Origin of the sequence: Streptomyces sp. URMC 123 (assembly GCF_051386515.1) — a bacterium.
Taxonomy (GTDB): Bacteria; Actinomycetota; Actinomycetes; order Streptomycetales; family Streptomycetaceae; genus Streptomyces.
Genome location: NZ_JBPQTV010000005.1, coordinates 1 through 57,671, shown reverse-complemented (window position 1 = coordinate 57,671; position 57,671 = coordinate 1). Strand labels below are relative to the sequence as shown.

Below are 57,671 nucleotides of genomic sequence, written 5' to 3'. Positions count from 1 at the left end.
CCCGCGGAGGACTGAAGATCCGCGTCGAGCTGCGACAGGTCGGCGTTGAGCGCCGCCATCAGCTCCTCCATCTGCTGAAGCAGACCCTTGGGCGCGCCTGTCTGCTGCTCGGGCATGCCCTGCTGGGGCGCGCTGCTGTCGGGCGCAGCCTGGCCGGACGCGGCCCCGTCCTCCCCGGAGGGGTCGGAAAGGGCCTGGCCGGGGACGGCTTCCTGGGACATGTCGGTCTCCTGGGACCGGTCCCGCTCCCGACCCGCCGCGCCCGACGGGCACGGCGGCCCCGACGAGACGCCTGTCGGCCCCTGTGCATACGCGGGACCCGACGCGCCCCTCAGCGGGAACTCACCGGGAGAGGACGGTGTAGCGATCAACGCTTCCGGCAGCGGCCGCCGGCGCGCGGGCCGGGCGGTCCGGCTCCGCCCGAGCCAACGATCACCCGCCCCGCCGGTCACTGGCAGGGCGCGAGTCGACTCATCGGCTTGACGGTTTTTCACTCGACCGGGGCGAAACCCGCCCGGCACCGAGGGCGCGGTTGACGGAGGCTCGTCCGCGGCTCACGGTGCAGGATGGGAGGCATGGATCTCCGTATCTTCACCGAGCCCCAGCAGGGCGCGGACTACGACACGCTGCTCACCGTCGCCAAGGCCACCGAGGACCTCGGTTTCGACGCCTTCTTCCGCTCCGACCACTATCTGGCCATGGGCTCGTCCGACGGGCTGCCCGGCCCCACGGACGCCTGGATCACCCTGGCCGGGCTCGCCCGGGAGACCCGGCGCATCCGGCTCGGCACCCTGATGACGGCCGGCACCTTCCGGCTCCCCGGTGTGCTGGCCATTCAGGTGGCCCAGGTCGACCAGATGTCGGGCGGCCGGGTGGAACTCGGTCTGGGGGCCGGCTGGTTCGAGGAGGAGCACCGCGCGTACGGCATCCCCTTCCCCAAGGAGAAGTTCGCGCGGCTGGAGGAGCAGCTGGCGATCGTCACCGGGCTGTGGGCCACGGAGGTCGGCGGCACCTTCGACTTCGACGGCGCCTACTACCAGCTCAAGGACTGCCCGGCGCTGCCCAAGCCCGCACAGCCCACGGTGCCGCTGCTGATCGGCGGCCACGGCGCCACCCGCACCCCGCGGCTCGCCGCCCGGTACGCGCAGGAGTTCAACATCCCCTTCGCGTCGGTGGAGGACAGCCGGCGGCAGTTCGGCCGGGTGCGGGAGGCCGCCGAGGCGGCCGGGCGCAAGGGGGACGACCTGGTGTACTCCAACGCCCTCGTGGTCTGTGTCGGCAAGAGCGACGCCGAGGTGGCCCGCAGGGCGGCCGCGATCGGACGGGAGGTGGATGAGCTGAAGGAGAACGGCCTGGCGGGTTCCCCGGCCGAGGTCGTCGAGAAGATCGGCCGCTACCAGGAGATCGGCTCCAGCCGGATCTACCTCCAGGTGCTCGACCTGCACGATCTGGAGCACCTGGAGCTGATCTCCTCCCAGGTGCAGTCCCAGCTCGGGTGAGGCTCGGATGAGGGAGGCCCCGTTGAGCGACCCGAGGGGCGGCGGCCCGAGGAGCGGTGAGCCGAGGAGCGGTGAGCCGAGGGGTGCCGGGCCCCTGGCCGACGCCCTCGCCGAGGGCCCGGTCCCGCTCGACGGGGGCCTGTCCAACCAGCTGGCGGCCCAGGGCTGCGATCTGTCCGACGCCCTCTGGTCGGCGCGGCTGCTGCTCGACGCCCCCGAGCAGCTGGAGGCGGCGCACACGGCCTATCTGCGCGCGGGGGCGCGGGTGCTGATCACCGCCAGCTATCAGGCGACCTTCGAGGGGTTCGCCCGGCGCGGCATCGGCCGGGCGCGGACGGCGGCGCTGCTGGGGCGGAGCGTCGAGCTGGCCCGGCGGGCGGCCGGCGGGCGGGACGACGTATGGGTCGCGGCGTCCGTGGGCCCGTACGGGGCGATGCTGGCGGACGGCAGTGAGTACCGCGGCGCGTACGGGCTGAGCGTGGCCGAGCTGGAGCGCTTCCACCGGCCGCGCGTCGAGGCGCTGGCCGCCGCCGGACCCGATGTGCTGGCCCTGGAGACGGTGCCGGACGTCGACGAGGCCGAGGCCCTGCTGCGAGCGGTGGCGGGCACGGGCCTGCCCGTGTGGCTCTCCTACACCGTCGCCGGCGGGAGGACCCGGGCCGGGCAGCCGCTGGAGGAGGCGTTCTCCCTGGTGGCGGGGGAGCGGCAGGTGATCGCCGCCGGGGTGAACTGCTGTGATCCACGGGACGTCGACGAGGCGATCGCCGTCGCCGCGCGGGAGAGCGGGAAGCCGGTCGTGGCCTACCCCAACAGCGGGGAGCGCTGGGACGCGGCGGCGGGGGACTGGCGGGGCCCGGTCGGCTACGACCCGGCGAAGGCGGCGGACTGGTACGCGGCCGGCGCCCGGCTGATCGGCGGCTGCTGCCGGGTGGGCCCCGCGCACATCGCCCGGCTGACGGCCCGGCCGCCGTTCAGCGGCCCGGACCCCGCCCGGCCGGAGGCGTGACGCGGAAAGCCCCCTTCCGGCCACCGCCCGCGGCGGCGGTGAGGTCTGGCTCACTCGCGCCCGGGGACTCTTGCGCTATGCAACTCGTTGCATAGAGGATGCGCGCATGGCGCTCGAGCACGCGATTCTCGTCTCCCTCCTCGAACAGCCGGGGTCCGGATACGAGCTGGCCCGGCGGTTCGAACGGTCCATCGGCTACTTCTGGACCGCGACCCACCAGCAGATCTACCGCGTGCTCAAGCGCATGGAGAACGACGGCTGGGTGGCGGTGCGCGAGGTGGCGCAGGACGCCCGGCCGGACAAGAAGGTGTACTCCGTGGCCGGCCCCGGCCGGGCCGCGCTCACCGAGTGGCTGCGCCGCCCGGTCGAGCCGGAGAGCGTTCGCCACGATCTCGCGGTGAAGGTCAGGGGCGCCGCGTTCGACGACCCCACCGATCTGATCGCCGAGGTCGAGCGGCACCGCGCCGCCCACGCCGAACGGCTCGCCCGCTACCTCGCGGGGGAGCGGCGCGACTTCCCCGAGGGCGCGGAGCTCGACGCGGGGCAGCAGCTCCAGCACGTGGTGCTGCGCGGCGGCATCGAGTACGAGCGGATGACGCTCGCCTGGCTCGACGACGTGCTCGCCACCCTGCGCCGGGTGGGCGCGGGCTGACGCCCCGCCCCCACGGCGCGCACCACGCGCCGTCCCGCGCCCGGCCACCGGCGCGCCACCCGACCCCGTACCGCCCGCCCCGTTCCCCCGTCCTCGTCCCATCGACGTCCCATCGACTCGTCACCGGCTCCGCGGCACGCCCCGGGGCCCCGACCCAGGAAGGCGACCCGCAACCATGGCGGACCCGCTGCTGTTCAACCCGCGCACCTACGACCCGGCCCACTTCGACCCGGAGACCCGCAGGCTGCTGCGCGCCACCGTCGACTGGTTCGAGGAGCGCGGCAAGAGGAGGCTCATGGCCGACTACCTCGACCGGGTCTGGCTGGAGGACTTCCTGGCCTTCGCGGCCAAGGAGCGGCTGTTCGCCACCTTCCTCACCCCCGCGGCCGAGGCCGGGGACGACACGGACAAGCGCTGGGACACCGCGCGGATCGCCGCCCTGAACGAGATCTTCGGCTTCTACGGGCTCGACTACTGGTACGCCTGGCAGGTCACCATCCTCGGGCTGGGCCCGGTCTGGCAGAGCGACAACGAGGCCGCCCGCGCCCGGGCCGCCGAGCTGCTGGAGCGCGGCGAGGTGTTCGCCTTCGGCCTCTCCGAGAAGACCCACGGCGCGGACATCTACTCCACCGACATGCTGCTCACCCCCGACCCCGAGGTCGAGGGCGGCTTCCGGGCCACCGGCGCCAAGTACTACATCGGCAACGGCAACGCCGCCGGCCTGGTCTCCGTCTTCGGCCGGCGCGCCGATGTCGAGGGCCCCGACGGCTATGTCTTCTTCGCCGCCGACAGCCGCCACCCGGACTACCACCTGGTGCGCAATGTCGTCGACTCCTCCAAGTACGTCAGCGAGTTCCGGCTCGACGGCTACCCGGTGCGGCCCGAGGACATCCTGCACACCGGCCGAGCCGCCTTCGACGCGGCCCTGAACACCGTCAACGTCGGCAAGTTCAACCTGTGCACCGCCTCCATCGGCATCTGCGAACACGCCATGTACGAGGCCGTCACCCACGCCCACAACCGCGTCCTCTACGGCCGCCGCGTCACCGACTTCCCGCATGTGCGCCGCGAGCTCACCGACGCCTACGCCCGGCTGGTTGGCATGAAGCTCTTCAGCGACCGCGCCGTCGACTACTTCCGCACGGCCTCCGCCGAGGACCGCCGCTACCTCCTCTTCAACCCGATGACGAAGATGAAGGTGACCACCGAGGGCGAGAAGGTCATCGACCTGCTGTGGGACGTGATCGCGGCCAAGGGCTTCGAGCGCGACACCTACTTCGGCCAGGCCGCCCGCGAGATCCGCGGCCTGCCCAAGCTGGAGGGGACCGTCCACGTCAACCTCGCGCTGATCCTCAAGTTCATGGGCAACCATCTGCTCGCCCCGGCCGAGTACGCCCCGGTGCCCACCCGCCTGGACGCCGCGGACGACACGTTCCTCTTCCGCCAGGGCCCCGCCCGCGGGCTGGGCTCCATCCGCTTCCACGACTGGCGCACCGCCTTCGACGCCCACGCCGGCGTGGCGAACGTCGCCCGCTTCCGGGAGCAGGCCGACGCGCTGTGCGCCTTCGTCACCACCGCGGCCCCCGACGAGGCGCAGAGCAAGGACCTCGATCTGCTGCTCTCCGTCGGCCAGCTCTTCGCCCTGGTCGTGCACGCCCAGCTCATCCTGGAGCAGGCCGCCCTCACCGACCTGGACGGCGACGTCCTGGACGAGCTCTTCGCCATCCTGGTCCGCGACTTCTCCGGGCACGCCGTGGAGCTCTACGGCAAGGACTCGGCCACCGAGCAGCAGCGCGCCTGGGCGCTGGACGCCGTCCGCCGCCCGGTCGTGGACGCCGAGCGCACCGCCCGCGTCTGGTCCCGGGTCGAGGCGCTGTCGGGCGCGTACGAGATGAAGCCCTGAGGAATCCGGGACGCGCCCCTGAGCCCGGGGCGCGTCCCGCATGAATCGCGTCCGCGCGGGCGCGCGCGCCGCCCGGCTCGGCCAGGATGGAGAGATGGCTTTCCATGTCGATTCCGAGGCCGGGCGGCTGCGCCGCGTCATCCTGCACCGCCCGGATCTGGAGCTCAAGCGGCTGACCCCCACCAACAAGGACGCGCTGCTCTTCGACGATCTGCTGTGGGTGCGCCGGGCCCGGCAGGAGCACGACGGGTTCGCCGATGTGCTGCGCGACCGCGGGGTCGAGGTGCATCTCTTCGGGGATCTGCTCGCCGAGACCCTGACGGTGCCGGAGGCCCGCAGGCTGGTGCTGGACCGGGTCTTCGACGAGAAGGAGTACGGCCCGCTGGCCACCGACCATCTGCGCGCCGCCTTCGACGAGCTGTCGGTGGCGGATCTGGTGGAGGCGCTGGTCGGCGGGATGACCAAGCGGGAGTTCCTGGAGCGGCACGCCGAGCCGACCTCCGTCCGCTTCCATGTGATGGACCTGGACGACTTCCTGCTGGCCCCGCTGCCCAACCACCTGTTCACCCGGGACACCTCGGCGTGGGTGTACGACGGGGTGTCGATCAACGCCATGCGCTGGCCGGCCCGGCAGCGGGAGACCGTGCACTTCGAGGCGATCTACCGGCACCATCCGCTGTTCACCTCCTCCGGGGCCTTCCACGTCTGGTCGGAGGGGCAGAGCGCCTACCCGTCCACGATCGAGGGCGGCGACGTCATGGTGATCGGCAATGGCGCGGTGCTGATCGGCATGAGCGAGCGCACCACCCCGCAGGCGGTGGAGATGCTGGCGCGCGGGCTGTTCGCCGCCGGGTCGGCGCACACCATCGTGGCCCTGGACATGCCGAAGGGCCGGGCGTTCATGCACCTGGACACCGTGATGACCATGGTGGACGGGGACACCTTCACCCAGTACGCGGGGCTGGGCTCGCTGCGCTCGTACACCATCCAGCCGGGCGCGGGGGAGCGGGAGCTCAAGGTCGGCGACCACCCGCCGGAGCACATGCACCGGGCCATCGCGGCCGCCCTGGGCCTGGACGACATCAGAGTGCTCACCGCCACCCAGGACGTGCACTCCGCCGAGCGCGAGCAGTGGGACGATGGCTGCAATGTGCTGGCCGTGGAGCCGGGCGTGGTGGTGGCCTACGAGCGCAACGCCACCACCAACACGTTCCTGCGGAAGCGGGGCATCGAGGTGATCACGATCCCCGGCAGCGAGCTGGGTCGGGGCCGCGGCGGCCCCCGGTGCATGAGCTGCCCGGTGGAGCGCGATCCGGTCTGAGCGCCCGCACTTCCGGCCGGGGTCCCCGGTGCACCCAAAGTCTGTATAGAGATGCGGATCGTCGTATAGAATTCCATGCCTCACCCGCACCACCCAGGAGCTCACCGGCGATGTCCACAGATCTCTCAGGCCGTCACTTCCTCAAGGAGCTGGACTTCACCGCGGCGGAGTTCCGCTCTCTGCTGGAGCTGGCCGCCCGGCTGAAGGCCGACAAGCGCGCCGGCGCCGAGGTGCGGCGCCTCACCGGCCGCAACATCGCGCTGATCTTCGAGAAGACCTCCACCCGCACCCGGTGCGCCTTCGAGGTCGCCGCCGCGGACCAGGGCGCCTCGACCACCTATCTCGACCCCACCGGCTCGCAGATGGGCCACAAGGAGTCCGTCAAGGACACCGCCCGGGTGCTCGGCCGGATGTTCGACGCCATCGAGTACCGCGGCGCCGGCCAGGAGATCGTCGAGGAGCTCGCCGCGCACGCCGGGGTCCCCGTCTTCAACGGGCTCACCGACACCTGGCACCCCACCCAGATGCTCGCCGACGTGCTCACGATGACCGAGCACACCCCCCGGCCGCTGGAGGAGATCGCCTACGCCTACCTCGGCGACGCCCGCTACAACATGGGCAACTCGTACCTCGTGACCGGCGCGCTGCTGGGCATGGACGTGCGGATCGTCGCGCCCCGGGTGCTCTGGCCCGACGAGGAGATCGTCAAGCGGGCGCGGGCCCTCGCGGAGCTCAGCGGCGCCCGGGTCACCCTCACCGAGGACGTCGGCGAGGGCGTGCGCGGCGCCGACTTCGTCGCCACCGACGTCTGGGTCTCGATGGGCGAGCCGGCCCATGTCTGGGACGAGCGGATCGCGCTGCTCCGCCCGTACGCCGTCACCATGGACGTGCTGCGCGCCACCGGCCGCCCCGAGGTGAAGTTCCTGCACTGCCTCCCGGCCTTCCACGACCTGGGCACCGCCATCGGCCGGGAGATCCACGAGCGGCACGGGCTGACCTCGCTGGAGGTCACCGACGAGGTCTTCGAGTCGGAGCACTCGGTGGTGTTCGACGAGGCGGAGAACCGCATGCACACCATCAAGGCGGTGCTCGTCGCCACGATGACCTGAGCCGGCCCGGCGACGGGCCCCGGCCCTGGAACCCTGACCCGAGCCGGCCCGGCGGCGGGCCGCGGACCGGGGAACGCATATCGCGCACTCGTGACGACAGTCACGTACCAGTGATAGCTTCGGCGGGCAGGCAACCGGCCGCTCGGCTGAAGGAGGCCGCGCACCATGAGCCCGTTCCCCAGCTCCGCACCCCGGGTCGACGAGTGGCGCCATGTGCGGCTGACCGTGGACGACGGCGTCGCCACCGTCACCCTCGCCCGCCCTCGCAGGCTCAACGCCCTCACCTTCGGCGCCTACGCGGATCTGCGCGACCTCCTCGCCGAGCTGTCCACCCGGCGCTCCGTGCGGGCCCTGGTCCTCGGCGGCGAGGGGCGCGGCTTCTGCTCCGGCGGCGACGTCGACGAGATCATCGGCGCCACCCTCACCATGGACACCGCCGAGTTGCTCGACTTCAACCGCATGACCGGGCAGGTCGTCCGCGCCCTGCGGGAGTGCCCGTTCCCCGTGATCGCCGCCCTGCACGGCGCCGCGGCCGGCGCCGGGGCGGTGCTCGCCCTGGCCGCCGACTTCCGCGTCGCCGACCCCACCGCCCGCTTCGCGTTCCTCTTCACCGCCGTGGGCCTCTCCGGCGGCGACATGGGCGCCGCCTACCTCCTGCCCCGGGTGGTCGGCCTCGGCCACGCCACCCGGCTGCTGATGCTCGGCGAACCGGTCGCCGCCGCCGAGGCCGAACGCATCGGCCTGATCAGCTCCCTGGTCGCCGAGGGCACCGCCGACGAGGCTGCCGCCGCCCTCGCCCGCCGCCTCGCCGACGGGCCGGCCCTCGCCCTGGCCCAGACCAAGGCCCTCCTCACCGCCGAGCTCGACATGCCGCTCGCCGCCTCCGTCGAACTCGACGCGGCCACCCAGGCGCTGCTGATGCACGGCGCGGACTACGCAGAGTTCCACTCCGCGTTCACCGAGAAGCGCGCCCCCCGGTGGCGGGGCCGATGACGGCCCTCACCGACGGGGCCCGCATCGCGGTCGTCGGCGGCGGCCCCGGCGGGCTCTACGCCGCCGCCCTCCTCAAACGGCTCGACCCCGACCGCCGGATCACCGTCTGGGAGCGCAACGCCCCCGACGACACCTTCGGCTTCGGCGTCGTCCTCTCCGACGAGACCCTCGGCGGCATCGAACACGCCGACCCGGTCGTGCACGCCGCCCTGAGCGAGGAGTTCGTCCGCTGGGACGACATCGACATCGTGCACCGCGGCCGCACCCTCACCTCCGGCGGCCACGGCTTCGCCGCCATCGGCCGCCGCCGGCTGCTCGCCGTGCTCCACGAGCGCTGCCGCTCCCTCGGCGTCGAGCTGCGCTTCGGCACCCCCGCGCCCCCCGCCGCCGCCCTGGCCGTCGACCACGACCTGGTCGTCGCGGCCGACGGGGTGCACAGCGCGACCCGGCGCGCCCACGCCGAGGTCTTCCGGCCGCGCCTGACCACCCACCGCTGCCGCTACATCTGGCTCGCCGCCGACTTCGCCTTCGACGCCTTCCGCTTCGAGATCACCGAGACCGCGCACGGCGTGGCACAGCTCCACGGCTACCCCTACGCCAAGGACGCCAGCACCGTCGTCGTCGAGATGCGCGAGGAGGTGTGGCGGCGCGCCGGGCTCGACCGCCTCGGCGAGAGCGACTCGGCGCGCGCCTGCGCCGAGCTCTTCGCCGACGCGCTCGGCGGCCGCCCGCTGCGCGGCAACCGCTCCCAGTGGACCGCCTTCACCACCGTCGTCAACGAGCGCTGGTCGCACGGGCGCGTCGTGCTCCTCGGCGACGCCGCCCACACCGCGCACTTCTCCATCGGCTCCGGCACCAAGCTCGCCGTCGAGGACGCCCTCGCCCTCGCCGCCTGCCTGCGCGAACACAGCGACCTGCCGGCCGCGCTCGCCGCCTACGAGGAGGAGCGCCGCCCCGTCGTCGCCTCCACCCAGCGCGCGGCCCGCGCCAGCCTGGAGTGGTTCGAGAACCTCGACACCTACCTCGGCCAGCCGCCCCGCCAGTTCGCGTTCAACCTGCTCACCCGCAGCCGCCGGGTCACCCACGACAACCTGCGGCTGCGCGACGCGGAGTTCGTCGACGCGGTCGAGCGCGAACTCGGCGTGCCGCCCGGCACCCCGCCGATGTTCACGCCCTTCCGGCTGCGCGGCCTCACCCTGCGCAACCGCGTCGTCGTCTCGCCCATGGACATGTACTCGGCCGTCGACGGCACCCCCGGCGACTTCCACCTCATCCACCTGGGGGCCCGCGCGCTCGGCGGGGCGGGCCTGGTGATGACCGAGATGGTGTGCGTCAGCGCCCCCGGCCGGATCACGCCCGGCTGCGCCGGCCTCTACGCGCCCGAGCACGAGGACGCCTGGCGCCGGATCGTCACCGCCGCGCGCGCCGCCTCGCCCGGCGTCGCCGTCGGGGTGCAGCTCGGGCACAGCGGCCGCAAGGGCTCGACGCGCCGGCAGTGGGAGGGCATCGACCAGCCCCTCCCGGAGGGCAACTGGCCGGTCGTCGCCGCCTCCCCGCTGCCGTACCGCGCCGGCGTCAACCAGGTGCCGCACGCCCTGGACCGGCAGGGCATGACCGAGATCCGCGAGCAGTTCGCCGCCGCCGCCCGCCGGGCCGTGCGCTGCGGCTTCGATCTGCTCGAACTCCACTGCGCCCACGGCTATCTGCTCTCCGGCTTCCTCTCCCCGCTCACCAACCGCCGCACCGACGGCTACGGCGGCGACCTGGCGCACCGGCTGCGCTACCCGCTGGAGGTCTTCGACGCGGTGCGGGCCGTCTGGCCGGCCGAGCGCCCCATGACCGTACGGGTCTCGGCCACGGACTGGGCCGACGGCGGCACCACCGCCGAGGACGCGGTGGAGATCGCCCGTGCCTTCGCCGCCCACGGCGCCGACGCCATCGACGTCTCCACCGGCCAGGTCGTCCCCGAGGAACAGCCCGAGTTCGGGCGGTCCTTCCAGACCCCGTACGCCGACCGGGTCCGCAACTCCGTGGACATCCCGGTCATCGCGGTCGGCGCCATCTCCTCCTGGGACGACGTCAACTCGATCGTCCTCGCCGGGCGGGCGGACCTGTGCGCGCTGGCCCGGCCGCACCTCTACGACCCGCACTGGACGCTGCACGCCGCCGTGGAACAAGGGTACGCCGGGGCGGGCGCGCCCTGGCCGGTGCAGTACCGGCAGGGCAGCCGCCGCCCGCCCACCGGCCGCACGGACGCCCCCAAGCCCCGGCTGTCCCTGTGAAAGGACGGGGAACGGGCTCTCAGGCCATCGACCGCATGGTCTGCGCCACATACGCCGCGCTCGCCTCGCGCAGGCGGTTGTGCAGCGCCCCGAAGACCTTCGCCGAGCGACCGCCCGGCCAGTCGGCCGGCAACAGCTCCGACGGCAGCCCGGGATCGGCGTACGGCAGCCGCCGCCAGCGGTCGAGCGCCAGCAGATAGTCCCGGTACGCCTCGTCGCCCGGGAGGTTGCGGCGGCGGGACCAGCGCCGCAGCACCGGCTCGTAGGCGTCCAGGAACGAGCGGTGCAGCCGGGCCATCGCCGGCAGGTCCCACCAGCGCGCCACCGACGCGGCCGTCGGCTCGAAGCCCGCGTGCGCGCCCCGGAACAGCTCGACGTACCGGTCCAGTTCGAGCCGCTCCAGGGTGTGGCGGGTCTCCCGCAGCAGATGCGCCGGGCCGATCCACACCCCCGGTGCCGCCGTGCCGAACCCCAGCCGGGCCAGCCGCGAGCGCAGCAGATGGCGCTTGTGCCGCTCCTGCTCGGGCACCGAGAAGACGGCCAGCACCCAGCCGTCCGACAGCCGCGCCGACGGGCGCCCGTAGATCCGCCGGTCGCCGTCGTCGAGCAACTCCCGGGCGGCGTCGCTCAGCGCGTACGCGGCCGCGCCGCCCGGGGTGCGGTCGGGCACCAGCAGCCCCCGCCGTTTCAGCCGGGAGACGGCGGACCGGACGGAGGGCGGGTCGACACGGACCACCCCCATCAGCCGGATCAGTGCCGAGACGGGCACCGGGCCGCGGTCGGGGGCGCGGCCGTACGCGCCGTAGAACGTGACGATCAGGGAACGCGGAGTGTGCTGCTCTGCCACGTGATCACTGTAGATCGTTTCCACTCGGCGCCCGGTGGCTCGCCGGGGGCGCTCGGTGGCCCTCCGGGTCGCGCAGCAGGAAGCGTTGCAGCTTGCCGGTGGGCGTGCGGGGCAGCGCGTCCACGAACACCACCTCGCGCGGGCACTTGTAGGGGGCGAGCTCCCCGAGCACGTACCGCTTCAGCGCCTCGGCCGCCGCCGCGTCCCGGCCCGCCCCCGGGCGCGGCACGGCGTACGCCACGACGACGGTGCCGCGCAGCGCGTCCGGCCGCCCCACCACACCCGCGTCGAGAACGTCCGGGTGGCGCAGCAGCACCTCCTCGACCTCGGGGCCGGAGACGTTGTACCCGGCGGTGACGATGAGGTCGTCGGCGCGCGCCACATAGCGGAAATAGCCGTCAGGCTCGCGCACATAGGTATCACCCGTAAGATTCCAGCCGTCCCTGACGTAGTCGCGCTGGCGCTCGTCGGCGAGGTAGCGGCAGCCGGTCGGGCCGCGCACCGCGAGCAGCCCGCTCTCGCCGTCCGGCACGGGGCGGCCGCGGCCGTCGACCACCCTGGCGCGATAGCCGGGTACCGGGACGCCGGTCGTGCCGGGCCGGATCGCGTCGTCGGCGGCGGAGATGAAGACGTGCAGCATCTCGGTGGCGCCGATGCCGTTGATGAGCCGGAGGCCGGTCCGCTCGCGCCAGGCGGTCCAGGTGGCGGCGGGCAGGTTCTCGCCGGCCGAGACGCAGCGGCGCAGCGAGGAGAGCGAGGCGGGGTCGGGCGCGTCCGGCCCGGCGAGCCGGTCCAGCATCACGCGGTACGCGGTCGGCGCGGTGAACAGCACGCTGACCCGGTGCCGGGGCACCGCCGCCAGCAGCCGCTCGGGGCCCGCCTGTTCCAGCAGGACGGTCGCGGCCCCGGCGCGCAGGGGGAAGACCAGCAGACCGCCCAGGCCGAAGGTGAAGCCGAGCGGCGGGCTGCCGGCGAACACGTCGTCGGGGCGGGGCCGCAGCACGCGGGCCGAGAAGGTGTCGGCGATGGCGAGCACATCGCGGTGGAAGTGCAGGCACCCCTTGGGGCGGCCGGTGGTGCCGGAGGTGAAGGCGATCAGGGCGACGTCGTCGGAGGAGGTCGGCACGGGCGCGAACCGGTCGGGTTTGCGGGCGGCCAGCCGCAGCAGGTCCTCCGGACCGCCGGAGCCGTACGCCACCGTGCGCAGGCCGGGCACGTCCGCGGCCAGCAGATCGCCCAGGGAGCGGGCGTCGCAGAGGGCGAGGCCGACCCGGGCGATCGCGCAGATCGCGGCGAGCTCCCGGGGGCGCTGCGCGGCCAGCACGGTCACGGCGACGCCGCCCGCCTTCATCACCGCGAGCCAGCAGGCGGCGAGCAGCGGGGTGTTGGGCCCGCGCAGCAGGACGCGCCCGCCCGGTATCAGGCCCATGTCCTCGGTGAGGACATGGGCGAACCGGTCGACACGGGAGCGCAGCTCGCCGTAACTCCAGGTGTGGCCGGCGGCGTCGACCACCGCCGGGCGGTCGGGCCCCCAGCGGCCCACCGCCCCGTCCAGCAGCTCGGCACCGCAGTTGAGCCGCTCGGGGTAGCGCAGCTCCGGAAGCTCGAAGAGCAGCTCGGGCCAGGAGCCGGGAGGCGGCAGGTGGTCCCGGGCGAACGTGTCCACATGGGCGGAAGGCAGGAGCGCCATGGCGGATGTGCCCCCTCGGTCGTGTCCTCGAAGTCCCGTCCGCCGGGCGCCCCACCAGCCACCGCTGGGCGGTGCCCCCGGCACGCACTCCCCGGAACTCTTCGCCCGGGGGTGCTCCCGACCGCGTTGTCGTCCGTCACCGATGCCCCGCGGTGGCTCCCTCCTCCGCCGTGCGCTTGCCCTCAGCCACCGCCGGGCGGTGGCCTCGGCACCGTGGCGCCGCCAGGACCGCCCTTCGGGTCGCCGACGGCCCGGTGAAATCGGCTTCCGGCACGGGGAGTTCGGCGGGGGCGTTCCTCGCCGTGCCGTCGCAGAACGAGCGTAACGTGATGGTGACGACAGTCAACGGCACGCGATAAGGGGAGGCTTCCGATGGGCGACGCGAGCGGTGTCGACGGGGCGGGCCGGGGCGGCGCGGCGGAGACGGACGCGGGGGGCGCGCCGGCGGGGGTGCGTCGGGCCACGGCGGCCCCCGCCGGGGCCGGGGCGGAAGCCGGCGCGGAGTCGGGAGCCGGCGCGGAGGGTGGCCGATTTTCGCTGACGTCGCGTCAGGTCGTCTGGTGCGCCGAGCTGAGGGCGATGGCCGCCGAGAGGCTGCGGCCGCTGGCCGCGCCGGTCGAGGAGCATGACCGCGCGGCGCCCGCCGTGCCCGCACAACAGGTGCCCGCGCCCGTACAGCACGCGCCCGTACAGCACGCGCCCGGACCCGTACGCCCGGCGGCCGGCCCCGTACAGACCGCCCCGGGCCCCGTACAGGCCGCCGCCCCCGGGCCCGTACGAGCCGCTCCCGGGCCGGCCGGAGCCACCGGCGGCGCGGTCGAGGGCCGGGTGAACCGCCCCCTCGTCGCCGCCCTCGGCGAGCTCGGCCTGATCGCCCGCGTGCTGCCCGCCGACGGCCGGGAGTCGGCCATGGACCTGTGCCTGCTGCGCGAGTGCCTCGCCCAGGAGTGCACGGAGGCCGAGACCGCCCTCGCCCTCCAGGGCCTCGGCGCCCACCCCGTCCTCCGCTTCGGCACGGCCGAACAGCGCGCCCGCTGGCTGCCCGAGGTGGTCGCCGGCCGCGCTGTCGCCGCCTTCGCCCTGAGCGAGCCGGGCGCCGGCTCCGACGCGGCCGCCCTCTCCCTCGCCGCCGAGGTGGACACCGCCCCCGGCGGCCGGGGCCCGCGCTGGCGCCTCACCGGAACCAAGTGCTGGATCTCCAACGCGCCCGAGGCCGACTGCTACACCGTCTTCGCCCGCACCACCCCCGGCGCCGGCGCCCGCGGCATCAGCGCCTTCCTGGTGCCCGCCGACCGCCCGGGGCTGACCGGGGAGCACCTCGACATGCTCAGCCCGCACCCGGTCGGCACGCTCTCCTTCGACGGCGTCCCGGTGACCGCCGACGACCTTCTCGGCGAGTTCGACCGCGGCTTCTCCGTCGCCATGCGCACCCTCAACCTCTTCCGGCCCAGCGTCGGGGCGTTCGCCGTGGGGATGGCCCAGGCCGCCCTGGACGCGGCCCTCGCCCACGCCGCCGAGCGCACCGCCTTCGGCGGCCCGCTGCGCGACCTCCAGTCCGTCTCCCACCAGCTCGCCGAGATGGCCACCCGCACCGAGGCGGCCCGGCTCCTGGTGTACGCGGCGGCGGAGGCGTACGACCGCGGGGCGCGCGATGTCGCCCGGCGCTCGGCGATGGCCAAGCTGCTGGCCACCGAGACGGCGCAGTACGTGGTGGACGCCGCGGTGCAGATCCACGGCGCCCGCGCGCTGCGCCGGGGTCACCTCCTCGAACACCTCTACCGGGAGGTGCGGGCGCCCCGCGTCTACGAGGGGGCGACCGAGGTCCAGCGCTCGATCATCGCGAAGGAGATGTACCGATGAGTCTGGAGCGGATCAACCCCGCCGAGCTCTCCCCGCCCACCGGCTTCAGCCACGCCGTCGTGGCCACGGGCGGCCGGCTGGTCTTCCTGGCTGGGCAGACCTCCCTGGACGGGGCGGGCGCCGTCGTCGGCGACACCCTGCCCGAGCAGTTCGAGGCGGCCCTCGCCAATCTGCTCGCGGCACTGAGCGAGGCGGGGGGCGCGCCCGCCGACCTGGCCCGGATCACGGTCCACACCACGGACGTCGCCGGCTACCGCGCGTGCGCCCCCGAACTGGGCCGCGTCTGGCGCCGCTTGGCCGGGCGCGACTACCCCGCGATGGCGGTGATCGGCGTGGTGCGGCTGTGGGACGAGGCGGCGATGGTGGAGCTGGACGGCATCGCGGTGCTGCCGTGAGGGCGGCGACCGGATCGCCGCGGCGGCGTACACCCCCGGCCTGCTCGAAGGTGTTCCTCAAGGAAAGTGCGCGGCGCCCGTCAGATGTCGCGGAACGTCTCGATCTGCGCGCCGACGGAGTTGAGGCGCTCCGCCAGGTCCTCGTAACCGCGGTTGATGACATAGACGTTGCGGAGGACGGACGTGCCCTCCGCCGCCATCATCGCCAGCAGGACGACCACCGCGGGGCGCAGCGCCGGCGGGCACATCATCTCCGCGGCGCGCCAGCGGGTCGGGCCCTCGACGAGCACCCGGTGCGGGTCGAGCAACTTGACGTTGGCGCCCAGCCGGTTGAGGTCCGTGAGGTAGATGGCGCGGTTGTCGTAGACCCAGTCGTGAATGAGGGACGAGCCCTGTGCCGTGGCCGCGATCGCGGCGAAGAACGGCACGTTGTCGATGTTGAGGCCCGGGAACGGCATCGGGTGGATCTTGTCGATGGGCGCCCGCAGCTTGGACGGCCGCACGGTGAGGTCCACCAGCCGGGTGCGACCGTTGTCCGCCGGGTACTCCGGACTGCGCTCGTGGTCCAGGCCCATCTCCTCGAGCACCGCGAGCTCGATCTCCAGGAACTCGATCGGCACCCGGCGGATCGTCAGCTCCGACTCCGTGACCACGGCCGCGGCCAGCAGGCTCATCGCCTCCACCGGGTCCTCGGACGGCGCGTAGTCCACATCGCGGTCGATGTGCGCCACACCGTGGACGGTGAGCGTGGTGGTGCCCACGCCCTCCACCTTGACGCCCAGCTCCTCCAGGAAGAAGCACAGGTCCTGGACCATGTAGTTGGAGCTGGCGTTGCGGATGACGGTGATGCCGTCGTGCCGGGCCGCGGCCAGCAGCGCGTTCTCCGTGACCGTGTCCCCGCGCTCGGTCAGCACGATCGCGCGGGTCGGGGAGACCGACCGGTCCACCACCGCGTGGTACTTGCCGCCGACCGCCGTGACCTCCAGGCCGAAGTGGCGCAGCGCCGTCATGTGCGGCTGCACGGTGCGGGTGCCGAGGTCGCAGCCGCCCGCGTAGGGAATGGTGAAGCGGTCCATGCGGTGCAGCAGCGGCCCGAGGAACATGATGACGCTGCGGGTGCGGCGCGCCGCCTCCGTGTCCATCGCGTCCAGGTCGAGCCGGGCCGGCGGGACGATTTCCAGGTCGTTGCCGTCGTTGATCCAGCGGGTGCGGACGCCGATGCTGCCCAGCACCTCCAGGATGCGGTAGACCTCCTCGATGCGGGCGACGCGCCGCAGCGTGGTGCGCCCGGTGTTCAACAAGGAGGCGCACAGCAGGGCCACGCACGCGTTCTTGCTCGTCTTGACGTCGATGCTGCCGGAGAGCTGACGGCCACCCACCACGCGGAGATGCATGGGGCCCGCGTACCCGAGGGAGACGATTTCACTGTCCAGGGCCTCGCCGATTCGGGCGATCATCTCAAGGCTGATGTTCTGGTTGCCCCGCTCGATGCGGTTGATCGCGCTCTGGCTGGTGCCCAGGGCCTCGGCGAGCTGCGCCTGGGTCCATCCGCGGTGCTGCCGGGCGTCCCGGATGAGCCGGCCGATGCGTACGAGGTAGTCGTCTGCCATGACTGCAGGTTATCTCAGATATGAGATCAAGGCCGATTACCCCTCGCGGGTGGTGACGGGGCGTCGCCCAGGAGGCGCGCTTCTCGCGGAGGCCGGGCGCCCCTCGGAGCGCGGGCTTCTTGCGTGGGCCGGGCGCCCCTCGGGGCGCGGGCTTCCCGCGTGGGCCGGGCGCCGCTCAGGGCGCGGGCTTCTCGCGGGCGCGCGGCCTGGCCCGCACGTGCATCCGCTCCCCCTGGCGGCCGAAGAGGCTGAGCACCTCGACCGGGCCCTCCCCGGTGGTGCCGAACCAGTGCGGCAGCCGGGTGTCGAACTCGGCGACCTCACCGGGGCCCAGAATCAGGTCGTGGTCGGCCAGCACCAGCCGCAGCCGCCCGGCGAGGACGTAGAGCCACTCGTAGCCCTCATGGGTGCACGGCTCCGGCGTGCTGCGGTCGGCCGGGAGGACCATCTTGTAGCTCTGCAGCGGGCCAGGGTGTCGGGTCAGCGGCAGCACCGTGCTGCGCGGCCCGCGCCGGGGCGTGAGCCGCACGCGCGGATCGCCCACCTCCGGGGCGCCGACCAGCTCGTCCAGGGGGACCTGGTGGGCCTGGGCGATGGGCAGCAGCAGCTCCAGGCTGGGGCGGCGCTGGCCGGACTCCAGCCGGGACAGGGTGCTCTTGGAGATGCCGGTGGCCTCGGCGAGCGCCGACAGGGTCACGCCCCGCTCGGTGCGCAGGCGCTTGAGACGGGGGCCGACCTCGGTCAGGGCCCGGGCGATGGCGGGTGAGTGCTCCACCGGTCCATTGCACCGCCCCGTTCCGCGCCGGGCAACATTCGTTGCCGTTTCCGGGACGGGGGCCGAAAGTCGCCGGAGGGGCCGGCCGGGCCCGGCCGGGCGTGCCGAGAGGCACCGAGGGACGCTGAAGCTGACGTACCGCGCGCCCGGGCATGACCAGGCGGCGGTCATGTACTAGAGTTATCTCGACATCGAGATATCTGCCGAGGCGTACCGCTGCTGCGCTCGGCGGGGTGTCGGTTGGCGTGCCCGCTGGTAAGGCAAGCCTAACTTAGCCCCACCTCAGCGGATCGGCAAGAAGCTGCACCGGCAGGATTGCGGTGGTACGCGCACATTGATGAAGGAGACTGTCGTGTCGGCGAACAGCTTCGACGCCCGCAGCACGCTGCGCGTGGGCGACGAGTCGTACGAGATCTTCCGGCTGGACAAGGTCGAGGGCTCCGCCCGCCTGCCCTACAGCCTGAAGGTGCTGCTGGAGAACCTGCTCCGCACCGAGGACGGCGCGAACATCACCGCCGACCACATCCGGGCCCTCGGCGAATGGGACTCCCAGGCGCAGCCCAGCCAGGAGATCCAGTTCACGCCGGCCCGTGTGATCATGCAGGACTTCACCGGTGTGCCGTGCGTGGTCGACCTCGCCACCATGCGCGAGGCCGTGAAGGAGCTCGGCGGCGACCCGGCGAAGATCAACCCGCTGGCCCCGGCCGAGCTGGTCATCGACCACTCCGTCATCGCCGACAAGTTCGGCACCGCCAACGCCTTCCAGCAGAACGTGGAGCTGGAGTACGGCCGCAACAAGGAGCGCTACCAGTTCCTGCGCTGGGGCCAGACCGCGTTCGACGAGTTCAAGGTCGTCCCGCCCGGTACCGGCATCGTCCACCAGGTCAACATCGAGCACCTGGCCCGCACGGTCATGGTCCGCGGCGGCCAGGCGTACCCCGACACCCTCGTCGGCACCGACTCGCACACCACCATGGTCAACGGCCTGGGCGTGCTGGGCTGGGGCGTCGGCGGCATCGAGGCCGAGGCCGCGATGCTGGGCCAGCCGGTCTCGATGCTCATCCCGCGCGTCGTCGGCTTCAAGCTGACCGGTGAGCTCAACCCCGGCACCACCGCCACCGACCTGGTGCTGACCATCACCGAGATGCTCCGCAAGCACGGTGTCGTCGGCAAGTTCGTGGAGTTCTACGGCGAGGGCGTCGCCGCCACCTCGCTCGCCAACCGCGCCACCATCGGCAACATGTCGCCGGAGTTCGGCTCCACCGCCGCGATCTTCCCGATCGACGACGAGACGCTGAAGTACCTGAAGCTGACCGGCCGCAGCGAGCAGCAGGTCGCGCTGGTCGAGGCGTACGCCAAGGAGCAGGGCCTCTGGCTCGACCCGGCCGCCGAGCCCGACTTCTCCGAGAAGCTGGAGCTCGACCTCTCCACGGTCGTCCCCTCCATCGCCGGCCCCAAGCGCCCGCAGGACCGCATCGTCCTCGCCGAGGCCGCCCAGCAGTTCGTCAAGGACGTGCGCAACTACGTCAGCGACGACGAGGAGGCGGGCAAGGAGTCCTTCCCCGCGTCCGACGCGCCGGCCTCCTCCAACGGCGTGCCGACGAAGCCGACCCTGGTCACCATGGCCGACGGCTCGACCTTCGAGATCGACCACGGCGCGGTGACGGTCGCGGCCATCACCTCCTGCACCAACACCTCGAACCCGTACGTCATGGTCGCCGCCGCCCTCGTGGCGAAGAAGGCCGTGGAGAAGGGCCTGACCCGCAAGCCGTGGGTCAAGACCACCCTCGCCCCGGGCTCCAAGGTCGTCACCGACTACTTCGACAAGGCCGGGCTCACCCCGTACCTGGACAAGATCGGTTTCAACCTGGTCGGCTACGGCTGCACCACCTGCATCGGCAACTCCGGTCCGCTGGACGAGGAGATCTCGAAGGCGATCAACGAGGCCGACCTCGCCGTCACCTCGGTGCTCTCCGGCAACCGCAACTTCGAGGGCCGGATCAACCCCGACGTCAAGATGAACTACCTGGCCTCCCCGCCGCTGGTCGTCGCGTACGCCATCGCGGGCTCCATGAAGGTGGACATCACCAAGGACGCGCTGGGCACGGACCAGAACGGCGCCCCGGTCTACCTCAAGGACATCTGGCCCTCCGAGGCCGAGGTCAACGACGTCGTGGCCAACGCCATCGGCGAGGACATGTTCAACAAGTCCTACCAGGACGTCTTCGCGGGTGACGCGCAGTGGCAGGCGCTGTCCATCCCGACCGGCAACACCTTCGAGTGGGACCCGCAGTCCACCTACGTCCGCAAGCCCCCGTACTTCGAGGGCATGACGATGGAGACCACCCCGGTCACGGACATCGCCGGTGCCCGCGTGCTGGCGAAGCTCGGCGACTCGGTCACCACCGACCACATCTCCCCGGCCGGCGCGATCAAGGCCGACACCCCGGCCGGCAAGTACCTCACGGAGCACGGCGTCGACCGCCGCGACTTCAACAGCTACGGCTCGCGCCGCGGCAACCACGAGGTCATGATCCGCGGTACGTTCGCCAACATCCGCCTGCGCAACCAGATCGCGCCGGGCACCGAGGGCGGCTTCACCCGCGACTTCACCCAGGACGGCGGGCCGGTGTCGTTCATCTACGACGCCTCCCGCAACTACATCGAGCAGGGCATCCCGCTCGTCGTCCTGGCCGGCAAGGAGTACGGCTCCGGCTCGTCCCGCGACTGGGCCGCCAAGGGCACCGCGCTGCTCGGCGTCAAGGCCGTCATCGCCGAGTCGTACGAGCGCATCCACCGCTCGAACCTCATCGGCATGGGCGTCCTGCCGCTCCAGTTCCCCGAGGGCGCCTCGGCGCAGTCGCTCGGCCTGACCGGCGAGGAGACCTTCTCCATCACCGGGGTCACCGAGCTCAACGAGGGCCGCACCCCGCGCACGGTGAAGGTCACCACCGACACCGGTGTGGAGTTCGACGCGGTCGTCCGCATCGACACCCCCGGCGAGGCGGACTACTACCGCAACGGCGGCATCATGCAGTACGTGCTGCGCTCGCTGATCCGCAAGTGATCGGCGGCGGACCGGCCGCCGAGGCCGGTCCGCCATCCGCCCAGCACGACGAGGGCCGCACCCCGGCGAGGGGTGCGGCCCTTGTGCGTTCTCGGCTGTCGTTCCGACGACGTCAGAACATCAGGCGATATCAGAACATCCAGCGGTAGATGTTGTAGCCGAAGCCGATCTTCTTCCGGGACTCGAAGGGGTCGGACGCGTTGCCGGTGCCCTTGTAGAGGTAGAGGTCACCATTGGCCTCGCGGGCCAGCATGTCGGTGCGGCCGTCGAGGTCCACATCGCCCGTGGAGAGCAGGGCGTTGTAGATGTTGTAGCCGTAGCCGACCTTCACGCGCGGCTCGAAGGGCGCCTTGTAGTCGCCGGTGCCCTTGTAGAGGTACAGGTCGCCCTTGCCGTCCTTGGCGACGATGTCGGCGCGGCCGTCACCCGTGAGGTCGCCCTTGCCGGAGAGGTGGGTGTACGCGTCCCAGCCGGAGCCGATCCGCACCCGCGGGGTGACCGAACCGTCGGGGTACGCCAGGTAGGTCCACATCACACCGGCCGTGTCGACGGCCATGATGTCGTACTCCTTGGCGCCGCCCAGGTCGCCGGGGGAGAGCACCTTGGTGTAGATGTTCCAGCCGCCGCCGATCTGCTTGTCGCCACCGTCGGAGCTGAAGTGCAGCATGCCGCTGTTGTCCCAGCTGTACAGGCCGTCGGACTCGCCGTCGCGGTCGTTGTCGACCCAGGCGGCGTTCTTGAAGTACTCCCAGCCGAACCAGACGTACTCGCGCTCGGTGAGCCCGCCCTGGCCGTCCATCCCGTACGAGTACAGGTCGCCGTTGGTCTCGACGCCCATCAGCGGGAAGACCGGAGCCTCGCCGGTGCCCGCGGAGGCGGCGAAGGGAACGGCCGACGGCGCGGCGGCCTCGGCGCCGAGGGGGGCCGGAACCGGCGCCGGGGCGGCGACGGCGGTGCCGGCGGTGCCGCCGAGAACGGCGGCGGCGACCAGAGCGGTCGCGAGACGGCGCAGGGTCTTCCCGCGCTGACGGCCGGAGGAAAAGGCCACGTGAGATCTCCAAAGTCAGACATCAAGCGCGACACGGTCCAATACGCGCGTCGCGGGATCACGTGGATCATGTCATGAGATGAGGAGGCGTCAACCGATTATGTGACCGGTCGGTAGGCCGTCGGGCGGCCCAGGAGTTCGATCTCGCCCAGGGTGCCCGCGCCCGTCAGGACGAGCCGGTATTTCCGGTATTTACCGGGTGATTTCACGGCGAAGGCCCGGGTCTGCCGGTCCCAGGCGAAGGTCTCCGCCGCGCGCCGGTCCAGGGTGACCCACTGGCGGCCGTCCCGGCTGCCGAGCAGCGTCCAGCCGGTGGGCGCGGCCGAACGCCCCGCGGAGGTCAGGGTGTAGCGCACGACCTCGGCCGGGCCGCCGACGTCGAGCGCCGCCTCGGCGAAGGAGGCCGTCGTCGCCGAGGTGTTGTCCACGAGCGCGCCACCGCGCCCGCCCCCGTCCCCGCCTCCGGTGAGCACGACCGGGGTGCCGGGCCCGGTCGCGTCCACCGCGGGCGACGGGGGAGCGTCCCCCTCCGTCAGGGAGGTGGGGCCCGCGTTCCGCCCGGTGCCCCAGGACGAGGGCCGGTCGCCCATGGTGAACTCCAGCGTGCCGCCCCGGGCGATGGCCGCGTGCGGCAGCGCCGTGGAGTGCCACGGGGCGCCGTTGACCTTCAGCGCCTGGACGTAAGGGGTCCGGGCGCTGTTGCCCCGGGCGGTGACCACGAGTTCGCGGCCCCCGCCCAGACGGACGGTCGCCTTGGTGAACAGCGGCGAGCCGATCGCGTACTCCGGACTGCCCATCACCAGCGGGTAGAAGCCCAGGGCGCTGAAGAGGTACCACGCCGACATCTCGCCGTTGTCCTCGTCACCGGGGTAGCCCTGCCCGATCTCGCTGCCCAGATACAGCCGGGAGAGCACCTCGCGCACCTTCTCCTGGGTCTTCCACGGCTGCCCGGCCGCGTCGTAGAGATACGCGATGTGGTGCGACACCTGGTTGCTGTGCCCGTACATGCCCATCCGCACGTCGCGCGCCTCGGTCATCTCGTGGATGACCCCGCCGTACGACCCGGCGAACGCGGGGGAGGCCGTCTCCGGCGTGGCGAAGAACGTGTCGAGCTTCTTCGCCAGCCCCTGCCGCCCGCCGTACAGGTTCGCCAGCCCCCGGCTGTCCTGCGGGGCGTGGAAGGCGAAGTTCCAGCCATTGGTCTCGGTGTAGTCGTGGCCCCAGACCCTCGGGTCGTAGACGTCCGGCGACAGCCGCCAGCCGCCGTCCGCGTCCCGGCCCTGGAAGAAGCCGACGCGCCGGTCGAAGAGGTGCACATAGCCGCGCGCCCGGTCCAGGAAGTAGTCGGCCTCCTCCCGGTAGCGCCGCTCGCCGGTCGTCCGGTGCAGCGCCTCGGCCATGCGGGCCAGCCCGAAGTCGTTGAGGTACCCCTCCAGCGCCCAGGACATGCCCTCGGGCGTGGCGGTGCTCGTGTAGCCGAGGAAGGGCGAGGTCTCCATGCCCTTGCGGCCCACACCGGAGGAGGGCGGCACCGCCGTCGCGTTCTTCAGCGCCGCCTCGTAGGCGGCCTTCGCGTCGAAGGGCACCCCCTTGAGATGGGCGTCGGCGAAGGCGACGTCCGAACTGGTTCCGGTCATCAGATCGGCGTAGCCGGGGGAGGACCAGCGGGAGATCCAGCCGCCGTCCTTGTACTGCTGCACGAAGCCGTCGACGAGCTCGCCGGCGTGCTCGGGGTCGAACAGCGCGTAGGCCGGCCAGGCGGTGCGATAGGTGTCCCAGAAGCCGTTGTTGACGTGGACCTTGCCGTCGACGAGCCTCGCCCCGGTGGCCGTCGGGGTGTTCTCGCCCGCCGGCGGCGAGAACGGGCTGGCGTAGCGGTACCGCGGCGCCTCGCGGGTGCCGGTGTTCTCGTACCCGGAGTTCGGATAGAGGTACAGCCGGTAGAGGTTGGAGTACAGGGTGGTGAGCTGATCGCGGGTGGCGCCCTCCACCTCGATCACCCGCAGCCGGCGGTCCCAGGCGTCCCGCGCCCGCGCCGCGACGGACGCCAGGCCGTCCGACGGCGCGATCTCCTGCTCCAGATTGGCCCTGGCCTGGTCCACCCCGATCAGCGAGGTGGCGATCCGTAACACCACCGTGCGGTCCGCGCCGGGCCGGAGGCGGAAGTAGCCGGTCACCCCCTCGCCCCCGCCGCCGGAGAGCGGTCCGCCCGCGACGACCGGAGCGTCGAGGACGCCGTACACGAACATCCGGGTCGCGCCCGTGGACAGCCCGCTGCGGACGTCGGAGTAGCCGCTGACCACCCCGCGTTCGGCGTCCAGCGTCAGCCCGCCCTCGCCCCGGACGTTGTCGAAGATCAGGGCGGCGTCGTCGGAGGGGAAGGTGAAGCGCATCAGGGCGGCGTGGTCGGTGGGCGCGATGTCCGCGCGCAGCCCGTTCTCGAAGGTCACCCCGTAGTGGTGCGGCCGCGCGGTCTCCTTCTCGTGCCGGAAGGGCAGCGCCCGGGCGGTGCGCCGGGCGTCCGGCACCCCGGCGGCGGCCGTCGGCATCACCTGGAAGGTCTGCCGGTCGCCCATCCACGGGCTCGGCTGGTGGGCGGCCGAGAACGCCTGCACGGTGGGCAGGTTGTCGGCGTTGTTGGCGCGGGCGTACTCGTACAGCCAGCTGGTGGAGCCCGCGTTGGTCACCGGGGTCCAGAAGGTGAATCCGTGCGGGACCGCGGTGGCCGGAAAGGTGTTGCCCCGGGAGAACGCGCCGCTCGAATGGGTGCCGCGGGTGGTGACCACGTGGTCGGCCGGATGGGCCGGGGGCGGCTCGGGCGGGGCGGGGGCGAGGGCGACGTCGTCCAGCCAGCCGCGGAAGTCCGCGGGCCCGGCGGGCGCGTCGTAGGCGATCAGAATCCGGTCCACCGTACGGCCGGCCGCGACGGCGCCGATCCGCGACTCCTTGTGGTTCCACTGGTTGACGTACAGCGTCTTCGACGCGCCCTGCCCCTGGGGGGTCAGCCGCGCGCCGTGCTGGTCCACGGCGTTCAGCTCGCTGAGATAGCCGCCGTCGGTGAAGGCCAGGTCGACCGCGACGTGGGTCGCGGGATAGCGGGGGTGCAGCGTGGGCATCGAGGGGAACAGCCGATAGGACAGCACGGTGTCGGCGGTGACCCGGGTGTGCACGTCGAAGACCTTGTTGTACGAGTACGCCCTGCCGTCCGGCCGATGCGCGCCGGCGTAGCGCAGGGCGCGCAGCCCCGTGAAGCCGGCGCGCGCCTTGGCGGTGGGGGAGCCGGTGGGGCCGCGGTCGACATGGCTGCGCATGGTCGGGGGCGGCGGGGGCGGCGGGCCGCCGGTGGCGAGCTGGAACTCGGCGAGCTGGGTGAGCTCGGCGCCGGCGTTGCGGTCGATCTCCAGCCGGAAGTGCCGGTACGGGGTCGTGGCGGCGGCGGTGAACTCGCGGGTCAGCTGGCGCCCGTCGAAGCTCTCGCCGGTCCGGGTGTCCAGGGTGGTCCAGGTGGCGCCGTCGGCCGAGCCCCGGAGGGTCCAGTCGCGGGGGTCGCGGGCGGCCGCGTCATTGGCCGAGGTGAGGGCGTAGCGCACGACGGCCGCGGGCCGGGAGAGGGTGAACTCGAGCCAGGCCGTGGGGGCGAACACCAGCCACTTGGTGCCGGGTTCGCCGTCCACGAGGTTCTCCTTCACCTCCCCGGCCTCGGTGTGCTCGCCGCTGGCCCGCACCTCGGTCACGGTGTCGGTGACATTGCCGGGGATGCCGGGAGGTGTGCCGCCGTCGACACCGGAGGCCCGGGGCTCGCCGTCGGGGCCGGTCTCGACCGTGTCGCTCCAGTCGGGCGGCGGGTCGTCGGGCTCGAAGGAGGAGGCGAACCGCTCGCCGGCCGGCCGGTCCGCGGCGCGTTCGGCGGGAGCGGACACCGTGTGCCCGGCCGGAGCGGCAGCCGCCGTCCCCGGTGCCGTCCCCAGCAGTACGGCGGCCCCGAGCAGCGCGATCCACCGTCTGTGACGACCCTGACGTCCGCTCTTCATGCCCACCCACTCCCTCTGGAGCCCCCTGGAGCGCCCCTGGAGCCGACAACGTTGTCCATCGGGTCGTGCGGACTCAACGTAGGGCTTCTGTGGCCTTTGGTGTCAAGGGTGATGGCGGTATTCGAGCCGCGCCGGGGGCGGGCCGCGTGTCATGCCCGGCCGCGGGCCGGGCATGTCTCAACTCGGGAAAGACTGCGGCCCAAAGCTGCTCTCGATCTTGCCCAGCCGCCGGGGAGTGGACTATACCTGTCGGCGTCCAGCGGGCCGTGCGTTCATCGGCCGCTGACCTCGTGGAGCCCAGCGCGACCCAGCTTCAAATGACCGCGGTGCCGGGGAGGTTCCTGGTTCACCGCCTGAGTCCTGGAGAAGGCGAGGACTTGAGCATGGGAACGACCTCCGAGTACGGCCGCCGCGATCTGATCAAAAGAGCGGCGGCATTGGGCCTGATCGGTCTGCCGGCGATGGGCGCGCTCTCCGCGTGCGCCACCTCCGGCGACGGTGGCGGCGAGGCCAAGGAGGGCACGAAGAGCGCGGACAACCCGCTCGGTGTCGACAAGAACGCGGCCCTCGACTTCGTCGTCTTCAACGGTGGCTTCGGCACGCAGTACGCCAAGGACGCGGCCAAGGACTACGAGGCGAAGTACGGAAAGGTCGCCCTCAAGGAGACCCAGGACATTCAGCCGCTGCTCCAGCCGCGGTTCGTCGGGGGCAATCCCCCCGACCTGGTCGACAACTCGGGCGCCAAGCAGATGGACGCGGCGACCCTCATCTCCAAGGGGCAACTCGCCGATCTCACCCCGCTGCTGGACGCCCCCTCGTACGACGACCCCAAGAAGAAGGTGCGGGACACCCTCGTCCCCGGCACCATCGAAATGGGCCAGTACGGCGACGAGAAGTGCTACCGCCTCAACTACGCCTTCACCACCTTCGGCGTCTGGTACTCCGGCAAGCTGCTGGAGGACAACGGCTGGGAGTATCCGAAGACCTGGGACGCCATGCTGGCGCTCTGCGAGAAGGCCAAGCAGAAGGGCATCGCCGGCTGGACCTACGCCGGCAAGCACCCGTACTACATTCCGTTCACGCTCTACCCGTTCATCGGGAAGATCGGCGGCAATGACGTCCTGAAGGCGATCGACAATCTCGAACCGAACGCCTGGAAGCACGAGGCGGTCAAAAAGGCCTTCGAGGCGTACTACGAGCTGGCCGCCAAGGGATACATCCTTAAGGGCACCCCGGGCCTGGACCACATTCAGTCGCAGACCCAATGGACCAAGGGGAAGGCGCTGTTCATTCCCAACGGCTCCTGGGTGGAGAACGAGGCCAAGCCCACCACCCCGCCCGACTTCCGGATGACGATGGCCCCGCCGTCGAGCCTCGACAGCTCCGACAAGATGCCGTTCGAGACCATCTGGGCGCAGGCGGGCGAGCCCTTCATCGTTCCCCAACAGGCCAGGAACAAGGCCGGCGGCATGGAGATGCTGCGCGTGATGCTCAGCAGGAAGGCCGCGCAGAACTTCGCCAAGCTGGTCTCCTCGCTCACCTGTGTGCAGGGCGCCACGGACGGCATGACGCTCCCGCCGGGCCTGGACTCCTCCAGCAAGGCGCTCTCGGCCGCCGGGTCGAACGTCGTCAACCCGAGGATCGCGGACTGGTACCAGACCCTCCACAAGGAGAAGATCGGCGGCATTCTCGCCGAGCTGCTGGCGGGCCGGGTGAAGCCGGACGAGGCCGTCAACTCCATCCAGCGGGTCGCCGACGAGACGGCCAAGGACGACGCGGTGAAGAAGTACAAGCACGCCTGAGAAGCGCCCGGGCACCCCGGGCGGCAGCTGTCCGGTCGTCGTCGACAACGGTACGAGCAAGGGGCAGGGCGGGAATGGCGAGTGACAGCCGAGCGGCGGTGGCCGAGGGCCGCGCCGGAACACCTCAGCGGGCGCCGGGCGGCGGATTCCGCGCCTCGCGGCACTACCGGACCTATGTCAAATACCGGTTCATCAGCGGATTCCTGCTGGTGCCCCTGGTGTTGTACGCGGTCTTCGTCATCTCGCCCTTCCTCCAGACGTTCTACTACTCGCTGACCGACTGGACGGGCTACAGCAACGACTTCTCGATGGTCGGGCTCGACAACTACGCCAAGCTCGTCGACGACGACATCTTCTGGAAGGCGCTCTGGCACAACGTCGTGGTGCTGGTCGCGCTGCCGCTGCTGGCCCTGGGCCTGGGGCTGTTCTTCGCCTTCATGCTGAACGTCGGGGGCCGCCACCGCCGGGGCGAGGCGGTCGCCGGGGTGCGCGGCTCCGCCGTCTACAAGGTGATCTACTTCTTTCCGCAGGTGCTGTCGATCGCGATCATCGCGGTGCTGTGGAGCAATATCTACAATCCGCAGGGCGGGCTGCTCAACGGGGTGCTCGACGCCGTGGGCCTGTCCTCGCTGGAGCAGTCCTGGCTGGGCGATCCGGGGCTCGCGCTCGCCTGCGTCATCGGCGTGATGGTGTGGGCGAACGTCGGCTTCTACGTGGTGCTGTTCTCCGCCGCGATGGGCGCGATCCCCAGGGAGATCTACGAGGCGGTGCTGCTGGACGGCGCCGGCCGGGCCACCACGTTCTTCCGGATCACCCTGCCGCTGATCCGGGACACCGTGCAGACCGGCTGGGTCTACATGGGCATCATCGCGCTGGACGCCTTCGCGTATGTGCACATCATGACGGTCAACCAGGGCGGCCCGAACTACTCGACCATGGTGCTGCCGGTCTACCTCTACAACAAGGCGTTCCGGGACGGCCAGGCGGGATACGCGACCGCCGTCGGCGTGGCCCTGCTCGTGGTCACCATGGTCTTCGCGGTGCTGGCCATGGGCCTCGGGCGCCGCCGCGACCGGATCGAGTTCTGAGATGGCCGGGCGCGGCGCGGTGCGAGGCGGGGGCCGCCGGCCGGGGCGCGTCCCCGTGCGGCCGGGGCGCGGGAAGCGGCGAGCGGGGAGAGGCGAACGATGACCACCACCGAACCCACGGGTGTCTCCGGCCGGAGCGCGGCCGGCGCGGCGCCGGACGCCGGAGGCCCCTCCGGGCGCCCGGGGAGCGGCCGCCGCGAGGGGCGCGTGCTCAATGTCTTCTCGCACGGCTTCCTGGTGCTGTGGGGCCTGCTGGCCGCGGGGCCGCTGCTGTGGGCGGCGATGAGCTCGCTCAAGACCTCGGGGCAGATCCTGGACAGCCCCTGGTCGCTGCCCACCACCCTGCACTGGGAGAACTGGTCGCGGGCCTGGACCGGCGCCAATATCGGCCAGTACACGCTCAACTCGCTGATCGTGGTCGTGCCCTCGGTGCTGGGCACCATGCTGCTCGGTTCGATGGTGGCCTATGTGATCGCCCGCTTCACCTTCCCGGGAAACCGGTTCGTCTACTTCCTCTTCGTCGGGGGAATGACCTTCCCGGTGATCATGGCGATCGTGCCGCTGTTCTTCGTGATGAAGAACTTCGCCCTGCTGGACACCTACCACGGGCTGATTCTGGTCTATATCGCCTATTCGCTGCCTTTCACGGTCTTCTTCATGACCGCGTTCTTCAGAACGCTGCCCGGCTCCATCGCGGAGGCGGCGATGATCGACGGGGCCTCGCACTCCCGGGTCTTCTTCCAGGTGATGCTGCCCATGGCCAAGCCGGGGCTGGTCAGCGTGGGGATCTTCAATTTCCTGGGGCAGTGGAATCAGTATCTGCTGCCGATCGCGCTCAATCCGCAGTACGACGACCGGCGGCTGCTCACCCAGGGCCTGGCGATGCTGGCGGTGTCCCAGGGGTACAAGGGCGACTGGTCGGGGCTCTTCGCCGGGCTCACCCTGGCGATGCTGCCCGTGCTCGCGGTCTACACCGTCTTCCAGCGCCAGGTGCAGGCGGGCCTGACCGCCGGCGCGCTGAAGTAACGCTCATCCGATCCTCACCCCGCTCAAGGTCTTGACGGGAGACAACGGGAAGAGCTCGACTTAGAGTTCACATGTTGTAGACGACGGGGTCTTCTGTGGTGGTCCCGTCCGGCCTTGGTGGGAGTGATCGGACCGTGGTGGAGACTCCGGGATCGCAGTCGTCGCTGCACCGGGCCAATCTTGAGCGGGTCGTCCGCGCGGTGCGCATGGCGGGCTCGCTCACCCAGGCCGAGATCGCCCGCACCACCGGGCTCTCGGCCGCCACGGTCTCCAATATCGTCCGCGAGCTCAAGGACGGCGGAACGGTCGAGGTCACCCCCACCTCGGCGGGCGGCCGCCGAGCCCGCAGCGTCTCGCTCAGCGGGGACGCCGGCATCGTCGTGGGCGTCGACTTCGGACACACCCATCTGCGGGTCGCGGTGGGCAACCTCGCCCATCGGGTGCTCGCCGAGGAGGCCGCCCCGCTGGATGTGGACGCCTCCGCGGAGGAGGGCTTCGACCGGGCGGAACAGCTGGTCAAGAAGCTGATCACGGAGACCGGGGTCGGCGTCGGCAAGATCGTCGGGGTGGGGCTGGGCGTCCCGGGCCCGATCGACGTGGCCTCCGGCACCCTGGGCTCCACCGCGATCCTGCCGGGCTGGGCCGGCACCAACCCCCGCGACGAGCTGGCCGGACGGCTGGGGGTGCCGGTGCACGTGGACAACGACGCCAACCTCGGCGCCCTCGGCGAGCTGGTCTGGGGCGGCGGGCGGGGGGTCAAGGACCTCGCCTACATCAAGGTGGCCAGCGGCGTCGGCGCCGGGCTGGTGATCAACGGGCAGATCTACCGGGGCCCGGGCGGCACCGCCGGCGAGATCGGCCACATCACCCTGGACGAGTCCGGGCCGGTGTGCCGCTGCGGCAACCGCGGCTGCCTGGAGACCTTCACCGCCGCCCGCTATGTGCTGGCGCTGCTGCACTCCAGCCACGGCCCCGACCTCACCATGGAGCGGGTGGTGCGGCTGGCCCGGGAGGGCGACCCGGGCTGCCGCCGGGTGGTCGGCGACGTCGGCCGGCACATCGGCAGCGGCGTGGCGAATCTGTGCAATCTGCTCAATCCCAGCCGGGTGGTGCTCGGCGGCGATCTCGCCGAGGCCGGGGAACTGGTGCTGGGGCCCATTCGGGAATCCGTGGCCCGGTACGCCATTCCCAGCGCCGCCCGTCAGCTCTCCGTGGTTCCCGGTTCGCTCGGCGGCCGGGCCGAGGTATTGGGCGCTCTCGCTCTGGTATTGAGCGAGATGGGTGATTCGAACCTTCTGGACGAGTCATTCCCGGCGGGGGCTCCTGCCTTCACTTAGATAACGAATGGCACCGTTGCCATCTCGTTAAGGATTTACTTCTTGACGCTCTTCTCGTGGCCGAGTTGACTTCCAGCCACCTCGGCCGCAACGACGCGGCCTCGTCAGGGAGGTATCCGTAGTGAATACGCATCTGCGTCGTGCTGCCGTGGCCGTGGCGGCCGCGTCGATGGCCGTTGCCGGGCTCGCCGCCTGTGGCAGCGCCAAGCAGGCCGGTGACAAGTCCGAGCAGGCCAAGGACAAAAAGGGCCCGCTCACCATCGGCCTGCTCCTGCCGGAGAACCAGACCGCGCGGTACGAGAAATTCGACAAGCCGCTCATCGAGAAGCGCATCAAGGAGCTGGCCGGCCCGGAGACCACCGTTCTCTACGCCAATGCCAAGCAGGAGCCGTCGGTCCAGCAGCAGCAGGTCGACACCATGATCACCAAGAAGGTCGACGCGCTCATCCTCGACGCGGTGGACTACAAGTCGATCGCCTCCTCGGTCAAGAAGGCCGATGACGCCGGCATCCCCGTGGTGGCCTACGACCGGCTGGCCGAGGGCCCGATCAAGGCCTACACCTCGGTCGACAACGAGCTGGTGGGCAAGCTCCAGGGCGAGGCCCTGCTGCGCGAGCTCGGGGACAGGGCCTCCCAGGGCAAGATCGTGATGATGAACGGCTCGGTCACCGACCCCAACGCCGCGATGTACAAGAAGGGCGCCCACGCCGCGCTCGACGGCAAGGTCACCGTCGGCAAGGAGTACGACACCAAGGAGTGGAAGCCGGAGAACGCCAACGAGAACATGAAGGGCGCCATCTCCGCGCTCGGCAAGGACAACATCGTCGGTGTCTACTCCGCCAACGACGGCATGGCCGGCGGTGTGATCACCGCCCTCAAGGGCGCCGGCTTCGACAAGCTCCCCCCGGTCACCGGCCAGGACGCCGAGCTCGCCGCCGTGCAGCGCATCGTCGCCGGTGAACAGTTCATGAGCATTTACAAGCCGTACGCGCCGGAGGCGTTCGCCGCCGCCGAGTTCGCCGTCGCGCTGGCCAAGGGCGAGAAGCTCGACACGATCGCCAAGACCACCGTGGACAGCGGCACCGCCAAGGGCATCCCGACCGTCTTCGTCACCCCCGTGCCGCTGACCAAGGACAACATCCAGAACACCGTCCTCAAGGACGGCCTCTACCAGCGCGACGAGATCTGCACCGAGAAGTTCGCGTCCGCCTGTGACGCGCTCGGGCTGAAGTAGTCCCGCGCCCGCCCGGACCCGTACCCGGGCCCCCGCCCGGACCCGTACCCGTATCCGGGCCCCGCTCCCCGCGCCGTACGCCGCGCCCGGAGCACCACCGGGCGCACCACGCCCATGCACCAGCGGCCCCGCCCCGGGAGCCGCGGCACCAGCCGGCGGTCCGGTGAGCGGACCGCACCGTCAAGACCCCGTCCGGCGCCCGGCCCCCGATCCTCCCCCGAGCGGGGCCGGCCGCCGGACGGCACATCCCCCGCCGGGTCAGGCGGCGAAGGAGATGATTCACGTGTCCGCTACGCCCGTGCTGGCGTTGCGCGGGATCTCCAAGCGGTTCGGCGCCGTACAGGCGCTCACCGATGTGGAGCTCGAGATCCATGCCGGCGAGGTGGTCGCCCTGGTCGGCGACAACGGCGCCGGCAAGTCGACCCTGGTCAAGACCATCGCCGGGGCCGCCCCCGCCGACGAGGGCGTCATCGAGTGGGAGGGCCGGCCGGTGCGGATCGGCCGCCCGCACGACGCCCAGGACCTGGGCATCGCCACCGTCTACCAGGACCTCGCGCTCTGCGACAACCTCGATGTCGTGGGCAACCTCTTCCTCGGCCGCGAGATCCGCCGCGTCGGAGTCCTCGACGAGGTCGAGATGGAGCGCCGCTCCCGCGAGCTGCTCTCCACCCTCTCCATCCGCATCCCCAGCGTGCGCATCCCCATCGCCTCGCTCTCCGGCGGCCAGCGGCAGACCGTCGCCATCGCCCGCTCGCTGCTGGGCGAGCCCAAGGTGGTCATCCTCGACGAGCCCACCGCCGCGCTCGGCGTCGAACAGACCGCCCAGGTCCTCGACCTCGTCGAACGGCTGCGCGAGCGCGGCCTCGGGGTCATCCTCATCAGCCACAACATGGCCGACGTCAAGGCCGTCGCCGACCGGGTCGCGGTGCTCCGCCTCGGCCGCAACAACGGCACGTTCGATGTGCGCACCACATCCCAGGAAGAGATCATCTCCGCCATCACCGGCGCCACGGACAACGCGGTGACCCGGCGCACGGCGCGTTCCGCGGAGGGCCGGAAGTGACCACCGACACCACCACCCCCGAAGACGGCACCCCCGCGGACCGGGCCGCCCCGGCCGCCGGCGCCGTCGAGTCCACCCCGCCGGCCCCCGCGGCCGTCACCGCCGTCGACCCCCGGCTGCTGGTCCGCCAGCAGGGCTTCCGGGGCTACGCCGAGGAGTTCCGGCGCAAGCTGCGCAGCGGCGAGCTGGGCTCCCTGCCCGTGGTCGTCGGGCTGATCGCCATCGGCATCGTCTTCCAGCTCCAGGACTCCGCCTTCCTGGGCGCGGAGAACCTCTCCAACCTCTTCGTGACCAGCGCCGGCACCGGCCTGATCGCCGTCGGCATCGTCTTCGTGCTGATCCTCGGCGAGATCGACCTGTCGGTCGGCTCGGTCAGCGGCCTCGCCGCCGCCGTCTTCGCCGTGCTCACGATCAACAACGGCGTGCCGGAGGGCCTGGCCCTGCTGCTCGCCGTGCTCACGGGCACGGTCATCGGCGCCGTCCACGGCTTCTTCTTCGCCCGGATCGGCGTCCCCGCCTTCGTAGTGACCCTGGCCGGCCTGCTCGGCTGGAACGGTCTGATGCTCCAGGTGCTCGGCACCAACGGCACCATCAACCTCGACGACTCCGGCCTGGTGGCCAAGCTCACCAACCACTATTTCGGCGATGTCGCGGCCGCCTACGGACTGGCCCTGCTGAGCGTGGCCGCCTTCTTCCTGTTCTCCTGGCGCGACAGCCGCCGCCGGGAGGCCGCCGGGGTGCCCAGCCGGCCGCTGAGCGAGATCGCGCTGCGCACGGCCGCGCTGGCGGTGCCGGCGTTCGTGGTGGCCTGGCTGCTCAACCAGTACAAGGGGCTGCCGCTGGCGCTGGTGATCTTCCTCGGGGTGGTGGTCGCGCTCGACTTCGTGCTCCGCCGCACCTCGTACGGGCGCAAGGTCTTCGCCCTGGGCGGCAGCGTCGAGGCCGCCCGCCGGGCCGGCATCAACGTGGCCCTGGTCCGGATGTCCGTCTTCGCGCTCGCCGGCACCATGGCGGCCGTCGGCGGCATGTTCCTGGCCTCCCAGATCAACGCCGCCAACCAGGGGTCGGGCGCGGGCAGCCTGCTGATGAACTGCATCGCCGCGGCCGTCATCGGCGGCACCAGCCTCTTCGGCGGCCGGGGCTCGACCTGGTCGGCCCTGCTCGGCGTGCTGGTGATCCAGTCGATCGCCTCCGGCATGGCCCTGCTCGGCATCAACGCGGCCGTTCAGTACATGATCACCGGCGCGGTGCTGCTGGCGGCCGTCGTGATCGACTCGGTCTCCCGCCGCACCCAGAAGACGGCGGGCCGGGCCTAGTAGCGGCGGGCCCGGGCCCGGTAACGGCAGGCCGGGCCCGGTAAGGGCCCGGCGGACGGCCGATCGCGGATCGTGGCCCACGGCGCCCCCGGCGGCGCCGTGGGCCACCCGCGTGATGCAGATCGCACAGCCCGATCAACGCGATACCCGACGGAACATTAGACTCGACGGACCGGCAGGACCCGACAGGCACGACCTACAGGCGAAGCTCGACCGCGAACAGCAAGGAGGCACGGGTGGCGCTGCTGACCCGCATCAGGGGACCGCGCGATCTGGACCGGCTCGACCCGGAGCAGCTGGACGAGCTGGCGGCGGAGATCCGTACCTTCCTCGTCGACGCCGTCTCCAAGACCGGCGGCCACCTCGGCCCCAACCTCGGCGTCGTGGAGCTCACCATCGCCCTGCACCGGGTCTTCGACTCGCCGCGGGACAAGGTGCTCTTCGACACCGGACACCAGTCGTACGTCCACAAGCTGCTCACCGGCCGCCAGGACTTCGCCCGGCTCCGCGCCAAGGGCGGCCTGTCCGGCTACCCCTCGCGGGCCGAGTCCGAGCACGACGTCATCGAGAACAGCCACGCCTCCACGGTGCTGGGCTGGGCCGACGGCCTCGCCAAGGCCAACGAGGTGCTCAAGAAGGACGACCACGTCGTCGCGGTCATCGGGGACGGGGCGCTCACCGGCGGCATGGCCTGGGAGGCGCTGAACAACATCGCCGCCGCCAAGGACCGCCCGCTGGTCATCGTCGTCAACGACAACGAACGCTCGTACGCCCCCACCATCGGCGGCCTGGCCAACCACCTCGCCACCCTGCGCACCACCGACGGCTACGAGCGCTTCCTGGCCCGCGGCAAGGACATCCTGGAGCGGACCCCGGTCGTCGGGAAGCCGCTCTACGAGACCCTGCACGGCGCCAAGAAGGGCCTGAAGGACTTCATCGCCCCGCAGGGCATGTTCGAGGACCTGGGGCTGAAGTACGTCGGCCCCATCGACGGCCACGACATCGAGGCCCTGGAGTCGGCGCTCACCCGCGCCAAGCGCTTCGGCGGCCCGGTCATCGTGCACTGCCTCACCGAGAAGGGCCGCGGCTACCGCCCGGCCGAGCAGGACGAGGCCGACCGCTTCCACGGCATCGGCCCGATCCACCCCGACACCGGCCTCCCGGTCTCCAGCGGCGGCGCCGACTGGACCGGCGTCTTCGGTGACGAGATGGTCGCGCTCGGCAAGGAGCGCGAGGACGTCGTCGCCATCACCGCCGCGATGCTCCAGCCCGTCGGCCTGGACCGGTTCGCCAAGGCCTTCCCCGAGCGGGTGTACGACGTGGGGATCGCGGAGCAGCATGCCGCGGTGTCGGCGGCGGGGCTGGCGACCGGTGGGCTGCACCCGGTGTTCGCGGTGTACGCCACGTTCCTGAACCGGGCGTTCGACCAGGTGCTGATGGATGTGGCGCTGCACAAGTGCGGTGTGACGTTCGTGCTGGACCGGGCCGGGGTCACCGGTACCGACGGCGCCTCCCACAACGGCATGTGGGACATGTCGATCCTCCAGGTCGTGCCCGGCCTGCGGATCGCCGCGCCCCGCGACGCCGACCAGCTCCGCGCCCAGCTGCGCGAGGCCGTCGACGTCGACGACGCCCCCACCGTGGTGCGCTACTCCAAGGGCGCGGTCGGCCCGGCCGTGCCGGCCGTGGACCGGATCGGCGGCATGGACGTGCTGCGCGCCCCGGCCGCGGGCGGGGCCGCCGATGTGCTGGTGGTCTCGGTCGGCGCGCTGGCGCCGATGTGCCTGGAGATCGCCGACCTCCTCGACAAGCAGGGCATCTCCTCGACCGTGGTCGACCCCCGCTGGGTCAAGCCGGTCGACGAGAAGCTGCCGGAGCTCGCCGAGCGGCACCGCGTCGTCGTCACCGTCGAGGACAACAGCCGGGTCGGCGGCGTCGGCGCGGCCGTCGCCCAGGCCCTGCGGGACGCCGGCGTGGACGTTCCGCTGCGCGACTTCGGCATCCCGCCGCGGTTCCTGGACCACGCCTCCCGCAAGGAGGTCATGGCCGAGATCGGGCTGACCGCCCCCGACATCGCCCGTCAGGTCACCGGGCTGGTGGCCCGCCTCGACGGCCGCTTCGACGAAGAGGCGGCAGAGGCGGCCGAGGCGGCGCAGACGGAGTCCGCCGAGGCGTAAGGGCCCGGAAGGCCCAGGAGGCCCAGGAGGCCCAGGAGGCCAAGGACCGAGGCGCGCACCGCGCCACCGAGGGGGGCTCGCGAGCAAGCGCGAGCCCCCCTTGTGACACCTCTCATCGGGTGAATCCGGCGCTCCGGCGGGTGTAGCCCTGGCTCTCCCGCGCGGCTGCGAGAAGCATGGCGCGGACGGGCTACAGGGAGGTGTGCGCCGGTGACCACGCAGGACCCGAACCGCCGCAGCGCCGGAGGCTTCTTCCGGACCAAGACGATCGAGCAGTCCATCCAGGACACCGAGGAGCCGGACCACGCGCTCTCCCGGTCCCTGTCGGCCCTGGACCTCACGGTCTTCGGCGTCGGTGTCATCATCGGCACCGGCATCTTCGTGCTCACCGGGGCCGTGGCCAAGGAGAACGCCGGGCCCGCGACGGCGCTGGCGTTCGTGGCGGCCGGCGTGGTCTGCGCCCTGGCCGCGCTCTGCTACGCGGAGTTCGCCTCCACCGTGCCGGTCGCCGGCTCCGCGTACACCTTCTCCTACGCCTCCCTCGGGGAGCTGCCGGCCTGGATCATCGGCTGGGACCTGATGCTGGAGATGGCGCTCGGCACCGCCGTGGTCGCCGTCGGCTGGTCGGGCTACGTACGGGCGCTGATGGAGAACATCGGCTGGCACATGCCCGACGCCCTGTCCGGCCCCGACGCCGCCGACGGCTTCGGCTTCGACCTGCTGGCCTTTCTGCTGGTGCTGGCGCTGACGGCCATCCTGGTGCTGGGCATGAAGCTCTCCGCCCGGATCACCGCCCTGGTGGTCGCCACCAAGGTGACCGTGGTGCTGATCGTGATCATCGCCGGTTCCTTCTTCATCGACGGCGCCAACTACGACCCGTTCATCCCCGAGGCCCAGGGCACCATCGCCGGCGCGGGCCTCGACTCCCCGCTGATCCAGCTGATGTTCGGCTACGAGCCCACCACCTTCGGCGTGCAGGGCATCTTCACCGCCGCGGCCGTGGTGTTCTTCGCCTTCATCGGCTTCGACGTGGTGGCGACGGCGGCGGAGGAGACCCGCAACCCCCAGCGGGACATGCCCCGGGGCATCCTCGGCTCGCTGCTCATCTGCACCGTGCTCTATGTCGCCGTGTCGATCGTCGTCACCGGCATGCAGAAGTACACGGAGCTGTCCGTGGACGCGCCGCTGGCCGACGCCTTCAAGGAGACCGGGCACCCGTTCTACGCCGGTGTCATCAGCTTCGGCGCGGCCGTGGGCCTCACCACCGTCTGCATGATCCTGCTGCTCGGCCAGACCCGGGTGTTCTTCGCCATGAGCCGCGACGGCCTGCTGCCCCGGTTCTTCTCCCGGACCCACCCGCACTACGCGACCCCGTACCGCTCGACGGTCCTGCTCGGCGTGCTGGTCGCGATCATCGCGGGCTTCACCAGCATCTCGGAGCTGGCCGCGCTGGTGAACATCGGCACCCTCTTCGCCTTCGTCGTCGTCGCGATCGGCGTGATCATCCTCCGCCGCACCCGGCCCGATCTGCACCGCTCCTTCCGCACCCCCTGGGTGCCGCTGGTGCCCATCGCCTCGGTGGCCGCCTCGCTGTGGCTGATGCTCAACCTGTCGGGCGAGACCTGGCTGCGGTTCGGGATCTGGATGGTGCTCGGCTTCGCGATCTACTTCCTCTACGGGCGCTCCCACAGCCGGATGAGCGCCACCACGGACCGGCTGGAGCCCTGACGCCCCGTCATGCCCGCACTGTCCCCCTCCCGGGCCGCGCCACCGTACGGGCGGCCCGGGACCGCCGCGTCCGCCCGCCCGGCCGGCCCCGGCCACCGGCTGCGGCTCGCCGCCGGGCTCGCGGCGCTCGCCCTGCTCACCCGGCTGCCGTCGTTCGCCCGCCCGCTGTGGAACCCGGACGAGGGCTATCTCGCCGTCCAGGCCCGGATGCTCGCCGCCGGTGGCGAGCTCTACGCCACGGTGGTGGACCGCAAACCGCCGCTGCTGCCCTGGCTCTACCACGGCGCCTTCACCCTCTTCGGTGACGACTCGCTGTGGCCCCTGCGAGTGCTGGCGGTGCTCGCGCACCTGCTCACGGCGCTCGTCCTCGCCGACATCGCCCGCCGCCGCTGGGGCGAGCGGGCCGGGTTCACCGCCGGCGTGCTGTATCTGCCGGCCTCCATCGGCCTCAACCCCGAGGACGCCCAGGCGGCCGTCTTCGAGGTCTTCATGCTGCCGGCGACGGCCGCGGCGCTGTGGTGCGCGGACCGGCGGCGCTGGGCCGCGGCCGGGGCGATGGTCGCGGCCGCCGCGCTCACCAAACAGACCGGGGGAGCGGTGCTGCTGCCGGTCCTCTGGCTGCTCTGGCGGCACGCCGGCGACGGGCCGGCCCGGTGGCGCGCCGCCGGCGCCCTGTTCGGCGGCCTGGCCGCGCCGGTGGTGGCGGCCGCTCTGCTCACCGACCCCTCCCGGTTCCTGTTCTGGACGCTGACGGGCTCGGGCGCCTATCTCTCCCCGGCCGGCTCCGCGCTCCATGTCGCCGGGCGCGCCCTGGCCAACGCGGCCCTGCTGGCCGCCGCCTGCGCCGGGCTGCTCGCCCCCATCGCGGCGGCGGCCCGCCGGCGCGCGCGGCCCCGGACGGCCGACCTGTGGCTGTGGCTGGCGGCCTCGGCGGCCGGAGTGGCCCTGGGCTTCCACTTCTTCGGCCACTACTACCTGCAGCTGCTGCCCCCGCTGGTGCTGCTCGGCACGGCGGCCCTGCGCGCCCTGCCGCCCTCCTGGCTGCGCCTGTCCATGGCCTGCTCGGCGGTGTCCTGCCTGGCCTTCCTGGGCTGGGGGGCGTTCGCGCCCCGCGCGGAACTCGACCACGCCCTCCGGCTCGCCACGGCCGTGCGCCAGCGCACCGCCCCCGACCAGCGGGTGCTCTTCTGGGGCATGCACCCCGAGCAGTACTGGCTGGCGGACCGCGCCCCCGCCAGCCGCTATCTCACCGCCGGGCTGCTGACCAACTACAGCGGCGGCCGGGCCGGCAGCCGGGTGGGCGAGGCGTACGCCGTGGCGGGCGCCTGGGGCACCTTCCGCCGCGAACTGGCGGCCGCGCCCCCGGCCCTGATCGTGGACGACTCCCGGGGCAAGCCGTACGGCCCCCGGTACGTGCCCACGCTGGGGGCGCTGCTGCGGGAGCACTACCGGCGTACGGGGACGCTGGACGGCGCGGTGTTCTACACCCGCCGGGAGGCGGGGGAGCGGCCCCCTCCCGCGGAGCCCCCGACCGGGCCCTGAAAAGGCGGACGGGGCCTCAGGCGGCGGCCGGGGCCTGAAACGGGCGGGCCCTGAAACGGCGGACGGGCCGCGCGGGAGGAACTCCCACGCGGCCCGCCGGCCGTGCCACGAACGGTGCGGCGCGTGCCCTACGCGGGGACGCTCGCGACGCCCTCGGCGAGGAACCGCTTGCCGTTCACCCGCTCGGAGACGCCCTCGCGGTCCAGGTACGGCGTGATGCCGCCCAGGTGGAAGGGCCAGCCCGCGCCGGTGATCAGGCACAGGTCGATGTCCTGGGCCTCCGCCACGACGCCCTCGTCCAGCATCAGCCGGACCTCCTGCGCGATGGCGTTCAGCGCCCGGTCGCGGACCTGCTCCTCGGTGAGGACGGTGTCGCCGACCTGGAAGAGCGCGGCCACCTCGGGGTCCAGCTCCGGCTTGCCGGAGTCGTGGACGTAGAGGGAGCGCTTGCCCGCGGCGACGATCCGGCCGAGGTTCTCGGAGACGCCGAAGCGCTCCGGGAAGGCGGTGTGCAGGGTGCCCGCCACGTGGTGGGCGACGGCCGGGCCGACCAGCTCCAGCAGCACGATCGGCGACATCGGCAGGCCGAGCGGGGCCAGCGCGCGGTCGGCGACCTCCACCGGGGTGCCCTCGTCGATGGCCGCCAGGACCTCGCCGAGGAAACGGGTCAGGATGCGGTTGACGACGAACGCCGGGGCGTCCTTCACCAGCACCGCGGTCTTCTTCAGCTTCTTGGCGACCGCGAACGCCGTGGCCAGCGAGGCGTCGTCGGTCCGCTCACCGCGCACGATCTCCAGCAGCGGGAGGATCGCGACCGGGTTGAAGAAGTGGAAGCCGACGACCCGCTCCGGGTGCTTCAGCTTCGAGGCCATCTCGCTGACCGAGAGCGAGGAGGTGTTGGTGGCGAGGATGGCGTGCTCCGGCACGACCGCCTCGACCTCGGCGAACACCTGCTGCTTGACGCCCATCTCCTCGAACACGGCCTCGATGACGAAGTCGGCGTCGGAGAACGCGGCGGCCTTGTCCAGGCTGCCGGTGACCAGGGCCTTGAGGCGGTTGGCCGTGTCCTGGTTGACCCGGCCCTTGAGCAGCAGCTTGTCGATCTCGCCGTGGACGTAGCCGACGCCCTTGTCCACGCGCTCCTGGTCGATGTCGGTCAGCACGACCGGCACCTCCAGGCGGCGGGCGAACAGCAGCGCCAGCTGGGAGGCCATCAGACCGGCGCCCACGACGCCGACCTTGGTGACCGGGCGGGCCAGGTTCTTGTCCGGGGCGCCGGCCGGGCGCTTGGCGCGCTTCTGCACCAGGTTGAAGGCGTAGATGCCGCTGCGCAGCTCGCCGCCCATGATCAGGTCGGCCAGCGCCTGGTCCTCGGCGTCGAAGCCCTGGCGCAGATCGCCGTTCTTCGCGGCCGCGATGATGTCCAGCGCGCGGTACGCGGCCGGGGCGGCGCCGTGCACCTTGCTGTCGGCGATGGCCTTGCCGCGGGCCACGGCCCGGTCCCACGCCTCGCCGCGGTCGACCTCGGGGCGCGCGACCTCGAGCTCGCCCTTCAGCACGGCGGCGGTCCAGATCAGCGACTGCTCCAGGAAGTCGGCGCCCTCGAAGATCGCGTCGGCGATGCCGAGCTCGAAGACCTGCGCGCCCTTCAGCTGCCGGTTCTGGTTGAGCGAGTTCTCGATGATGACCGAGACCGCGCGGTCCGCGCCGATGAGGTTCGGCAGGATCGTGCAGCCGCCCCAGCCGGGTACCAGACCGAGGAAGACCTCGGGCAGGGAGAAGGCGGGCAGCGCGGCCGAGACCGTGCGGTAGGTGCAGTGCAGACCGACCTCGACGCCGCCGCCCATGGCCGCGCCGTTGTAGTACGCGAAGGTCGGCACGGAGAGCGCGGCCAGCCGCTTGAAGACCTCGTGGCCGCCCTTGCCGATGGCCAGCGCGTCCTCGCGGCGCTTGAGCAGCTCGACGCCCTTGAGGTCGGCGCCGACCGCGAAGATGAACGGCTTGCCGGTGAGGCCGACGCCGACGATCTCGCCGTCCGCGGCCTCCTTCTCGACCTGGTCGAGCGCCGCGTTCAGGTTGGCGAGCGACTGCGGGCCGAAGGTGGTCGGCTTGGTGTGGTCCAGGCCGTTGTCCAGCGTGATGAGCGCGAACCGGCCGGCGCTCGACGGGAGGTCGAGGTGGCGCACGTGCGCCTGGGTCACGACCTCGCCGGGGAACAGCTCGGCCGCGCCCTTGAGGAGCTCAGTGGTGGTGCTCACTTCTCGCCTCCGTCGAAGTGGGGGTTCTCCCAGATGACCGTTCCGCCCATGCCGAAGCCCACACACATGGTGGTGAGGCCGTAGCGGACGTGCGGCTGCTCCTCGAACTGGCGCGCGAGCTGGGTCATCAGGCGGACACCGGAGGAGGCGAGCGGGTGGCCGAACGCGATCGCGCCACCGTACTGGTTGACGCGGGCGTCGTCGTCGGCGATGCCGAAGTGGTCCAGGAAGGCCAGGACCTGGACGGCGAACGCCTCGTTGACCTCGAACAGGCCGATGTCACCGATCGACAGGCCGGCCTTGGCCAGGGCCTTCTCGGTGGAGGGGACCGGGCCGATGCCCATGACCTCCGGCTCGACGCCGGCGAAGGCGTACGACACCAGGCGCATCCGGACCGGCAGCTCCAGCTCGCGCGCCACGTCCTCGGCGGCGATCAGGGAGGCGGTGGCACCGTCGTTGAGACCGGCCGCGTTGCCCGCGGTCACCCGGCCGTGCGCACGGAAGGGGGTCTTCAGCGAGGCGAGGTTCGCCAGCGTGGTGCCGGGGCGCATCGGCTCGTCGGCCGTCGCCAGGCCCCAACCGGTCTCCCCGGCCTCCGCGTTGGTGCGGCGCACCGAGATGGGCACCAGGTCCTGCTGGATCTTGCCGTTGGCGTACGCCTTGGCCGCCTTCTCCTGGCTGCGCACCGCGTACTCGTCGGCCCGCTGCTTGGTCAGGTGCGGGAAGCGGTCGTGCAGGTTCTCCGCCGTCATGCCCATGAACAGGGCGGACTGGTCGACCAGCTTCTCCGAGACGAAGCGGGGGTTGGGGTCCACGCCCTCGCCCATCGGGTGGCGGCCCATGTGCTCGACACCGCCGGCCAGGGCGATGTCGTACGCGCCGAAGGAGACGCCGCCGGCGACGCTGGTCACGGCGGTCATCGCACCGGCGCACATCCGGTCGATGGAGAAGCCGGGCACCGTCTGCGGGAGGCCGGCGAGGATGCCGGCCGTGCGGCCGAGGGTCAGACCCTGGTCACCGATCTGGGTCGTGGCGGCGATGGCCACCTCGTCGACGCGGGCGGGGTCCAGGCCCGGATTGCGGCGCAGCAGCTCACGGATGCACTTGACGACCAGGTCGTCGGCCCGGGTCTCGTGGTAGATGCCCTTCGGGCCCGCCTTGCCGAACGGGGTACGGACGCCGTCGACGAAGACGACGTCCCTAGCGGTACGAGGCACGTTGGCTCTCCTCCTGATGTGGTGCGTGCTGCCTGCGGCGGCTCTGGGGCCATGCTACTTACGAGTAACCATGCTGCACAGACCTGGCGGGGCACGCGTCGCAGATCACACGCGCGCGCCCGCCGCACACCCGTAGAACCCTCCCGCGGGCGGCGTCGGACACCGCCCGCGGGGAGGGGAGAGCCTCTTTCGAACACCACGCCGAACGCCACGCCGAAGCGCGGCCCCGGGTCTCGCGTGGAACCGCCGGGAGCTCGCGGGAGCCCGCGGTCCGGGTCAGCCGGCCAGGGCCTCCGCCAGCAGCGGAGCCACCCGCTCCACCTGCCAGGGCCGCGCCCCCATCCCGCTCAGCGCCGAGGCGACGGCCTCCACCGTCACCTCGCGCGGCGGCTCCCAGCAGACCCGGCGCACCGTGTCGGGCGTGATCAGGTTCTCCTGCGGCAGGTTGAGCGACTCGGCGAGCGTGGACACCGCGGCCCGCGCCGCGGTCAGCCGCGCGGCGGCCGCCGGGTCCTTGTCGGCCCAGGCCCGGGGCGGCGGCGGTCCGGCCACCGGCTGTCCGGGCTGCGGCAGCTCGGCCTCGGGCAGCTCCCGCGCCCGGTCCACCGCGGCCTGCCACTGCTCCAGCTGTCTGCGGCCCATGCGCTGGCCGAAGCCGGGGAGGGCGGCGAGCGCCCGCGCGGTGGCGGGCAGCGCCAGCGCCGCCTCGATGATCGCCGCGTCGCTGAGCACCTTGCCGGGGGAGACGTCGCGGCGCTGGGCGATCCCGTCGCGCAGCGTCCACAGCTCCCGTACGGCCGCCATCTGCCGGCGGCGGCGCACCTTGTGCATGCCGGACGTGCGGCGCCAGGGGTCCTTGCGCGGCGGGGCCGGCGGGGCCGCCGCGATGGCGGCGAACTCCTGGTGGGCCCACTCCAGCTTGCCCTGGCGCGCCAGCTCGTCCTCGAGCGCGTCCCGCAGGTCGATCAGGAGCTCGACGTCGAGCGCGGCGTACCGCAGCCAGGGCTCGGGGAGCGGGCGGCTCGACCAGTCGACGGCGGAGTGGCCCTTCTCCAGGGCGTAGCCGAGCACGTGCTCGACCATGGCGCCCAGCCCCACCCGGGCGAAGCCGGCCAGCCGCCCGGCGAGCTCGGTGTCGAAGAGCCGCTTGGGGGCCATGCCTATGTCCCGCAGGCACGGCAGGTCCTGGGTGGCGGCGTGCAGCACCCACTCGGTGTCGCCGATCACATCGCCGAGGGCGGTCAGGTCGGGGCAGCCCACGGGGTCGATCAGTGCCGTGCCGGCCCCCGCCCGCCGGAGCTGGACCAGATAGGCCCGCTGTCCGTAGCGGTATCCGGAGGCGCGTTCGGCGTCGACGGCCACCGGTCCGGTGCCGGCGGCGTACGCGGCGATGATCTCGTCCAGCGCGCCCTGGGTGGCGGCCACCGGCGGAATTCCCTCGCGCGGCTCCAACAAGGGGACCGGCGCCGATGGCACGTCCGGGGGGCCGCCCCCGGGGATTCGCAGTGTGGACTCTGCTGCGGTCTCTTGGGCGTCGGTCACCAGTCAAGGGTATCCGTGGATGACACGCGCCCGTCGCCGGAACGTTCCGGCGACGGGCGGTTTTGCTGTGTACAGGTCAGTGAATGATGCCGGTGCGCAGGGCGACGGCCACCATTCCCGCGCGGTCCCCGGTGCCGAGCTTGCGGGCGATCCGGGCGAGATGGCTCTTGACGGTGAGGGCGGACAGCCCCATGGAGACGCCAATGGCCTTGTTGGACTGGCCCTCCGCAACCAGCCGCAACACTTCCACCTCGCGCCCGGAGAGCTCGCGGTAGCCCCCCGGGTGGCCGGGGGCGCCGGGCGGGCGGCGGTGCATCCGGGCGGCGGCGGAGCCGACGGGGGCGGCTCCCGGCCGGCCGGGCAGGCCGATGTTGGAACGGGTGCCGGTGACGACATAGCCCTTCACGCCGCCGGCCAGGGCGTTGCGAACGGCGCCGATGTCATCGGCGGCGGAGAGCGCGAGCCCGTTCGGCCAGCCGGCCGCCCGGGTCTCGGACAGCAGGGTCAGGCCCGAGCCGTCCGGGAGGTGCACATCGGCGACGCAGATGTCACGGGGATTGCCGATGCGGGGGCGGGCCTCCGCGATCGACGACGCCTCGATCACATCACGAACCCCGAGCGCCCAGAGGTGACGGGTGACGGTGGAGCGAACGCGGGGGTCTGCCACGACGACCATGGCCGTCGGCTTGTTCGGGCGATAGGCGACCAGGCTTGTGGGCTGCTCGAGTAGAACGGACACCGGGCCTCCTGAGGGAGTGGCGGGACGGGGGCCGACCTAGGGGTAAGTCGGGGCGATCCGTAACTGGATGGTCACAGTGGTCTTCGGCAGCAATCCCGGACAGCTTTAGTAAATGATCACGAATTGGTGAGAACAATCCGGGCGATTAGGACGCACGATCGATCAACCGTGAAACAAGGGGACGCGGAAGGCGCACAAACGCGCCGGATGTGACCGGAAACGGGCTCATCCGAAATCGGCGGCGGACCGGGGCCGGTTGGACGGCGACGGGCCGCGGGGCGCGGGTACGGCGCCGGCGGGTACGGGGGCCGGCGCCGGTTCGCGGTGGCGCGGCGGCATGCCGTGCCCGGTCCGGCGCGGGGTGGCCCCGCCCCGGCATCGAACCACGGCGGGACCGGGGCGCCGGTCCGCGCGCGGGCGGCCGATGGGGGCTCCCGGGGCGCGCGGGGCGCCGCGGCCCGGGCGGTGGAACCGCCTCTCACCTGCGGCGGGGCGGCTCAGGAGCGCTTCGGGCGCGGGGCGTGGGGCCGTCGCGCGCGGGGCGCGAGAACCGCCCGCACGGGGGGCCCGGTCAATGCGGCGTGCCACGCGGCGCGCCGATGGCCGGCGCGACGGCGGCCGGGCTCTCGATGCCCCTCGCGACGGCCGGGCCCGCGACGGTCAGGGCGGCGACGGCCGGGGATGGGCGGGGCCGTCGGCCGCGCGGGGGCCGGCCGCGCCCGGTCTCAGCGCGGCTGGGGGCCCCTGCGCTGCGGGAGGGAGACCACCGCCCCGTCCGCCGAGCCCGCCGCCACCGGCGGCAGGCCCGCGATCTGACAGAGCAGCTCCCCCCAGGCCCCCAGGTGCGCCGCCGTGTCCGGCACCCCGGCCGCGTCCAGGCGCGGGGTCCAGGACGCGCGGATCTCGATCTGGGTGTTCGGCGCCCGCTCGGCGAGCGCGCCGAAGTAGTGCGACCCGGCCAGCGTCACCGTCCCGCCGGCCTCCGCGTACGCCACCCCCCGGGCCTCGAACGCGCCCGTCAGCCAGGACCAGCACACCTCCGGCAGCAGCGGGTCCGCCGCCATCTCCGGCTCCAGCTCCGCCCGGACGAGGGTCACCAGCCGGAACGTCCCCTGCCAGGCGTCGTGGCCTGCCGGGTCGTGCAGCAGGACGAGCCGGCCGTCGGCCAGCTCCTCGCCGCTGTGCGTGACGGCCGCCTCCACCGCGTACGAGAACGGGGCGAGCCGCTGCGGCGGCCGGGTCGGTGTCACCTCCAGCTCCGGGCGCAGCCGTGCGCCGCACAGCGCGTCGACCGCCTGCCGGAACGCCCGCGGGGTGCCGTCCCCGTCCACGCCGTCCGGACCGTCCGCGAGGTGTCCCTGAGCCGCAGCCATGCCCGGAAGACTAGGCGGAACGGGCCCGTCTGCCGGGTAGGGACACCCGGGTGGGCGCCAGTGTGTCAGCGCTCCGTGCGAAGATTCTGGGCGTGGATGCCAATGACCGCCCGACGGGCCAGCAGAAGACCAGCGCAGCCGCCGACTCGGCGTTCCTGAGGGCCTGCCGCAAGGAGCCCGTGCCGCACACGCCGGTGTGGTTCATGCGGCAGGCGGGCCGGTCCCTGCCGGAGTACCTCAAGGTGCGCGAGGGCATCCCGATGCTGGAGTCCTGCATGCGGCCCGAGCTGGTCACGGAGATCACGCTGCAGCCGGTGCGCCGCCACAAGGTGGACGCGGCCATCTACTTCAGCGACATCGTGGTGCCGCTCAAGGCCATCGGCGTCGACCTCGACATCAAGCCGGGTGTCGGCCCGGTGGTGGACCGGCCGATCCGCACCCGCGCCGACCTCGACCGGCTGCGGGCGCTGGAGCCGGACGACGTGGCGTATGTGACCGAGGCCATCGGCATGCTGGTGGCGGAGCTGGGCGCCACGCCCCTGATCGGCTTCGCCGGCGCTCCGTTCACCCTCGCGAGCTATCTGGTGGAGGGCGGCCCGTCCCGCAACCACGAGCGCACCAAGGCGCTGATGTACGGCGAGCCGGAGCTGTGGGCCGATCTCCTCGACCGGCTCGCGGACATCACCGCGGCCTTCCTCAAGGTCCAGATCGAGGCCGGCGCCTCGGCCGTGCAGCTCTTCGACTCCTGGGTCGGCGCGCTGTCCCCGAGGGACTACACCCGCCATGTGATGCCCGCGTCCGCCAAGGTCTTCGACGCCGTCGCGGGATACGGCGTGCCCCGCATCCACTTCGGCGTGGGCACCGGCGAGCTGCTCGGCCTCATGGGCGAGGCGGGCGCCGATGTCGTGGGCGTGGACTGGCGGGTGCCGCTGGACGAGGCCGCCCGCCGGGTCGGCCCCGGCAAGGCCCTCCAGGGCAACCTCGACCCGGCGGTGCTCTTCGCGCCGCGCGCGGCGGTGGAGGAGAAGGCGGCCGAGGTGCTGGCGGCGGCCCGCGATCTGCCCGGCCATGTCTTCAACCTGGGCCATGGCGTGCTGCCGAGCACCGACCCCGACGCCCTCACCCGGCTCGTGGACTTCGTCCACACCTCGACGGAGCGCTGACCGCGCCCCTGGCCTCGGGCCCGCCGCCCGCACCGGATCGGGGCGGGCCCGGGCGGGATCGGGGCGGGCCCGTGCGGGGTCAGGGCGGGCCCGAGCCCAGCAGGGTGAACGCCCCGTACGCCCCCGAGGCCAGCGCCGCCACGCCGACGATCACGGCGATCCGCCGGACGCTCAGCCCCAGCAGCGCCAGCGCGGGCGGCAGCAGCAGCGGGAAGGCCGGCATCATCAGCCGCGGGCGGGACCCGAAGTAGCCGGAGCCGACGAGCGAGGTCAGCACCACCACGCCCGCGTACACCAGCGGCGCGAGCGGCTGCCGACGCGGGCCCCGCGCCGAGAGGACGAGCAGCCACAGCGGCAGCGCGAGCGCCACGCACAGGCCGACCCCGGCGAGCGGGACCGGCCCGGTGAGGTGCTCCACCACGAAGCCGGCGAGCGCGAGCCCGCCGTCGAAGCCGTTGCCCCACTGCCGCTGCACATCGAAGTAGCCGGTGGGGCTGCCGGTGGCCACGGCGACGAAGACCACGTACGACACCCAGCCCAGCGGGGCCAGCGCGACACCCAGCAGCAGTCGCCCGAGCCCGTACGGGGCCGCGCCGCCCGGCCCGACGGCCGCCGTCGCCGTCTCTCTCCCCTCTCTTCCCGCTGTCGCCGCTGCCGCCTCTGTCCCGGCCGCCGCGCCGGACCGGGCCCGCCGGGCCCGCCAGGCACGGAAAAGGATCAGCGCGGCCGGAATCCACAGCGCCGCCACCACGGCCGCGCCCGAGGGCCGCGACAGCCCGGCCGGCACGGCCAGCGCCCCCGCCCATACCCAGCGGCCGGTCAGCACGGCGTACAGCGTCCACGCCGCCAGGGCCGTGAACAGCGACTCCGTGTACGCCATCGACTGCACGAACGCCGTCGGTGCCACGCCCCACAGCGCGGCCAGCACGACGCCCGCCCGGCGCCCGTACAGCCGGTCGCCGACGGCGAAGACGCCCCAGGCGGCGGCGAGCGAGGAGAGCCAGCCGATGAGCAGCCCGGCGTCCGCCGGGGCGAGCGGCGAGATCTCGGCGAGGCCCCGCTCCAGCGCGGGCAGCAGCGGGAAGAACGCCCGGTCGGAGTGGATGTCCCCGTTCGGCATCACCACCTCGAAGCCGTAGCCGCGCTCCGCGATGCGGGCGTACCAGACCGCGTCCCAGCGGCGGGTCAGCAGGTGGTACGGGCTCCTCCCGGCGGACAGGGCCGCGGCCCAGAGGATCGCCAGCCCGATCAGCCGCACCGCCGCGTAGGCCAGCAGGGCGGGGGCGGCCCACCGCAGCGCGGCCGAAGCGCGCCGCCGCCGCCCGCGGGGCGCGGGCGGCGGCTCGATCGGCGGGGAGAGGGTCAGTTCGGGCATGAGGGCGATTATCGCCTGCGGCCGGGCACCGGATCTCCGCGCCGCGGCCGGCCCGGGCAGGCTCGGTTCGGGGTCGGGCCGGGGGACGGGCAGGCTCGGCTCGGGGTCGCGCCGGGCGGGAGAACCGGCGCTCAGCCCCGCGCCACCCGGGCCGCTGACGTCAGCCCCCCGCCGCCCGGGCCGCGGGCGCTCAGCCCTGTGCCACCCGCGCCGTCGCCTTGCGCGCCGCCACCAGGACCGGGTCCCACACCGGGGAGAACGGCGGCGCGTACCCCAGGTCGAGCGCCGTCATCTGCTCCACCGTCATCCCCGCCGTCAGCGCCACCGCCGCCACGTCCACCCGCTTGCCCGCGCCCTCGTGGCCGACGATCTGCGTCCCCAGCAGCCGCCCGGTGCGCCGCTCCGCCAGCATCTTGACGGTCATCGGCCGCGCCCCCGGGTAGTAGCCGGCCCGGCTCGACGACTCCACCGTGACCGTCACATAGCGCAGCCCGACCTCCCTCGCCTGCGCCTCCAGCAGCCCCGTGCGGGCGATCTCCAGGTCGCACACCTTGCTCACGGCCGTGCCCACGACCCCGGGGAACGTGGCGTAGCCGCCGCCGATGTTGCTGCCGATCACCTGGCCGTGCTTGTTGGCGTGGGTGCCGAGCGCGATGTGCCGGGTGCGGCCGGACACCAGGTCGAGCACCTCGACGCAGTCGCCGCCCGCCCAGATGTTCTCCCGCCCGCGCACCCGCATCGACAGATCGGTGAGCAGCCCGCCGGAGTCGCCCAGCGGCAGTCCGGCGGCCCGCGCCAGGCCCGTCTCGGGGCGCACGCCCAGCCCCAGCACGACCACGTCGGCCGGGTACTCGGCGCCCTCGGTGACCACCGCGACGGCGCGCCCGTCCGGCCCGGTGCGCACCTCGGTGACCGCCGCCCCGGTCACCGTCTCGATGCCCATCCGGCACATCGCCTCGTGCACCAGGGCGCCCATGTCGGGGTCGAGGGTGGACATCGGCTGCTCGGCCCGCTCCAGCACCGTGACTTCGTAGCCGCGCCGAATCAGCGCCTCGGCCATCTCCACCCCGATGTAGCCGGCGCCGACCACCACCGCGCGCCGGCCCTCCGCCTTCTCCAGCCCCTCGATCAGCTCCTGGCCGTCGTCCAGGGTCTGCACGCCGTACACGCCCGGCGCGTCGATGCCCGGCAGATCGGGGCGGACCGGGCGGGCGCCGGTGGCGACGACGAGGTCGTCGTACCCCTCCCAGCGCTCGCGGCCCCCGCTGCCGTCCTCCGCGAGCTCGCGCACCCGCACCCGCTGCCCGTCGGGATCGATCTCCGTGACCTCGGTGCGCAGCCGCAGATCGATGCCGCGCTCGCGGTGCTCGGCAGGGGTGCGGGCGATCAGCTCGTCCCGCGAGCCGACCGTGCCACCGACCCAGTACGGAATGCCGCAGGCGGAGAACGAGGTGAAGTGGCCGCGTTCGAACGCGACGATCTCCAGCTCGTCCGGTTCCTTGAGCCTGCGGGCCTGGGAGGCGGCGGACATCCCCGCCGCGTCCCCGCCGATGACCACCAGTCGCCGTGCCGCCATTCGTGGAACTCCTTCCGCTGTCGACGCCCCCACGCTACGGGCCCGGAGCGCTGTCGCCTCGAACGGGTGCGCCACGGTCCGCCGTCGGACCGGCGCGGCCCCACCGGCCCTCCAGCCGGTCGGGACCACCGGCGGGGCCCGGCCGGGGCGGGGACACGCGCTCTGAGACAGTAGGGGCATGAACGAGTCGGACGGGCGTACGGACCCGCGTACGGGCCCTGCGCGTCATGTGGTGGTCGTCGGTGGTGGCATCTCGGGGCTCGCGGCGGCGCACCGGCTGCTCGTCGCCGGCGCGCGGGTGACCGTGCTGGAGGCGTCCGGCCGGCTCGGCGGAAAGCTGCTCCCCGGCGAGATCGCGGGCGTGCCGGTCGACCTCGGCGCCGAGTCGATGCTCGCCCGCCGGCCCGAGGCCGTGGACCTCGCCCGCGCCGTCGGCCTCGGCGACCGGCTCCAGCCGCCCGCCACCGCCACGGCCGCGCTGTGGACCCGGGGCCGGCTGCGGCCGCTCCCCCAGGGCCATGTGATGGGCGTGCCCGGGGACCTCGACGCGCTCGCCGCCACCGGGGTGCTCTCCGCGGAGGGGCTGGCGCGGATCGCCGCCGACCGCGAGCTGCCGGCCACGGAGGTGGGCGCGGACGTCGCCGTCGGCGAGTACATCGCCGCCCGGGTCGGCCGCGAGGTCGTCGACCGGCTCGTCGAACCCCTGCTCGGCGGCGTCTACGCCGGCGACCCCTACCGGCTGTCGCTGCGCGCCGCCGTGCCCGCGCTGTTCGAGGTCGCCCGCACCCACCGCTCCCTGCTCGACGGGGTCCGGGAGGTGCGGGAGCGCGCGGCCGCGCAGGGCAGCGCCGGCCCGGTGTTCGCGGGGATCGACGGGGGCGTGGGCCGGCTGCCGCTGGCCGTCGCCGACGCCTGCCGCGCGGCGGGCGCGGAGATCGCCACCGAGGCGGCGGTGCGCGAGCTGCGCCGCCGGGCCCCGGGCGAGGGCGGAGCCCTGCCCGGCGAGGGCGGTTCCGGGCCCGGCGAGGCCGGGGCCGTGCCCGGCGGGGGCGCGCCCAGGTCCGGCGACGCGCCGTGGACCGTGGTCGTCGAGCACCGCTCCGGCGGGACGCGCACCCTGGCCGCCGACGCGGTGGTGCTCGCCGTCCCGGCCCCCGAGGCGGCCCGGCTGCTCGCCCCCCACAGCCCCGAGGCGGCCCGCGAGCTGGCCGCCGTCGAGTACGCCTCCATGGCGCTGATCACCATGGCCTTCCGGCGCTCCGAGCTGACCGCGCCGCCGGCCGGCAGCGGCTTCCTGGTCCCGCCGGTCGACGGCCGCACGATCAAGGCGGCCACCTTCGCCAGCAACAAGTGGGACTGGGTCGGCCGGGCCGACCCCGACACGTTCGTGCTGCGCACCTCCATCGGGCGGTTCGGCGAGGAGGAGGACCTCAAGCGCGAGGACGGCGAGCTCGTGGAGCTCTCCCGGCACGATCTGCGCGAGGCGATCGGGCTGACCGCGGCGCCGGTGGCGACCCGGGTCACCCGCTGGGACGCGGGGCTGCCGCAGTACCCGGTCGGCCACCCGGAGCGGGTCGCCCGGGTCCGGGAGCGGGTCGGGCGACTGCCGGGCGTCGCGCTGTGCGGGGCGGTGTACGACGGGGTGGGCATCCCGGCGTGCGTCGCCGGCGCGCGGGGGGCGGCCGACGCGGTGCTCACCGCGCGCGGCGCGTAGGACGCCGCACGGGGCGCCGGGCCCGGCGGGCGTCGCCGGGCCCGCCGGGGGCCGCCCGGCCGGAGGGCCCTCGCGCGACGCGGCGCGCGCGAACCGGCCCCCCCGGGGCCCCGCGCCCCGGCGGACAGGCGAGAATGGCCTCATGACTGCTGCTCCTGAGAAGATCCCCAACGCGGGCAAGAAGGCCAAGGATCTCAACGACGTCATCCGCTACACGCTGTGGTCGGTCTTCCGGCTCCGCGATGTGCTGCCCGAGGACCGCGCGGGATACGCGGACGAGGTCGAGGAGCTGTTCGAGCAGCTCGCCGCCAAGGACGTCACCGTGCGCGGCACCTACGACGTCTCCGGGCTGCGGGCCGACGCCGACGTGATGATCTGGTGGCACTCGGAGACCTCGGACGCGCTCCAGGAGGCGTACAACCTCTTCCGCCGCACCCGCCTGGGCCGCGCGCTGGAACCGGTGTGGTCGAACATGGCGCTGCACCGCCCCGCCGAGTTCAACAAGTCGCACATCCCCGCGTTCCTCGCCGACGAGACGCCGCGCGAGTACGTCAGCGTGTACCCCTTCGTGCGCTCGTACGACTGGTACCTGCTGCCGGACGAGGACCGCCGCCGGATGCTCGCCGACCACGGGAAGATGGCGCGCGGCTACCCCGATGTGCGGGCCAACACCGTCGCCTCCTTCTCGCTCGGCGACTACGAGTGGATTCTCGCGTTCGAGGCGGACGAGCTGTACCGCATCGTGGACCTGATGCGTCACCTGCGCGGCTCCGAGGCGCGGATGCACGTCCGCGAGGAGGTGCCGTTCTACACCGGGCGCCGCAAGGCCGTCGCCGACCTGGTCGCGGGCCTGGCCTGACCGGTCCCGTGTGAGAGGAACGGGCCCGGTCGTTTCGACCGGGCCCGTTCTCGCGTGTGCGCGGGGCTTCCCCGGGGCCGTCAGGGGCGGCGGCCCGGGAGGGCCGGCGAAACGAGCGGCGGAGCGGCGATCGGCGGCAGCGCCGGGCGCGGCACGGCGCGCGGCGTGGCCGCGGGCGTCACCGGCTCGGGGCGGGGCTCGGCCCGCGCCGCGCACTCCACCTCCTTCGCCTGCGTCCGCCCGTGCAGCAGATACGCCTCCACATGGTGGTTGACGCAGGCGTTGGACCCGCCGGAGAGGCCGTGGGAGCCCGCGCCGCGCTCGGTGACCAGCGTGGAGCCGGCCAGCCTGCGGTGCAGTTCGAGGGCTCCCCGGTACGGCGTGGCCGCGTCCCGCTCGGCGGCGAGGATGAGCACCGGGGGCGTGTCGTCCGCCTCGGTGCGGACGTCGACCGGCTGCCGCCGGGGCGGGCCCCAGTAGGCGCACGGCAGGTTCATCCAGGCGTTGTCCCAGGTCTCGAAGGGCGCCAGGCGCGCCAGCCGGGTGTTGTCCTGGTCCCAGGTGGCCCAGTCGCGCGGCCAGGGCGCGTCGTTGCACTCGACCGCGGTGTAGACCGCGTTGCCGTTCTCCTCCGCCGCGGCCTCCTCCGGCCGGGGCGCGGCCGTCTCGACCAGCGGCTCCGGGTCGCCGCGCAGATACGCCGAGAGCACGCCCGCCCGGTGCGCCCAGACGTCGTCGTAGTAGGCGGCCTTGAGGAACGCCGCCCGCAGCTGGGCGGAGCCGACCCTGCCGCCGGCGGGCGCGCGCTCCACGCTCTCCACGGCCCGCTCGAACGACCGCAGCACCTCCTCCTCGGTGCGGCCGAGCCGGTACGTGTCGTGGTGCTTGGCCACCCAGCGCCGCCAGTCCGCCCACCGGGTCTCGAAGGCGAGCGACTGATCGAGATTGTTGCGGTACCAGATCTGCGCCGGGTCCGGGTTGACCGCGCTGTCGAGCACCATCCGGCGCACCCGGTCGGGGAAGAGCGTGGCGTACACGGACCCGAAGTAGGTGCCGTAGGAGGCGCCGAGGAAGCTCAGCTCCTCCTGGCGCAGCGCGCCGCGGATCACCTCGAGGTCGCGGGCGTTGGCGATGCTGGTGTAGTGCCGCAGGGCGGGGCCCGTGGCGCGCTCGCACCCGCGCGCGTACTCCTGGGCCCGGAGCTTGCGCTGCTCCTTGTACGCGGCGTCGGGGTGCGCGGGCGAGTTGGTGGGGGCCTTGGTGAACTCCGCCGGGTCCTGGCAGGACAGCGGGGCGGAGCGGCCGACGCCGCGCGGCGCGTACCCCACGAAGTCGTACGCCCGTGCGATGTTCCGCCACTGGGGGACGGCGGCGTACAGCGGGAAGTGCATGCCGGAGCCGCCCGGCCCGCCGGGGTTGAAGACGAGGGCGCCCTGCCGCTCGTGCCAGGCGCCGGTGGCCCGGACCCGGCTGACGGTGAGCCGGATGTGCGGGCCGTAGGGGCGGGCGTAGTCGAGCGGTACGGAGACGGTGCCGCACTCGACGGGGGAGGGCAGCCGGTCGGCCTCGGGGCAGGGGCCGAAGGCGATCCCGGCCGCGGCCGCCCGCGCCGCCGCGATGGCCGTGCCGCGTTCCTCGGCCCGGTCGAACCGCGCCCGTGCGGCGTCCGCCCGGGCCACGAGGGCCTCCGCCTGGGCCCGTACGGCCTCCGCGAGGGAGGACGGGGCTTGACCGGGGGGCGCCTCCGTGAAGGGCGCTTCCGCCGCGGGCGGCGGCGCGGGCGGATCGGTGCCGGCGGCGGGCGTCGCGGCGAGGGAGGTCAGCAGCAGCGACCCCAGGGCTCCGTACAGCAGAACTGCTCTCACCGGCCGTCCCTTCGCCTATGGAATGACAAAAGGGATATATGGCAGGTGGGGGAGGGGAAGTACAGCACTGCCGGGGGGTGTCGGGGCCACGTGCCCCGAATGCGCCGTTCCGGCCGGGGACGGATCGCGAACAGCTCAGGGAGCCGACGGGGACCCGGTGGGCGGGCCGGGCAGCGAGACCGCGGGTGGCAGCGGATAGTCCGGCGCCCCGGAGGGCGCGGGCGAGGGCGGGGGCAAGGCCGACCCCGGGGACAGGGGCGAGGCCGGCGGTGGTGGCGCGGGCGCGGTGGGCGCCGCGGCGGTGGCGGTGGCGGGGGCCCCGGGTGGCGCGGCCGAGCCCGCCGCATCGGCCGCGAGGGCGTCGAAGTCCACCCTCCCCGTGCTCTCCAGCATTCTGATGTGATCGAGAACGGTGGCGTTGGCGTCCTCCGCCAGGCCCCGGACCAGCGTGTTCCGGGTGGCGTGCCGGATCTGGCCGATCACGGAGAAGATCTTTCCATGGGCCAGCCGGAGCACCTGGGCGAACGTCCGCTCGTACTCCGCGCCCCGCGCCGCCGTGAACCGGTCGAGCCAGCCGCGCTGCTGCGCGGTCGGCTGGTTGGGCAGCTCCACGCCGAGCTGCGCGGCCACCTCGCGCACCCGGGCGTCCAGAAAGGTGTGGCCCTCGACCAGGTGTTCGCCGGTCCTGCGGATGGCCTCCGTGGGGGAGCGCTCGATGGCCTGCTGGCCCGCGGGCAGCTCCCACAGCCCGGCCAGCCGGACCCGGACGAGGAAGTCGCGGTCGGCGGCCGAGAGCGGCCCCCAGGGGGTGGTCACGCTCCCGGCCTCCAGATCGGCCAGCGCGGTGCCCGTACGGTCGCGATAGGTCCACAGCGGGAAGGCGAGCGCGGCGAGGGTCGCGACCAGCGCCACGACGATCAGGCCGGTTCCGGTGATGGATCGCATGCTGTCGGTGCCTTCTGAAAGGGGGTCACCGCACGCTAGTCCGGGCCGCGTTCGCCCCGGAGGGGATTTGCGCGAAGCCCCCCTCGGGCGCGCGGCGGTTGCTACGTTTGCTCGGTTGCGGCGCGGCGCGCCTCCCGCAGTGGCCGTACTGCCCGCCGTGGCCGTGCCGCGCGCCCCGGCCTCGGCGCCAGCGACAGGGCGAGCCGGCGGGCGATCGCCCCCTTCGGCAGCGGCCTCGACCCGGCGCGCTCGCGCCACCAGAGGGTGAGCCGCCGGCGCGGCGCGTCGCCCATCGGCTCACCGCACGTCAGCAGGTGCTCGACGAAGTCGAGGGCGTCCTGGCGGTAGCCGCCGCGCATCGGCCGGGAGCGCGCGTAGCCGAGGAACGCCGGGCGGAACCGCGGCCCCAGGAGCTCGGGCAGTTCGGGGGCCACCCGCGCCACCACGTCCGCCCGCTTGGCGGCCAGCGCCCGGCTCTGCACCCGCAGCCGCCGCCGGTCGAAGCCCTCCGGGGCCGGGGTGCCGGCCACCAGGGCGGAGAGCAGGGCGGTCTGCGCCAGCGCGAGCCGCTGCCGGGCCGCCTCCTCCGCCCCGCTCCCGGCGCCCGCCCCGCTCCCCGCGCCCGCCGGGCCCGGGCTCCCCGC

Annotated in this window: 39 protein-coding genes and 2 pseudogenes (1 of these 41 running past the window's edge); 24 read left to right on the top strand and 17 right to left on the bottom strand. The window is 73.0% G+C overall.

The window, feature by feature from the left end; all coding sequences use genetic code 11:
• Positions 1–221, bottom strand: partial view of a hypothetical protein gene (locus tag ACSNOD_RS01840; protein WP_436764903.1) — the 5' portion only. 61 nt of this gene lie to the left of the window's left edge; 221 of the gene's 282 nt are visible here — the first part of the coding sequence; its start codon is at positions 219–221; its stop codon lies off the left edge, out of view.
• A 354-nt stretch (positions 222–575) separates the two neighbouring features.
• Between ACSNOD_RS01840 and ACSNOD_RS01835 the strand changes: the two genes are divergently transcribed.
• The 8 genes from ACSNOD_RS01835 to ACSNOD_RS01800 all read left to right on the top strand — a co-directional run bounded on the left by ACSNOD_RS01835 (position 576) and on the right by ACSNOD_RS01800 (position 10,765).
• Complete coding sequence (locus ACSNOD_RS01835) at positions 576–1,499, top strand: LLM class F420-dependent oxidoreductase (RefSeq protein ID WP_436764902.1); 924 nt, start codon at positions 576–578, stop codon at positions 1,497–1,499.
• 94 nt (positions 1,500–1,593) lie between these two features.
• Positions 1,594–2,505 carry a homocysteine S-methyltransferase gene (mmuM, locus tag ACSNOD_RS01830; protein WP_436764917.1) on the top strand — a complete coding sequence of 304 codons (912 nt, stop codon included), beginning with the start codon at positions 1,594–1,596 and terminating at the stop codon, positions 2,503–2,505.
• A 106-nt stretch (positions 2,506–2,611) separates the two neighbouring features.
• Positions 2,612–3,157: a PadR family transcriptional regulator gene (locus ACSNOD_RS01825; protein ID WP_436764901.1), complete on the top strand. Its 546-nt coding sequence runs from the start codon at positions 2,612–2,614 to the stop codon at positions 3,155–3,157.
• A gap of 175 nt (positions 3,158–3,332) precedes the next feature.
• Positions 3,333–5,060, top strand: a complete 1,728-nt coding sequence (locus ACSNOD_RS01820) for an acyl-CoA dehydrogenase family protein (protein WP_436764900.1) — start codon at positions 3,333–3,335, stop codon at positions 5,058–5,060.
• Between the two features lie 94 nt (positions 5,061–5,154).
• The gene (locus ACSNOD_RS01815; protein WP_436764899.1) at positions 5,155–6,381 is read left to right on the top strand and encodes an arginine deiminase; all 1,227 of its coding nucleotides are present in this window, start codon (positions 5,155–5,157) and stop codon (positions 6,379–6,381) included.
• A 110-nt stretch (positions 6,382–6,491) separates the two neighbouring features.
• A complete protein-coding gene (gene argF / locus ACSNOD_RS01810) occupies positions 6,492–7,490 on the top strand; it encodes an ornithine carbamoyltransferase (RefSeq protein WP_436764898.1) in 999 nt (332 codons plus the stop codon).
• A gap of 165 nt (positions 7,491–7,655) precedes the next feature.
• On the top strand, positions 7,656–8,483 hold the full coding sequence (locus ACSNOD_RS01805; RefSeq protein WP_436764897.1) for an enoyl-CoA hydratase family protein: 828 nt from the start codon (positions 7,656–7,658) through the stop codon (positions 8,481–8,483).
• Complete coding sequence (locus ACSNOD_RS01800; RefSeq protein WP_436764896.1) at positions 8,480–10,765, top strand: bifunctional salicylyl-CoA 5-hydroxylase/oxidoreductase; 2,286 nt, start codon at positions 8,480–8,482, stop codon at positions 10,763–10,765. Before ACSNOD_RS01805 ends, ACSNOD_RS01800 begins: the two co-directional genes overlap by 4 nt.
• A gap of 19 nt (positions 10,766–10,784) precedes the next feature.
• On the opposite strand, the gene ACSNOD_RS01795 is transcribed toward ACSNOD_RS01800, so the two are convergent.
• Complete coding sequence (locus ACSNOD_RS01795; RefSeq protein ID WP_436764895.1) at positions 10,785–11,612, bottom strand: PaaX family transcriptional regulator; 828 nt, start codon at positions 11,610–11,612, stop codon at positions 10,785–10,787.
• Between the two features lie 4 nt (positions 11,613–11,616).
• Positions 11,617–13,302, bottom strand: a complete 1,686-nt coding sequence (locus ACSNOD_RS01790) for an AMP-binding protein (protein ID WP_436764894.1) — start codon at positions 13,300–13,302, stop codon at positions 11,617–11,619.
• An 822-nt stretch (positions 13,303–14,124) separates the two neighbouring features.
• On the opposite strand from ACSNOD_RS01790, the pseudogene ACSNOD_RS01785 reads away from it, so the two are divergent.
• Both ACSNOD_RS01785 and ACSNOD_RS01780 read left to right on the top strand, forming a co-directional pair.
• Positions 14,125–15,162 (top strand): annotated as a pseudogene (locus ACSNOD_RS01785) (acyl-CoA dehydrogenase family protein); the annotation flags it as partial.
• Positions 15,159–15,557, top strand: coding sequence for a RidA family protein (locus ACSNOD_RS01780; RefSeq protein WP_436764893.1), 399 nt, complete (start codon positions 15,159–15,161; stop codon positions 15,555–15,557). The pseudogene ACSNOD_RS01785 and the gene ACSNOD_RS01780, both read left to right, overlap by 4 nt.
• Positions 15,558–15,637: 80 nt before the next feature.
• Here the strand turns inward: ACSNOD_RS01780 and ACSNOD_RS01775 are convergent, their stop codons facing one another.
• Both ACSNOD_RS01775 and ACSNOD_RS01770 read right to left on the bottom strand, forming a co-directional pair.
• On the bottom strand, positions 15,638–17,167 hold the full coding sequence (locus ACSNOD_RS01775) for a helix-turn-helix domain-containing protein (protein WP_436764892.1): 1,530 nt from the start codon (positions 17,165–17,167) through the stop codon (positions 15,638–15,640).
• A 175-nt stretch (positions 17,168–17,342) separates the two neighbouring features.
• On the bottom strand, positions 17,343–17,942 hold the full coding sequence (locus ACSNOD_RS01770; RefSeq protein WP_436764891.1) for a helix-turn-helix domain-containing protein: 600 nt from the start codon (positions 17,940–17,942) through the stop codon (positions 17,343–17,345).
• Positions 17,943–18,294: 352 nt separating this feature from the next.
• On the opposite strand from ACSNOD_RS01770, the gene acnA reads away from it, so the two are divergent.
• On the top strand, positions 18,295–21,009 hold the full coding sequence (acnA, locus tag ACSNOD_RS01765; protein WP_436764890.1) for an aconitate hydratase AcnA: 2,715 nt from the start codon (positions 18,295–18,297) through the stop codon (positions 21,007–21,009).
• Positions 21,010–21,139: 130 nt separating this feature from the next.
• Here the strand turns inward: acnA and ACSNOD_RS01760 are convergent, their stop codons facing one another.
• A complete protein-coding gene (locus ACSNOD_RS01760; protein ID WP_436764889.1) occupies positions 21,140–22,057 on the bottom strand; it encodes an FG-GAP repeat domain-containing protein in 918 nt (305 codons plus the stop codon).
• A 98-nt stretch (positions 22,058–22,155) separates the two neighbouring features.
• On the bottom strand, positions 22,156–26,088 hold the full coding sequence (locus tag ACSNOD_RS01755) for a GH92 family glycosyl hydrolase (RefSeq protein WP_436764888.1): 3,933 nt from the start codon (positions 26,086–26,088) through the stop codon (positions 22,156–22,158).
• A 383-nt stretch (positions 26,089–26,471) separates the two neighbouring features.
• Here ACSNOD_RS01755 and ngcE point away from each other — a divergent pair, with 383 nt between their 5' ends.
• From ngcE to ACSNOD_RS01705, 10 genes are all read left to right on the top strand, one after another.
• Positions 26,472–27,890: an N-acetylglucosamine/diacetylchitobiose ABC transporter substrate-binding protein gene (gene ngcE, locus ACSNOD_RS01750; RefSeq protein ID WP_436764887.1), complete on the top strand. Its 1,419-nt coding sequence runs from the start codon at positions 26,472–26,474 to the stop codon at positions 27,888–27,890.
• A gap of 74 nt (positions 27,891–27,964) precedes the next feature.
• Complete coding sequence (locus tag ACSNOD_RS01745) at positions 27,965–28,978, top strand: carbohydrate ABC transporter permease (protein WP_436764886.1); 1,014 nt, start codon at positions 27,965–27,967, stop codon at positions 28,976–28,978.
• Between the two features lie 99 nt (positions 28,979–29,077).
• Positions 29,078–30,004, top strand: a complete 927-nt coding sequence (locus tag ACSNOD_RS01740; protein WP_436764885.1) for a carbohydrate ABC transporter permease — start codon at positions 29,078–29,080, stop codon at positions 30,002–30,004.
• 137 nt (positions 30,005–30,141) lie between these two features.
• The gene (locus tag ACSNOD_RS01735; protein ID WP_436764916.1) at positions 30,142–31,341 is read left to right on the top strand and encodes an ROK family transcriptional regulator; all 1,200 of its coding nucleotides are present in this window, start codon (positions 30,142–30,144) and stop codon (positions 31,339–31,341) included.
• A gap of 169 nt (positions 31,342–31,510) precedes the next feature.
• Positions 31,511–32,575, top strand: coding sequence for a substrate-binding domain-containing protein (locus ACSNOD_RS01730; RefSeq protein ID WP_436764915.1), 1,065 nt, complete (start codon positions 31,511–31,513; stop codon positions 32,573–32,575).
• A gap of 274 nt (positions 32,576–32,849) precedes the next feature.
• Positions 32,850–33,638 (top strand): ATP-binding cassette domain-containing protein, encoded by a 789-nt coding sequence (locus ACSNOD_RS01725; RefSeq protein ID WP_436764884.1) that lies wholly within the window; start codon positions 32,850–32,852, stop codon positions 33,636–33,638.
• Positions 33,635–34,954 carry a sugar ABC transporter permease gene (locus ACSNOD_RS01720; protein WP_436764883.1) on the top strand — a complete coding sequence of 440 codons (1,320 nt, stop codon included), beginning with the start codon at positions 33,635–33,637 and terminating at the stop codon, positions 34,952–34,954. Before ACSNOD_RS01725 ends, ACSNOD_RS01720 begins: the two co-directional genes overlap by 4 nt.
• 236 nt (positions 34,955–35,190) lie before the next feature.
• On the top strand, positions 35,191–37,131 hold the full coding sequence (gene dxs / locus ACSNOD_RS01715) for a 1-deoxy-D-xylulose-5-phosphate synthase (protein ID WP_436764882.1): 1,941 nt from the start codon (positions 35,191–35,193) through the stop codon (positions 37,129–37,131).
• Positions 37,132–37,341: 210 nt separating this feature from the next.
• A complete protein-coding gene (locus ACSNOD_RS01710) occupies positions 37,342–38,859 on the top strand; it encodes an amino acid permease (RefSeq protein WP_436764881.1) in 1,518 nt (505 codons plus the stop codon).
• Between the two features lie 9 nt (positions 38,860–38,868).
• Positions 38,869–40,401, top strand: coding sequence for an ArnT family glycosyltransferase (locus ACSNOD_RS01705; RefSeq protein WP_436764880.1), 1,533 nt, complete (start codon positions 38,869–38,871; stop codon positions 40,399–40,401).
• Between the two features lie 128 nt (positions 40,402–40,529).
• Here the strand turns inward: ACSNOD_RS01705 and ACSNOD_RS01700 are convergent, their stop codons facing one another.
• The 5 genes from ACSNOD_RS01700 to ACSNOD_RS01680 all read right to left on the bottom strand — a co-directional run bounded on the left by ACSNOD_RS01700 (position 40,530) and on the right by ACSNOD_RS01680 (position 47,530).
• Complete coding sequence (locus tag ACSNOD_RS01700) at positions 40,530–42,659, bottom strand: 3-hydroxyacyl-CoA dehydrogenase NAD-binding domain-containing protein (protein ID WP_436764879.1); 2,130 nt, start codon at positions 42,657–42,659, stop codon at positions 40,530–40,532.
• Complete coding sequence (locus ACSNOD_RS01695; protein ID WP_436764878.1) at positions 42,656–43,876, bottom strand: thiolase family protein; 1,221 nt, start codon at positions 43,874–43,876, stop codon at positions 42,656–42,658. Before ACSNOD_RS01695 ends, ACSNOD_RS01700 begins: the two co-directional genes overlap by 4 nt.
• Positions 43,877–44,152: 276 nt before the next feature.
• Positions 44,153–45,418: an HRDC domain-containing protein gene (locus ACSNOD_RS01690; RefSeq protein WP_436764877.1), complete on the bottom strand. Its 1,266-nt coding sequence runs from the start codon at positions 45,416–45,418 to the stop codon at positions 44,153–44,155.
• A 76-nt stretch (positions 45,419–45,494) separates the two neighbouring features.
• Complete coding sequence (locus ACSNOD_RS01685; protein WP_436764876.1) at positions 45,495–46,157, bottom strand: LuxR C-terminal-related transcriptional regulator; 663 nt, start codon at positions 46,155–46,157, stop codon at positions 45,495–45,497.
• A 725-nt stretch (positions 46,158–46,882) separates the two neighbouring features.
• Complete coding sequence (locus ACSNOD_RS01680) at positions 46,883–47,530, bottom strand: DUF3000 domain-containing protein (RefSeq protein WP_436764875.1); 648 nt, start codon at positions 47,528–47,530, stop codon at positions 46,883–46,885.
• 92 nt (positions 47,531–47,622) lie between these two features.
• Between ACSNOD_RS01680 and hemE the strand changes: the two genes are divergently transcribed.
• On the top strand, positions 47,623–48,693 hold the full coding sequence (gene hemE / locus ACSNOD_RS01675; protein WP_436764874.1) for a uroporphyrinogen decarboxylase: 1,071 nt from the start codon (positions 47,623–47,625) through the stop codon (positions 48,691–48,693).
• 79 nt (positions 48,694–48,772) lie between these two features.
• Here the strand turns inward: hemE and ACSNOD_RS01670 are convergent, their stop codons facing one another.
• Entirely contained in the window at positions 48,773–50,068 is a 1,296-nt protein-coding gene (locus tag ACSNOD_RS01670; protein WP_436764873.1) for a hypothetical protein, read from the bottom strand.
• A gap of 190 nt (positions 50,069–50,258) precedes the next feature.
• A complete protein-coding gene (locus ACSNOD_RS01665) occupies positions 50,259–51,644 on the bottom strand; it encodes an FAD-dependent oxidoreductase (protein WP_436764872.1) in 1,386 nt (461 codons plus the stop codon).
• 178 nt (positions 51,645–51,822) lie between these two features.
• Here ACSNOD_RS01665 and hemG point away from each other — a divergent pair, with 178 nt between their 5' ends.
• Positions 51,823–53,358: a protoporphyrinogen oxidase gene (hemG, locus tag ACSNOD_RS01660; protein WP_436764871.1), complete on the top strand. Its 1,536-nt coding sequence runs from the start codon at positions 51,823–51,825 to the stop codon at positions 53,356–53,358.
• Positions 53,359–53,500: 142 nt separating this feature from the next.
• The gene (gene hemQ / locus ACSNOD_RS01655; protein WP_436764870.1) at positions 53,501–54,217 is read left to right on the top strand and encodes a hydrogen peroxide-dependent heme synthase; all 717 of its coding nucleotides are present in this window, start codon (positions 53,501–53,503) and stop codon (positions 54,215–54,217) included.
• An 80-nt stretch (positions 54,218–54,297) separates the two neighbouring features.
• On the opposite strand, the gene ACSNOD_RS01650 is transcribed toward hemQ, so the two are convergent.
• The 3 genes and pseudogenes from ACSNOD_RS01650 to ACSNOD_RS01640 form a co-directional block, all read right to left on the bottom strand.
• Positions 54,298–55,896 carry an alpha/beta hydrolase gene (locus tag ACSNOD_RS01650; RefSeq protein WP_436764914.1) on the bottom strand — a complete coding sequence of 533 codons (1,599 nt, stop codon included), beginning with the start codon at positions 55,894–55,896 and terminating at the stop codon, positions 54,298–54,300.
• A 321-nt stretch (positions 55,897–56,217) separates the two neighbouring features.
• A complete protein-coding gene (locus ACSNOD_RS01645; RefSeq protein ID WP_436764869.1) occupies positions 56,218–57,027 on the bottom strand; it encodes a DUF4142 domain-containing protein in 810 nt (269 codons plus the stop codon).
• Between the two features lie 101 nt (positions 57,028–57,128).
• A pseudogene (locus ACSNOD_RS01640) lies at positions 57,129–57,671 on the bottom strand (hypothetical protein); the annotation flags it as partial.

Excerpts from the sequence above, each read along its gene's own strand:
- ACSNOD_RS01805 (WP_436764897.1), top strand. The coding sequence starts at position 7,656 with ATGAGCCCGTTCCCCAGCTCCGCACCCCGGGTCGACGAGTGGCGCCAT.
- ACSNOD_RS01825 (WP_436764901.1), top strand. The coding sequence starts at position 2,612 with ATGGCGCTCGAGCACGCGATTCTCGTCTCCCTCCTCGAACAGCCGGGG.
- ACSNOD_RS01780 (WP_436764893.1), top strand. The coding sequence starts at position 15,159 with ATGAGTCTGGAGCGGATCAACCCCGCCGAGCTCTCCCCGCCCACCGGC.
- hemQ (WP_436764870.1), top strand. The coding sequence starts at position 53,501 with ATGACTGCTGCTCCTGAGAAGATCCCCAACGCGGGCAAGAAGGCCAAG.
- ACSNOD_RS01745 (WP_436764886.1), top strand. The coding sequence starts at position 27,965 with ATGGCGAGTGACAGCCGAGCGGCGGTGGCCGAGGGCCGCGCCGGAACA.
- ngcE (WP_436764887.1), top strand. The coding sequence starts at position 26,472 with ATGGGAACGACCTCCGAGTACGGCCGCCGCGATCTGATCAAAAGAGCG.
- hemG (WP_436764871.1), top strand. The coding sequence starts at position 51,823 with ATGAACGAGTCGGACGGGCGTACGGACCCGCGTACGGGCCCTGCGCGT.
- ACSNOD_RS01705 (WP_436764880.1), top strand. The coding sequence starts at position 38,869 with ATGCCCGCACTGTCCCCCTCCCGGGCCGCGCCACCGTACGGGCGGCCC.
- ACSNOD_RS01680 (WP_436764875.1), bottom strand. The coding sequence starts at position 47,530 with ATGGCTGCGGCTCAGGGACACCTCGCGGACGGTCCGGACGGCGTGGAC.
- ACSNOD_RS01645 (WP_436764869.1), bottom strand. The coding sequence starts at position 57,027 with ATGCGATCCATCACCGGAACCGGCCTGATCGTCGTGGCGCTGGTCGCG.
- ACSNOD_RS01740 (WP_436764885.1), top strand. The coding sequence starts at position 29,078 with ATGACCACCACCGAACCCACGGGTGTCTCCGGCCGGAGCGCGGCCGGC.
- ACSNOD_RS01775 (WP_436764892.1), bottom strand. The coding sequence starts at position 17,167 with ATGGCAGACGACTACCTCGTACGCATCGGCCGGCTCATCCGGGACGCC.
- argF (WP_436764898.1), top strand. The coding sequence starts at position 6,492 with ATGTCCACAGATCTCTCAGGCCGTCACTTCCTCAAGGAGCTGGACTTC.
- ACSNOD_RS01835 (WP_436764902.1), top strand. The coding sequence starts at position 576 with ATGGATCTCCGTATCTTCACCGAGCCCCAGCAGGGCGCGGACTACGAC.
- ACSNOD_RS01670 (WP_436764873.1), bottom strand. The coding sequence starts at position 50,068 with ATGCCCGAACTGACCCTCTCCCCGCCGATCGAGCCGCCGCCCGCGCCC.
- ACSNOD_RS01665 (WP_436764872.1), bottom strand. The coding sequence starts at position 51,644 with ATGGCGGCACGGCGACTGGTGGTCATCGGCGGGGACGCGGCGGGGATG.
- ACSNOD_RS01790 (WP_436764894.1), bottom strand. The coding sequence starts at position 13,302 with ATGGCGCTCCTGCCTTCCGCCCATGTGGACACGTTCGCCCGGGACCAC.
- ACSNOD_RS01725 (WP_436764884.1), top strand. The coding sequence starts at position 32,850 with ATGATTCACGTGTCCGCTACGCCCGTGCTGGCGTTGCGCGGGATCTCC.
- ACSNOD_RS01755 (WP_436764888.1), bottom strand. The coding sequence starts at position 26,088 with ATGAAGAGCGGACGTCAGGGTCGTCACAGACGGTGGATCGCGCTGCTC.
- ACSNOD_RS01820 (WP_436764900.1), top strand. The coding sequence starts at position 3,333 with ATGGCGGACCCGCTGCTGTTCAACCCGCGCACCTACGACCCGGCCCAC.
- ACSNOD_RS01730 (WP_436764915.1), top strand. The coding sequence starts at position 31,511 with ATGGCCGTTGCCGGGCTCGCCGCCTGTGGCAGCGCCAAGCAGGCCGGT.
- ACSNOD_RS01815 (WP_436764899.1), top strand. The coding sequence starts at position 5,155 with ATGGCTTTCCATGTCGATTCCGAGGCCGGGCGGCTGCGCCGCGTCATC.
- ACSNOD_RS01800 (WP_436764896.1), top strand. The coding sequence starts at position 8,480 with ATGACGGCCCTCACCGACGGGGCCCGCATCGCGGTCGTCGGCGGCGGC.